The organism is Mesorhizobium sp. B2-5-4, from assembly GCF_006441095.1.
Taxonomy (GTDB): domain Bacteria; phylum Pseudomonadota; class Alphaproteobacteria; order Rhizobiales; family Rhizobiaceae; genus Mesorhizobium; species Mesorhizobium salmacidum.
Genome location: NZ_VFUR01000010.1, coordinates 168059 through 223853, shown reverse-complemented (window position 1 = coordinate 223853; position 55795 = coordinate 168059). Strand labels below are relative to the sequence as shown.

Genomic DNA, 55795 nt, shown 5'->3' with positions numbered 1-55795 from the left:
TTGACGGCCAGATCGCGGACACGCCGCGCCAAGGGATATCAGGTAATCATGGCTCAGTTGGACGTGACTTATCTTTTCGATCCGCTCTGCGGCTGGTGCTACGGCGCCACCCCGATGCTGGACAAATTGGTGGCCAACGGCGTGCGCGTCGAATTGCTGCCGACCGGCCTGTTTTCGGGAGCGGGCGCGAGGCCAATGGATGAAGGTTTTGCCGCTCACGCCTGGGCAAACGACCAGCGTATCGAACGTCTAACCGGACAAGCCTTCACGCAGGCTTATCAGAGCAATGTCCTCGGCATCCGGGGCACCTTGCTAGACTCGCATGCCGCGACCCTCGGCATCAGCGCCGCCGGCCTGGAAGACCCCAGCCGCCGGTCGACCGCTCTCAAGGCGATCCAACGTGCGCGCTACGTCGACGGTTGCGATATCGTAACTGTCGAAGGCGTGGCTGCCGTGCTCGCCGACGCTGGCATGATAGATGCCGCCGCGATCCTGAAGAACCCGACCGAAACCTTGCTGACGGCGCACCTCGAGCTGGTCAATCGTGGCCGCGCGCTGTTCCAGCGCTTGCATTCAAATGGCGTGCCTTCGCTGGCGGTCATCCGCAACGAAGCGCCCCGGCTCATCGGTTCGAACGCGTTGTTCAGCAGCTTCGACAATCTCGTCGCCCATATCGCGGCGGCATGATCTCCATCAATCAGCCCTCCAACAGGAAACGGAAGAAGAAGACATGGCAAAAGTTGCTCTCATCGGCGCCTCCGGCGCTGTCGGTTCGCGCCTGCTCAAGGAACTCTCCGACCGTGGCCATACGGTCACCGGCATCGCCCGCAGCCCGGAAAAGATCGTGGCGCTGCCCGGCGTGACCGCCAGGAAGGGCGATGTCTTCGACCGGCAAGGTCTCGCCGATTTGATCCGTGGACACGACGTAGTGATCAGCTCAGTGCATTTCGTGGACAGCGACCCCGACACGCTGATCGCCGCGGTGCGTGCCTCTGGCGTGAAGCGCTATGTCGTCGTGGGCGGCGCGGGCAGTCTTGAAGTGGCGCCCGGCAAGCGGCTGGTCGATACGCCCGAATTCCCTGCGATCTACAAGGCCGAAGCACAGAAGGGCGCAGACTTCCTGGATAAGCTCAAGACGGTCGGCGATCTCGACTGGACCTTCCTGTCGCCGTCGGCCCTGTTCGTCCCAGGCGAGCGCACCGGCAAGTTCCGCCTTGGCAAAGACACGCTTCTCATCTCGGACAAGGGCAGCAGCATTTCCTTCGAGGACTATGCCATTGCCATGGTCGACGAGATCGAGAAGCCGACGCATGTCAGGCAGCGCTTCACCGTCGGCTACTGATTGATGCCGGCTGCGAGGCTGGCGGTGATTTCGTGCTCATGGCCCGGCGTTACGGGCGACAGGCCTGGTCGTGCGGACCGCCGGCGGAAACGCCGCTGTGGTTTCAAGGGCAGGCTTGGCGGCTTCAGGCTGGAAACAGGAAGGCGGAAGCAGGATCGAAAAAGATCCGCCTGTCCATGGCGCAATCCGCGCTATCCGGCTCCACCGCATCCGAAGTCGGCCTGACATCGATCTCATCGCCGGCAGCGGTACGCGCCACGACGCGCTTGCGGTCACCGAAGAAGGCGGTATCGACGATCTCGACGGCGAGCGCTGCGCATGCAGGTCCGGGCGTCAGCCGGAACGCCTCGGGGCGCACCATCAGGCGGGCCTTCTGGCCGCGATCGAAGGCCTGCGTCGTCTTCACGCCGCTCACGACCGAACCGTCGGCCAGGCGCACGGTCGATGCGCCATTGGCGGTTTCCAGATGCTCGGCGGGCAGGAAATTCGAGTTGCCGATGAAGCCGGCGACGAACTCGCTGGCTGGCCTGAGATAAAGATCCTCGCCGGTGCCGATCTGCTCGATGCGCCCTTCCTTGAACAGGGCGATGCGATCCGACAGATGCAGCGCCTCTTCCTGATCGTGGGTGACATAGAGGATGGTGACACCGGTCTCACGGTGGATGCGGCGGATCTCGGCCTGGATCTCCTGGCGCAGTTTCTTGTCGAGCGCCGACAGCGGCTCGTCCATCAGCAGGATCGGCGGATCGTAGGCGAGCGCACGGGCAAGCGCCACGCGCTGCTGCTGGCCGCCCGATAGCGCGCCGGGATAGCGGCCGGCGAAATTCTCCAGCCGCACCAGCGCCAGCATGTCGGCGACTTTCCTTTTCACTTCGGCGTCGGGGCGGCCGCGTACACGCAGCGGAAAGGCGACGTTCTCGGCAACGCTCAGATGTGGAAACAGCGTGTAACGCTGGAAGACCATGCCGATGTTGCGCTTGTGCGACGGCACTGAAAGCAGCGACTTGTCCTCCAGCAGGACGTCGCCGGAGGACGGGTCCTGGAAACCGGCGATCGCATAGAGCGTCGTCGACTTGCCGGAGCCGGACGGCCCGAGGAAGGTCAGGAATTCGCCTTTGGGCACATTGATGGTGACATCGTGGACGGCGACGAAGGCGCCGAACGTCTTCCTCACCGCGCGTATAGATAGGAATGGCCGGGTCATCTCGATAATTTTCTGCGAAGGAGTGCGGTCACGATCATCAGGCACAAGGTCAGGCCGACGAGCAGGCTGGAGGCGGCGGCGACGACCGGACTGAGGTCGGCGCGCAAACTGCCCCAGATCTTCACCGGCAAGGTCTGCAAGGTCGGGCTCGCCATGAAGATCGCCACCACGACCTCGTCCCATGAGGCGAGGAAGGAAAAGATCGCCGCCGAGAAGATGCCGATCCGGATCGAGGGCAAGGTGATCCGCAGCCGTGCCTGCAGCGGGCTGGCGCCGCAGACGATGGCCGCGTCCTCGATGGACTTGTCGAAACCCTCGAGCGCGGCGGTGATCGGAATGATGGCGAAGGGCAGTGCCAGGACGGTGTGCGCGATGACGAAGCCGATCGTGGTGCCGGCCAGCCCGATGCGCAGGAAGAAAGCGTAGACGGCGATGGCGAACACCACCACTGGCAGCACCATGGGCGTCAGCAGCAGCCCACGCAGGATCTGGCGCCCGCGAAATTCACCCCGGATCAAACCGAAGGATGCGAACAGGCCAATGATGACGGCGAGGATGGCGGCCATGGCGGCGATTTTTGCGCTGGTCAGCGCGGCATCGATCCAGGTCGGGTCCGCCAACAGCTGCTCGTACCATTTCAGCGTCCAGCCGGGCGGCGGGAAGGCAAGCCAGCGTGAGGAGCCGAACGACAAGAGCACGATGAAAACCACCGGCAGCAGCAAAAAAGCCGCGACCAGCGCGGTAAAGCCGGCAAGCGCCATGCGCAGCCATCCGAGCCTGTCATAGTCGAGCAGCATGTCAGAGCCCTCCGGCGGGGCGCTTGGCGCCGACCAGACGAAGCTGGAGCGCGTAAAGCGCCATGGTGACGACGAGCAGGACGAAGGCGGCCGCACTGCCGAGCCCCCAGTTGAGCAGCGACTGCACCGTCTGGGCGATCATCTCGGCCAGCATCATGTTGGACGTGCCGCCGAGCAGGGCAGGCGTGACGAAGTAGCCAAGCGACATGACGAAGACCATCAGCCCGCCAGCGGCGATGCCGGGAAGCGACAGCGGCAACAGGATACGGCGGAAGGCCTGGAACGGGGTTGCCCCGCAAAGGGCGGCGGCGCGCAGCGTCATCGGGTCGATGGCGCGCAGCGTGCCGACCAGCGGCAGGATCATGAAGGGCAGCATGATGTAGACCATGCCGATGGTGACGCCAGTGAGATTGTTGATCAGCGGCAGGGGCTCCTGGATGATGCCCAGCCCCATCAGCGTCCTGTTGATCACCCCTGTGCGTTGCAGCAGCACCATCCAGGCATAGGTCCGGGTGAGGAGGTTGGTCCACATCGACAGGATGATGATGCCGAAGACGAGCGAGCCGAAGGCCGGCGGCATGATCGCCAGCATCCAGGCGACCGGAAACGCCACCACGATGGTGACGGTGGTGACGACGGCGGCGACGAGGAAGGTGTTCAGGAATACGCGCACATAGGTGCCGCTGCCGAACAGCGCGGCGTAGTTCTGCAGACCGGGCTCGGGATCGGTGACGCTGCGCAGCAAAAGGGCGACGACCGGTACGACGAAGAACAGGCCGACCAGAACGACGGCCGGCAAGGCGCCGCCGCTGCCGGCCGGCAGGCCGGCAATGGCACCGCGTCTGAGAGAATTTCCTTGCATCGGCCGGTTCCCGTTACCCGAACGGGGCGCGGTTCCCGCGCCCCGTCGGTTTCTGTGGCGCTACTTGGTCTGCCAGGCGTACCAGCGCGTGGCGATCTCGTCGCGATGCTCGGCCCAGTAGTTCATGTCGAGGTTGATCTGGCCTTCGACATGAGCGTCGGGCAGGGCCTTGACCGCATCGGCCGGCATCTCGGCCTTGGCCTTGGTATTGATCGGCGCATAGCCGCTGGCCTCGGCGAATTTCGCCTGGCCGGCCGGGCTGGTGGCCGCGGCCAGGAACTTCATGGCGCTATCCTTGTTCTTCGCCCCTTTCGGGATGACAAGAACGTCGGCGGCGGTTAGGTTCTGCTTCCAGGAGACGCCGACATCGGTTCCGTCCTGCTGCAACGCGAAGACGCGGCCGTTCCAGAGCTGGCCGAAGGCGGCCTCGCCGGAGGCGATCAGCTGCTGCGACTCCGCACCACCGCTCCACCAGACAATGTCCGACTTGATGGTGTCGAGCTTCTTGAAGGCGCGGTCGAGATCGAGCGGATAGAGCTTGTCCGCCGGGACGCCGTCGGCGAGCAGTGCGATCTCGATGACGCCCGGCGCCGACCATTTGTAGAAGGTCCGTTTGCCGGGGAACTTCTTGGTGTCGAACATGTCGGCCCAGCTCGCCGTGTCACCGGAGACCGCGCCCTTGTTCCAGGCGAGCACGAAGGAATAGTAGAAGCTGCCGACGGCATGCTCATTGCTGAAGCGGGGGTCGAGATCGGCCTTGGGCACGATCGCATAGTCGATAGGCTCCAGCAGGCCATCCTTGGCGGCCTTGATGGCGAAGTCCATTTCGACGTCGACGACATCCCAGGTGACGTTGCCGGCGTCGACCATGGCCTTGAGCTTGCCGTAGTCGGTCGGCCCGTCCTGCAGGACCTTGATGCCGGAGCTGGCCTCGAAGGGCGCTGCCCAGGATTTGGTCTGTGCTTCCTGCGTTGTGCCACCCCAGCTGGTGAACGCAATTTCATCGGCCTTGGCTGCGGTCACCGCGAGCAGTCCGGCCAGAATGCCGGTCAAAATCAGTTTCATTTTGTTCTCCTCTGTTGGTCTGTTCTTGTTTTTCTCAGTGCACCTGCGCCACGCGCTGTTCAGCGCATGACGAAGGGATCGGGGATCGGCTCGTCCGAGGTCTTGATCCAGACGGATTTCGAGCGCGTATAGTCTCTGATGGCATCGAGGCCGCCCTCGCGGCCGAGCCCGGAATGGCCGTAGCCGCCGAAGGGAACGAGCGGCGACACGGCGCGGTAGGTGTTGACCCAGACGACGCCGGCATGGATGTCGCGCGCCATGCGGTGCGCCTTGCCGAGATTGCTGGTGAACACGCCGGAAGCCAGGCCGAAGGGGGTGTCGTTGGCGAGCGCCAGCGCTTGTGCTTCGGAGTCGAAGGCAAGCACGCTGAGCACAGGCCCGAACAATTCCTCGCGCACGCATGCCAGATTGCCGTCGCCGGCATCGATGATGGTCGGCGCGTAGTAGAAGCCGGGGCCGCCGGGGCGTGTCCCTCCGGTGATCAGCGTGCCGCCCTTGGCGAGGCTTTCCGCGACGATCTTCTCGATCCAGTCGCGCTGACGTTGCGTGGCGAGCGGACCCATTTCGGTGGCCGGGTCCTGCGGATCGCCGATCCTGATCGCCTCGGCCTTGAGCTTCAGCCGGGCGAGGAACTCGTCCTTCACCGAACCTTCGACCAGCAGTCGCGAGCCGGCGACGCAGCTTTGGCCGGTCGCGGCAAAAATGCCGGCCACCACCGCGTTGGCGGCGCTGTCGAGATCGGCATCGGCGAAGACGACGACCGGGCTCTTGCCGCCGAGCTCGAGCGTCGTATAGGCGAGATTTTCCGCCGTGTTCCTGACGATCGCACGCGCAGTGGATGGGCCGCCGGTGAAGGCGACGCGCGAAACCAGCGGATGGCTGGTCAGGCGGCGGCCGCAATCCTGGCCGAAGCCGGTGAGAATGTTGACAGTGCCTTCGGGAAAGCCGGCCTGCTGGACGAGTTCGGCGAAGGCGAGCAACGGCGCCGGGCCGTCCTCGGAGGCCTTGAGCACGACCGTGCAGCCAGCGGCCAGCGCCGGGCCGAGCTTGACGGCGGAGAGGAAGAGCTGCGAATTCCATGGCACGACCGCGGCAACGACGCCGATCGGCTCGCGGCGGATGGTGACGTCGAGATCCGCCTTGTCGATCGGCACATGCGCGCCTTCATGCTTGTCGGCGAGCCCGCCATAATAGCGGTAGTAGTCGCCGACATAGGCGATCTGGGCACGGGTCTCGCGGATGATCTTGCCGGTGTCGCGTGTCTCGAGTTCGGCAAGACGCCCGGCATCGGCGGCGACGAGGTCGCCGAGCTTGACCAGCAGTTTGCCGCGCGCGGTGGCGGTCATCGCCGTCCACGGGCCCGAACGCAGCGCCCGGTGCGCCGCCTCGACCGCACGGTCGACATCGGCTTCGCTCGCCGCCGGCATCCTGGCCCATGGCGCGCCGGTCGACGGATCGATGCTGTCGAAAGTCGCGGACGGCTCGTCGAAGCGGCCGTCGATGAAGTTCCTGAAAAGAGCGTCGGTCATGGGCTCGCTATCAGAGGAAGGCCGGCATCACCCGGTCGATGAACAGTTGCAGCGATTTCTTCTTGCGTTTGTGCGAGAGCCCACTGTCGATCCAGATCGAGTACTGGTCGTAACCGAGTGCCTCATAGGCCTTCAGCCGGGCAATGACTTCGTCGGCTTCGCCGATCACCAGATTCTGCCTGATCTTGTCCGGCGCATAGTGCGGCATCGCGGCGATCTCATCCTCTGTGAGCGGCTCCAATACGCCTTGATGCACCGGCTTCTTGTTCTGGAACCAGGCGCCGAACTGGCAGTAGAAATTCGACAGGTCCCGGGCGAGCCGATCGGCGTCGGCCGCATCCTCGGCGACGAATGTGTGCATCAAGAGCATGATTTCCGGCCGGGCGATGTCGGGATGCGCGTCACAAGCAGCGTTGAAGCGCTGCATCAGGCTCGACACCTCGTCGTCGCCTGAAGCCAGCGGCGTTACCTGGACCTTGCAGTGGTTGACGACCGCAAAATCGTGCGAGTTCGGGTCGCGCGCCGCTACCCAGATCGGCGGATATGGTTTCTGCAAGGGCTTGGGCGAGGAAGTGGTCGGCGGGAATGACCAGAACTCGCCGGAGAGTTCGAAATCGCCGTCCCATAGGCCACGGATCGCCGGCACCATCTCACGCATGCGCTGGCCCGCGCCCCAGGCGTCGAGACCGGGAAAGAGACGTTGATATTCGTAACTGTAGGCGCCGCGCGCGATGCCGATGTCGAGCCGGCCGCCGCTGATGACGTCGGCCATCGCCGCTTCGCCGGCAAGCTTGATCGGATGCCAGAATGGCGCAACGATCGTGCCCGTGCCGAGACGGATGCGGCTGGTTTTGGCCGCCAGATAGGCGATGTTGACGAACGGGTTCGGCGAGATGGTGAATTCCATGCCGTGATGCTCGCCGATCCAGGCCGTCTCGAAGCCGGCCTGCTCCGCTTGCAGGACCAATTCCTCGAGCTCGCTCACCAGCTCCGAATGCGGCTTGGCGAGATCCGACCGTTCCATATGCACGAAGAGCGAGAACTTCATCTGTGGTCACCTGTATAGGAGGCAGCGGACGTGGGCGCTTTGCCCAGCGGTCTGACTTCGCCTTCCATCTCATTGCCGACATAGACGCCAAAGGCGTCCTGCATGCATTCCCTGACATAGCGGGTAAGCATCGAGCGGACCGCCGGATCGACGATCTTCAAGTCGCCGATCGCGTCGATGTCGACCAGCCGGATGCCACGATCGCTGGAGGCGGGCACGTCGAACGTGCCGCGATAATAAACATGCGTGCGCGACGAATTGCCAGCGTTGTCCCAGACGGCGAAAAGGAAGCCGAGTTGGGCCTCGATAGCCTTGGCGGCAAGCAGGCCCCGGAGGCTCGTGCCATCGCCGGCCGAGCCCAGTCCCCGGCCGCGCGGCAGTTCGAAGCCATCAGCCGTTTCCAGGAATAGGATCCTGCCGCCATTTTCGAGAATGGCGCCGACATCGGTGCCGGGCTGGGCGGCGGCAAGCGCCTCCTGGCTTAGGCCGGGTGCGATATAGGCGCCGCGGCAGTAGCCGAGAGGCTGCGAGGAGTTGTGCTCGAAATCGCGTACGCGGCCGATAAGGATGGAATGGTCTCCCGCGTCGACCAGCCGCTCCATGTCGCAGTCGAAGGACGCGACCGAGCCGTCCAGCAACGGACTGCCGGTCTGTCCTGGACGCCAGGCCACGGAGGCGAATTTGTCGGCCGCTTTCGAGGCGAAGATGCCGGACGCCGCCTTCTGATCCTCATTGAGGATGTTGATGGCGAAGCTCTTCGAGGTGGCGAAGACGGGATGGCCCAAGGCTTTATGGGCGATACAGACGAGTACCAGCGGCGGATCGAGCGACACCGAGGTGAAGGAGTTGGCTGTGAAGCCGCGCGGCTCGCCTTCGGGCCCGATCGTGGTGACGATGGTGACGCCGGTAAGGAAGGAGCCGAGCGCGCGGCGGAAGTCGCCGCTGTCGAAACCAGAAGTCACCGTCCCGTTCCCTCGCTCCGCTGCTTCGAGGAAGCCGACGATGCGGCGCGTGGTGCGGTCCGGTGCGGCCACCGCCATCATGTGCCGTTCGCCGGCAAGCACGATGCAGCGGCCATGCGGCGCCAACCGTGCCAGAGCGGCCGACATCGCTGGCGAGGAGTTCCTGTCCTCGGACCCGGTCATGAACAGAGCCGGCACGGCAAGCGTTTGCAGGCGCTCGGCGTGGTCGCCGTCGGCGCGGGCGAACAGGCGATAGGTGCGGGCGTAGCCTTCCGGGTCGACCGCGCTGAGCGCGGACGCCGTCTTGCCCGCCGCCGCCTCGAGTTCGGCGGGCACCGGATCCCCGAACCATCGGGCAATGGTCTGTGCCGTGCCAGCCGCGTCGCCCCGGTCGGTGAGGGCAGCCGCGCGCTGACGGACAGCCTCGGCCAATTCTGGTGGGCGCCGGAACACAGCATTCAGCGATACGATGCCGCGAACGCGCTGCGGTGCCCGCAACGCAAGCTCCTGGGCGACGAGCGCGCCCATCGAGTGGCCGACGACCGACACCTTGTCGAGCCCGAGATAATCGAGCAAGCGAATGGCCTGATCGGCATAGTCGGCCAGTTCTGGGCTCGGTGGCGGGAGCGGCGACCGGCCATGGCCGAGCATGTCGATGGCGATCACATCCCAACTGCCGGCCATCCTGTCGATCTGCGGCTGCCAGATCGCGGCATTCATGCCGACGCCATGGATGAACAGTACCGGCGCGCCCGAGCCGGCTCGAATGAAGCCGGTGCCATCAGGCGCCGTACCCTGTCGAGCCCATGCCGATGCGGGTGCGTCAGCCATGCAGGTCGCCCACTTCCTTGAGGTCCTGGTAGCGGTCGCCGATACGATGGTGCGGCCGGCCGCCGATCGAGGCGCCGAGCGCCACCACCAACTCGTCCGGCGCCGGCGCGTCGCCGATCTGGAAATGCACTGTCAGGTAGTGCGAGCGCCTACCCTCGTCGTTCTTGTCCATCAGCGGGATCATGATCGGTGTGTTCGGGCCGCCGCGCAGATTGGTGAAGGCGAGATAGGTCTTGGCGCCCACGGCACGGCGGTAGTAATTGCCGAAATGCAGCGTGTGGATCAGTGCCGAAGCGTGTTCGATCTCGCCCGACGTGCCGCAGATCGCGGCCTTGCCGTAGCCCTCGATGGCGTCGCCCGAACCGGCGACGGCGATGATTTCCCGGGTCAGCGTCTCTCCCAGCACTGGCGCACAGGCGCGGATTTCGGACGACAGATCGTCGGTGAAGCCGCGTCCGGCCCACGGATTGGCAAGCACTGCCGCGACACCGATCAGGCGCAGCGGCCGAGGCGCTGCCTTGCCGCCCTCAATCAGCGTGTTTTCGGTGTAGGTGACGATCTTGCGAATGACGGGCTGCATGAAGTCCTCGGTCGTCGATGCCATATCATCTTATGGTATACCATGATATGGAGCGCCAAGAAACTTGTCAACCGGCCATGGAATCTGTTTTCGTGGCGAGGCAGGAGGCCGCCCATGTCAGACGACACGCTTCGCATCGACCGCAGCGCCAAGACCTTGAGAACACTGGCGCTGGAGCGCATGCGCGAGGCGATCATGGATTTCCATTTCCAGCCCGGCGAAAGGCTGGTCGAGCGGCCGCTTTGCGACCAGCTCGGCGTCAGCCGTTCGGTCGTACGCGAGGTCTTGCGGCAGCTAGAGGCTGAAGGCCTGGTGCAGATGATACCGGGGCACGGGCCGGCGGTGGCCAAGCCGGACCTTGGCCGAACCGACGAGATCTATGAGCTCAGGGCCCTGCTCGAAGGCATAGCCGCGCGTGCCTGCGCCATGTCGGCGACGAACGCGCAACTGACCCTGCTCGACAGGGCGCTCGCCAATCTTTTCGAAGCCTGGGCGTCCGGCAAGCCGGCCGAGGTGATGCGGGCGACAACGAAATTCTACGAAGTGCTTTTCGAGGCAGCCGACAAGCGCGTCGCCTGGGAGATCGTGACCGGGCTCAATGTGCGCATTAACCAGCTGCGTTCCATGACTATTCTTTCGACCAACCGCCGCGCACCGGCGATTGCCGAGATGACCGAGATCATGGATGCCATCAGATCGCGCAAGCCCGACGAGGCTGAAGCGGCGGCGCGGCGGCATGTCGAATCCGCCTGGCAGATCGCCCGCGCGACGCTTCGGCTGCCACCGGCGTAACCGGCGCTGGCACCGGAAGCGGCTCAGGCGTCGCTGGCCAGGGTCGCGCGCAGCCATGCGGCGATGGCATCGAAGTCGATCGGTTGCGTCGTATCGACCTCGAACAGCGGCCCGCGCCGCAGCGGTTCGGCGCGCTTAGCCAGCTCAACCAGTTCAGGGATATAGGCAGCGCCGGGATGGCCGGGGAGGCGCTGGCCGAGCCGGGCGCCATAGCGTTCGGCCAGAACCTCGCCGGGCGCGTGGCACCAGATTTCGACGGTGTGTTCGACGCCGGCCTTGCGCAGGTGATCTTCGAGCACTTGCCGTGGCTGGAAACCGAACCAGGCATCGACGATGAAGGTGCTGCCGGCAGGGGCGTCGCCGACGAGCGACCAGATTGCCTGGTAGCTGGCGCGGCCGAGCGTGCGATTGAATTGGCGGTCGGCGCCGCCGAGCACTTCGAGGAACGGATTCTTGACGGTATCGAGTGCAAGCAGCGGCCATCCCATGCGATCGGCGATGCCGCGTGACACCGTGCTCTTGCCGCTGGCCGGGATGCCGTTGACGAGCACGGCGCGTCTGGCGCGGCCAGGCTGAACGGAAAGCGATGTCGATGTCTGCGCCGAAAGCGCCTGCAGCGCGGCGCCGATCACACCAGCATCGTCGCCGAGCTGCGCCGGCGCCACCGGGCATTGGTACCACGGCGCCAGCGCCGGCGCGTGGCCGAGCGCTCTGTGTGCCGCCAGGCCAAGCCCACCGCCAAGCAGGACGAGATCGGGGTCGAACATGGCGACGGTGGTATCGATCGCCGCGCGCAGCGGCCTTGCCCAGGCCTCCAATATGCCGCGCGCCTTGATGTCGCCGGCCGCGTCGCGGGCAAAGAGCTGGTCGACCGAAACGTCGGGGCCAAAGCCGGCGCGCGCGATGTGGCGGCCAAGTGCCGTGCCGGAACTGGTGGTTTCGACACAGCCGCGCCGCCCGCAGGCGCAGACCTCGCCGTTGACGTCGACGGTAATGTGGCCAAGTTGCCCCGCCGTTGCCCGGCCGCGCATGATCCGTCGGTTCTGGACGACGGCGCCGCCGATGCCTGTGCCGATGGTGAACATCGCGATGTTGTCGTGGCCTTGGCCGGCGCCAAGGACCATCTCGGCGGCCAGCGCCATATTGCAGTCATTGTCGAGGACAACAGGCTTGCCAGCCATGCTTTCCAGCCGCTGCGCGAGCGCGACCGAGGCAAGGTTGACGTAGCCTCCCGACAGGACCGCGCCGCGGCGCGCGTCGACGCGGCCGGGAACACCGACGCCGATGGCCACCACATCAGGCGTATCGAGAAGGCGCACCATGTCGGCAATGCGGCCAAGCACCAGTTCCGGATCGGGCGCGCTCTTCTCGGAAAGGCGTTTGAGGATTTCACCGGTGCCGGAGATGCGGGCGGCACGCAAATTGGTGCCGCCGATATCGATCCCTATGGCCATCGACTTTTGTGGCATGACATCCTGCACGTGCCTGTGATCCAACAGGATATCAGGCGGCGGCCTTCTGCCGATAGTGCCCGATCACCGCCTGGATCTCGCGCAGTCGCGGCACCGCGATGGTCTCAAGCCTTTCGCGTTGAATGTCACGGTCGAGCGAGATGCAGTCCTTCCACAGTGAACGGCCGGCGATCACACCGGAGGCGCCGTTTTGCATGGCGATCTCGACCTGGCCGAGAAAGGTGGCGTGGTTGACGCCAGCCGAAAGCACGGCCCACGGCACTTCGCCGGCCATTTTTGTAATGTTGGCGCAGGCTTCCGGTGTTCCGGGGTAGGGAAGCTTCAGCACCTTCGCGCCGCATTCCAGCGAGATCCTTGTACCCTCCTCGATCAGCAAGGGTGTCTTGGCCGCATAGTCCTCGGGGCTTTCACCTTCAAGCTGATAGGTCAGGAATTCGACCACGAGCAGCAGGTCCTCCTTGCCGAAGTCGGTGATGCATTGGCGCAGGATGGCGATGTTGTGTTCGTTGGCCTGCGGCTTGTCGGCCCGCAGATACACCATGATCTTGCCGCCCGTGCCGCCGAGTTCGCGCACGCGCCGAGCATCGATGTCGGGAACCAGCCGAGACAGGCGGTAGCCTTCTGGCGAAACGTCGAAACCGGAGGCGTCGAGGCCGATGAGGAGTGCGGTATCCCGGTTCAGCACGCCTTCATCGACAACCCGCGGCACCGCGCAGAGCGGATCGAGCAGCACGCAGGAGGCGGCACTTGCCAGGTAGCGCGTGATGTCGGCCTTGGTGTCGCCGAGCATGTCGTTGGTGATCCTGGCCTGGTCCGCGGGGTCCGACGCCAGCAAGGTGCGCATGCCGCCGCGCTGGTCGCAAGCGATGGCCACCATGGCTCCGTCCTTGCCGCATATCTGCTGGTAGCCGCGCCGTTCCGCGGTGGTCATCTTCGTCATGGTCTTCTGTCCGATGTTGGCGCTCTCTCGCCGAGGGCGCTGATCCCGTGGAAACAATGGTCAGTTTGCCCGCCTGCCGGCAGGAAGATTTTAGCCGCCTGAGGCATCGCCGGCCGCTGCGATAAGCAGCCTTGCCGGCGCTTGGCCTGGTATGGCCCTCAAGTTGCGAGTTCACCGGATTTGCGCGATAACTCCCATCGGCGTATACGTGTGTAACACGTTGCTGAAAGGAATTGCAAGCTGTCTGTTCCCTCCGTCCAGGACGCGACTGCATCGCGCACCATGCTGCACACGGTTGCCAAGCTGCACTATGTGGAGGAAATGTCGCAGGTCGACATAGCGCGGCAGCTCGGTGTCTCCACCGCGACGATTTCGCGCCTGCTGCAGCGGGCGCGGGCCGAGGGTATCGTGCGCATCGAGGTCATCGACCTGGCAACGCCGGAAGATATCACCAGGGAACTTGTCGACGGATTGAAATTGCGGGACGCCGCCGTTGTCGAAACGCCGGCGGCGGGCGCGCTGACGGCGCTTTCCGCCCCGCTTGGCGCTTTGCTCAGGCAGGTGCAGCTGGTGGCCGGCTCTGTGGTCGCCATCGGCTGGGGGCGGGCCGTGCGCGAGGTCATTCGAGCCGGCTTGCCGCGCATGCCAGGCGTGCTGACGGTGGCCGCAACCGGCGGCATGCAGCAGCACGCGGCGCATTTCCAGGTCAACGAATTCGTGCGGCTTGCCGCGGAGGAGTTCGGCGGCACGCCGCACTTCATCCACGCCCCCTATCTGCCGTCGAGCGAGCTGCGCGAGGTCTTCCTCGGAGACGCCACCATCCGCGATGCCGTCGCGCTGTGGGACAGGACTGATGTGGCGATCGTCGGCATTGGCCTGCCGCATGCCATCAACGCGCCCGAGGCGAGTGCCGCCACGCCGAGCGAGCAGGCGCTGGTCCACGCGGCCGGCGATGTCCTTCGGCATTATTTCGATGCCGATGGCGTGCTGATAGCCTGGGAAGGAGAGGGCCGGATGATCGCCATGTCGCCGGCGCAACTTCGGGCCGTGCCCTTGGTGATCGGCATCGCCGCGACGCCGGAAAAAGCGACGGCCATCATTGGCGCCGCTCGCGCCCGGCTGATCAACGCGCTGGTAACGGATACCAAGACGGCGCAGGCCATCCTCGCGGTTCTTGCAACGCGATAGCTGCCGGACTGATGCCTCGCTGTCGGCGCGGAGAGAAGCTGTTGCGAAATCGATTGTGTCGCCGGGGAGTCGGGACGATAGTTCGCCGGGGACTCCGAGGAGCAGTCGGATGATGCCTGGAAAAGCCGGCGTTGCGGCCTCGGAAAAAACCGTGTTGCAATTTATTTCTGCAAAGTGTTACAAACTGCGAACCCGGCGTGCAGGCATGCCGGACGCGGTGGTTCCCTGACCTCGCGGAGGCGAGGAAAGCGAGCACGGCGATTGTGCCGGTTGGCTGGACCGGCTGACATTTAGACTGGAGGGCGCTTGGGAGGAGCTGCCCGCGAAAGGCAACAGGCGTTCCCGGCCGTCGGCATCCTGCCTCCGTGCGGATGACGGCCATTCCAATGTCACCGAAAACGGCAGAACTGCCAACAATGAGGAGGATGTCATGAAGAAGATCGTTGCCGCGCTCGCGGTACTTGCCGTCAGCGCGACGGTGCTGATGGCGCCCGCGCAGGCGCAGGACAAGAAATACACCATTGCGCTCATTCCAGGCCTCACCACCGACGGCTTCTACATCACCATGCGCAAGGGTGCCCAGGCGGCGGCCGATGCGCTCGGCGTGAACCTGGTCTTCCAGGGCGCTCCAGACTTCAACCCGGTCACCCAGGTGCCGGTGCTCGACGCGGTCATCGCCAAGAAGCCGGATGCGATCCTGATCGCGCCGACCGACAAGGTTCAACTGGTCGAGCCGCTGCGCAAGGCCAATGACGCCGGCATCCCGGTCATAACAGTCGATACTTTCATCGGCAGCGGCGTCTACCAGACCGGTGCCGGCGATGCCGATTTCCCGCTGGCCTACATTGCCTCGGACAATGTGCTGGGCGGCGAGATCGCCGCGCGCGCGCTGGCCACCGCCATCGGCGACAAGGGCAAGGTCTATGTGTCGAACGTCAAGCCCGGCATTTCGACCACCGACCAGCGCGAAGAGGGATTCAAGAAGGAGATGGCCAAGCATACGGGCATCACCGTGCTGGAGACCCAATTCAATGATGACGACGCCAACAAGGCGGCCTCGCAGCTGCAGGCTGTCTTCGCGCGCAATCCCGATCTCGTCGGCGTGTTCGGCGCCAATCTGTTCTCGGCCCTGGGTGCCGCCAACGGCGTCAAGCAGGCGGGCCAGACGGGCACCGTCAAGGTCGTTGCCTTCGATGCACCGACCAGCATCGTCGACAACATCAATACCGGCCTCGTGGATGTGGCAATCGCCCAGCATCCCGCCGAGATCGGCTATTTCGGGGTTGTTTCGGCCTATGCCCATCTGACCGGTCAGTCGATCCCGGTCGCGATCGGCACCGGCTTCACGATCATGGACAAGTCCAACATCGCGGACCCGAAAATCTCGAAGTATCTCTACTCCGAGTAGGTCCAGACGAGCTTGGCTCCTCCCGGTATCGCCGGGGGGAGCTCGTGCCGGGTCCCGCAAAAGGCGAGGCCTGTTTGAAAGGCAGCCGCGCCGCGGAGTATTCATGACCTCGACATCACCAGCCCAGCCGGCCGAGAAGCATGTCGCGCCCCAGGCCGATCATGGCGATCCGGCCAGGACCCTGATCGGACGCATCGCCGAAGGGCGCGCCTGGTTGTTCCTCGCCGGCCTGATCATCTGTTTCGAGATATGGTCGAGGTTCGCCTTCGGCGCGACGTTCGTGCTCAACCCGTTCAACTTGCAGTCCATCGCGATCTTCGCGATAGCGCCGCTGCTGCTTGCGACCGGACAGACCTTCGTCATCATTTCGGGCGGCATCGATCTGTCGCTCGGCTTCATCATGGGGCTTGCCGCCGTCGTTGCCGCACATGCCACAAATCTGGCGGGCGCCGCCATTCCCTTGCCGCTGGCCATGCTGGCTGGCATCCTTGCGGCGGTGATCGTCGCCAGCTTGCCCGGCATCATCAATGGCCTCCTAATCTCGCGCCTCAGGGTGCCGCCGTTCATCGGTACGCTCGGCATGTTCGGCGTGGCGCGCGGTGTCGCCTTCCTGCTTGCCGGCGGCACGACTGTACCGGTGCAGAATTCCTGGTTCGCGCTGCTCGGCAATGGCAAGTTCCACGGCGTGCCTTATTTGGTCATGATCGCTGCCGTTTTCGTCATCGCGATGCATTATCTGCTCGGCCAGACGCGGTTCGGCCAGCACAATTATGCCATCGGCGCCAATGTGCAGGCGGCGCGGCGTGCCGGTATCGACATCAGGGGCCACATATTGCGGCTCTATGTGCTGTCGGCGATGTGCGCCGGCCTTGGCGGAGCGCTCTACGCGGCGCGCTTCACCGCCGGCGCGGCACAAGCCGGCGAGCCGTTGCTGCTCGACAGCGTCGCTGCGGTGGTGATCGGCGGCGCCAGCCTGTTCGGAGGCTCCGGCACGATCTTGGGCACGGTCGCCGGCGCGCTGGTGATCGCGGTGATCCAGTACGGGCTGGTCTTCGTCAATGTCGAGCCGTTCTGGCAGTTCATCGCCGTCGGCGTCGTCATCATCATTTCCGTGCTCATAGACCAGGCGCAGCGCCGGTTCAGTGGAGGCCGCCAGGATGAATAGCACCAACGCGAACACCCCCTTGCTCGAAGTCCGCAACCTGTCCAAGCATTTCGGCGCCGTGCGTGCGCTCAGTGATTTCTCCATGGCCGTGCGGCCGGGCGAAGTGGTGGCGCTTGCCGGCGACAATGGTGCAGGCAAGACGACGCTGATCAAGGCGATCTCGGGCGTGTTCCAGCCGACAGGCGGCGAAATCCTGCTCGGTGGCCAGCCGGTGGCATTCGCGACGCCCCAGGAGGCGCGCGAAAAAGGCATCGAGACGATCTACCAGGATCTGGCCCTGGCCGACAATCTATCGATCGGCGCCAACATCTTCCTTGGCCGCGAACCGATGCGCAAGGCGTTCGGCTTTCTGCCGGTGCTCGACCGCAAGGCGATGGCCGACGCGGCCAGGGAGACGATGAAGCGGCTGGATTTCCACGTCAGCCGGATGAACGCCCCGGTCAGCAATTTCTCCGGCGGCCAGCGCCAGGCCGTCGCCATCGGCCGCGCCGTCTACTGGGACGCGCAGATCCTCATCATGGACGAACCGACGGCGGCATTGGGCGTGCCGGAGCAGCGCAAGGTGATTTCGCTGATCCACCAGCTCAAGGCGCAAGGACGCGGCGTGATCTTCATCTCGCATAATCTGCAGGATATCTTTGCGGTCTCGGATCGGATCGTCGTGCTGCGGCGCGGCGTCCAGGCCGGCGAGCGCAAGATTTCCGAGACCAACCATGATGAGGTCGTCCGGCTGATGGTCGGGGGTTAACGTGTGTCGATGTTCAGGCGATGCTACGGTTCTCGGCATCAGCCGCTTTGGGCTCAGCCAGAGCTGAACCTCAACGCATTCTTAGGACGATAAATTGCTTAGCCGGCATCTCGATTGGTTAGTACGATGTGGCAGCAGCCGGAGCCGCGGCCCGGCGTCCAGGTGATGTTGTCGAAGCGCACGCCGGTCGCCTCGAAGAGGCCGCGGTCGAAGGCGCCGGCGATGCGGCAGAGGGTCGCGAGCTTGTCGTCGCCGACACCAGCCTCGACCCAGGCATCCTTCAGCGGGCAGCGCTTGACCTTGAAGGCGATGCGGTCATCGCCGCGTTCGACATCGGTCGGGTACATCAGGCCGCCATCCGGGCTGACAGCCAGAAACGCCTCGCCGATTGCTGGCGCATCGTTGGGGCCGAAGGCGGCAAAAGCGGCCGCTGCAACCTCCCTACCACGCTGTTCGATGGTGCGGATCATGATCGCCTCGGCTCTTTCGGCGCCCACTTCGCCGGTGAGTTCGTCGAGGAACAGGCGATAGAGATCGGCCCGGTTGCGGAAGGCGGAATCGAGCTCGCGCGACAGTTTCTCGGCTCTGGCTTCGGGATCGGTCATGATGCGTCCTGTGTGGTCCTGTGTAATCTCGGGGCGGCTGCCACCAGCGCCTGGCCGATGGCCGATTGCGGTGCACCGATGACGGTTCGGGCACCACCGCTCTCGGCGATCCGACCGGCATCGAGAAGGATGACACGGTGGGCGACCGCCCGGACGACGCCGAGATCATGCGAAATTAAGAGATAGGCGATCCGTTCCTCGCGCTGCAGGTCGAGCAGCAGATTGAGGATCTGGCCGCGCACTGAAACATCGAGCGCCGATACCGCTTCGTCAAGCACGATCAGCGACGGTTTGGTGGCGATGGCGCGGGCAATCGCCACGCGCTGCCGCTGACCGCCGGAGATTTCGTGGATGGCGCGGGGCGCAAGATCGGCCGCCAGGCCGACCCGTTCTAGCAGGGCAGCGATGCGGCGCGGGCGCTCGGATCGCGAGGCGACGCCGTGGATGCGCAAGGGGTCGTCGAGGACGCGCGCCACCGTGGCGCGCGGATTGAAGGCGGCGAGCGGATCCTGGAACACCATCTGCAGGCGGGCGCGGCGCGCACGCAAGGCCGCGCCGCGCAAGGCAAGGAAATTATCGCCTTCGAATTCGATGCGTCCGCTATCCGGCTCGATCAGTCGCAGCACCAGCCGCGCGATTGTCGACTTGCCGCTGCCGGAAGGGCCTGCCAGCGCCAGCGTTTCGCCTGGCTCGATATGGAAGGAGACATCGTCCACCGCGGCGAGGACCTTGCCGCCGCGACTATAGCGTTTGATGAGATTGGACACCATGAGCAGGCTCATGCATTCAGCCCGCTTCGGTTCAGCAACGGCTCGGCGTCGAGGCCGATATGGGCGTCGAGCAGCGCGCGTGTATAGGCTTGCGTCGGTGCGTTGACGATTTGCCCAGTGCCGCCGATTTCGATCAGTTCGCCATGACGAAATACGGCGATGCGTCCGGCAAGCTCGGTGGCGAGCGCAATGTCATGGCTGATAAACAGCAGCGTCATGCCGTCCTCGGCCACCAGCCGTCGGATCAGAGCGACGATCTCGGCCTGCACGACGGTGTCGAGCGCGCTGGTCGCCTCGTCGGCGATCAGCAGTTTCGGCCCGGCAGCAATCGCGGCGGCAATGGCCACACGCTGCTTTTGACCGCCGGAGAGCTGGTGCGGGAAGGCGTGAATGGTGGAGTCAGGGTCGGGCAGGTGGACGCGTTCGAGCAGTGTCTCTGCCCTGGCATAAGATGCTGGCCAGCCGAGACCAAGATGGGTGCGCACCACTTCCGCGATTTGTTTGCCGACGGTCATCACCGGGTCGAGGCTGGCTGATGGGTCCTGGAAGACGAAGCCAATGTCGCGGCCGCCGAGGAGGGTATGGTTTGGCACGGAGGCAGACTTTCGCCCCCTGCGCCCTGCGAGGTCCCCCTCCGGCAGGACAGAGCGGGGTGCCTTGGCACCCAACGATGAAAGGGAGAACCACTCGATGCTCCCTTCTGCCCTGGCGGACTGCGGCAACAACCCCGCGATCGCCAGCGCCAGCGTGCTCTTGCCCGAACCACTCTCGCCGATGATCGCCAGCCGTTCGCCTGCCTGGACATTGAGAGTAATGTTCTTCAGCGCCGCGACCTCGCTGCCATCGCGGCGGTAGGTCACCGTCAGATCGCGGATCGACGCCAGCACCGTCACGACAGACCCCTGCGCACGGCCGTCGTCTCGACGATGCCTTCGCCGGCGAGATAGACGCCCAATACCGTCAGCACCAGCGCAATGCCCGGGACGATCGAGAGGAACGGCGCGGTGCGCAAGACAGCGCGCCCTTCCGCGATCATTCCACCCCAGGTGACGCGGTTGGGATCGCCGAGGCCAAGGAAGGACAGGGCCGCTTCAGTGAGGATCGCGGCGGCGACTATGACCGACGACATCGCCAGCACCGGCGGCAAGGCATTGGGCAGCACTTCGCGAAAGGCGATCTCCAGCGGACTCATGCCGATGACGCGGGCACCGGCGACATAGTCGCGCTCACGGATCGACAGCACTTCCGCGCGCGCAATGCGCGCTGGCCCGGTCCAGGTGCCGAGCGCTATCGCCAGCACGACGACGCCGAGCGAGGGGCCAACCACGCTGACGAAGGCCAGTGCCAGCAGGAAGCCAGGTACGGTCTGGAACGCGTCGGTGATGCGCATCAGCACGTCGTCAACGAGGCCGCCGGCAAAGCCGGCCAGCGTGCCGACGATCGCGCCGATGACGAGGGCCGCGGCGGCCGCGGCAAGGCCGACAGCAAGCGAGGTACGGGCGCCATGGAACAGTTCGGCCAGTACGTCGCGGCCGAGCCGGTCGGTGCCGAGCGGCAGCGACCAATCCTGGAATGGCGGCAGCAGCGCGGGGCCGGCAATCGCTTGCGGGTCCCCGGGAAACAGCAGCGAGGCCGACAGCGCCATGGCAAACAGCACCGTCAAAAGAATAGTGCCGGCAACCGCTTCGGGCGTGCGCAAGAAACGGCGCAGACGGTTCATGCGCCCGCCTCACTGGCGCCGACGCGTGGATCGAGAAAGGCATAGGCGATGTCGACAAGAAGGTTGATGAGGATGACCAGCACTGCGCTTGTGAGGATGATGCCAAGCAGCAAGGGGGTGTCGCGCGCGGCCACCGCTTCCTGCGCCAGCCGGCCGAGGCCGGGCACGGCAAAGACGCTCTCGATGACGACGCTGCCCCCCAGCATCTGCGCCGATTGCAGGCCGAGCATGGTGACCAGCGGCAGCAGTGCGTTGCGGGCGACATGGGCGAGCACGATGCGGCGGCGCGATAGCCCCCTGGCGCGGGCGGCCAGCACAAAATCCTGGCGCCAGACCTCGGCCATGCCGGCGCGCATCATGCGCAGATAAAGCGCCAGATAGATGAAGCCGAGTGCGGAAACCGGCAGCACCAGATGGATAGCTATGTCGGCGGCGCGGTCCAGACCGGTCTTGTCCGAGGCCAGCGTCTCGACGCCGCCGACCGGCAGCCAGCGCAGGTCGACGGCGAAGATTACGATCAGCACCAGGCCGAGCCAGAAGCCGGGCACCGCGTAGAGCGCCAGCGAGGCGACGGAGAGAAAACGGTCACGCAAACCGCCGGGCCTTGCGCCGGCATAGATGCCGAGCGTCGAGCCGAGGCCGAAGGAGAGCGCGGTGGCGCTGACCATCAGGATGAGCGTGGTCGGCAAGCGCTCGAGGATGACGTCGCGGATCGGCCTGGAGAAGGTGACGGACTGGCCGAGGTCGAGATGCAGCAATGCCCAGAGATAGTTGGCGAGCCGCGTCAACTCCGACTGGTCAAGGCCCCAGCGGTGGCGCAAGAGCTCGATCATGCCGGCATCGCCGCCGGTCGAGACGATGTAGGCGTCGACTGCATCACCCGGGGCGGCTTCGAGCAAAAGGAAAGTGCCGATGACGACGATCAGCAGTACGAAAATGCTGCCGACGAGGCGACGGCGGAGGAGGACCAGGGCACGGGTCATGGCAACAGGGCGCCGGTTGCAGACGCTAGAGGTCGCGCCCTACGGCGCCCCCCTCTGTCCTGCTGGACAGTCCGGCAGGACCGAGGGGGGCGCGAAGGAACTCTCATTCTCCGGAGCTGAGCACCCCGACAGGCAATCCGCAAGGAAGATCAGCCTGCCAAATATGTGTCCGCCCAGTTCGAAACCGCCCAGCGCGGGTTGTTGGCGATGTTGCCGACCTTGTCACTGGCGACGCTGATAAAACTCCATTCGGCGACGTTGATCAGCGGCAGGTCGGCCGCGACCTGCTTCTGGAACTCCTTGTAGAGGTCGGTGCGCGCCGTGGTGTCGAGCGTTTCGGAGGCCTTGGTGATCAGCGCGTCGAGCGCGTCGTTCTTGTAGCCGCCTTGGTTGGAGAACGGCACGCCATCGGGAATGCCGCTCTGCACCAGGATGGTGGTCGAGATGGCCGGATCGCCCCGGAAGACCGGCGGGCCGACCGCGAGGTCGAAGGCGTGGTCGGTGTAGACCGCCTTGATGTGCGCCGCCGAGTCGTTGTTGACCAGTTGCGCGTCGATGCCTATTGCCGCGAGCGCCTGGCGCAAATAATCGCCGAACTGTTTTGTCTCGTTGAAATAAGGGGCCGGCAAGAGCTTGAGCGAGAAGCGGTTGCCGTCAGCGCCTTTCTTGTAACCGGCTTCATCGAGCAGCGCGTTGGCCTTGGCGACGTCGAAGGCATAAGTCGGCACGTCGGCGGTGTAGAATTGCGGATCGTTCTTCGGCACCGGGCCGGTGGCGGTGGCAGCATAGCCGAGGAACACCGTCTTGACGACGAAATCCTTGTCGATGGCATGCGCGATGGCCTGGCGCACCTTGATGTCGGCCAGTTCCTTGCGGCGATGGTTGATTTCGACCACGAGTTGATAGGTCAGGCCCTCATAACCCTTGGTGATGACCTTCAGGCCAGGAACCTTGGAGATGCGGTCGAGGTCGGCCAGTGGCACGGCGGAGAAAGCCGCGAGCTGGATTTCCTCGGCTTCGAGCGCGGCAGCGGCCGAGGTACGGTCGGGCAGGACCTGATAAATGATTTCGTCGAGATATGGCTCGTCCTTGCCCCAGTAATCGGTGTTCTTCGTCAGCCGGTAATACTGGCCGGCCTTGTACTCGCCGAACTTGAACGGCCCGGTGCCGATGGGTGCGTTGTTGGCCGGGTTGTCCTCGATCTTGCCGACTTCGTAGACGTGCTTCGGCACGACGCTCGACAGTGCCGGCAAGGCGTTTCGGATCAGCTGGAACGGCGTCGGCTTGGCGAATTTGAACACTGCGGTCAGATCGTCTGGTGTGTCGACCGCGCTGAGGTCCTTGAACACCGTGCGGCCGAGATTCTGCAGCGGCTTCCAGATCTGCAGCGCCGAGAAGGCGACGTCGGCCGAGGTGAACGGCTTGCCGTCATGCCATTTGACTCCTTCGCGCAGCTTGAACGTCGCCGACAACCCGTCGGCGGCCCCTTCCCAGCTCACCGCCAGCCGAGGTGCAAGCCCATCCTTGCCGTCGAAGGAGGCTTCGGCCAGCGTCTCGACGATCTTGCTGGAGATGAAGAAGACGCCGTTGGAGGCGACGATCGCCGGATTGAGATTGCGTGGCTCGGAATCGGCGGCAAGCACGAGCCGGCCGCCCTTCTTCGGCGTCTGTGCCCAGCTTGATGTCGGCATGGCCGTGGAGGCCAGCAGTATTGCCGAGCCGGTAAGTATGGTGCGCCTGGAAATGGTGAAACCTGACATGATCGAACTCCGTCCTCTCCGCGACCGGGCGCGACAACACCCCTCGAACGCCGGCGCGTGCATCGGCATTCCTGCGGCGGGATTATGAGCCTTGCCGAGGGTTTCGCCAGAGATGGAATTGGCGCATCCTTGCTTGGCTTTGAAATTTTCGTCCGCTGGACCAGTTAGCACAAGTCCATTCAATTCGGCTGGCTGGTAGGACCAGATCTGCGGATATATGGACAAATGACGTTTGGTAACCGTCCGGGCGTTGCGTCCTAAACATTCTGGCTAGACCACAGTGAGAAAAATGGTGCAGATTTGATCGCGAGCCGGCGGATCGAGTGCGAAACAGCACCGATCCCGAGCAATTCAGGGAGAGAGTGATGAACATTGCGCCGGGCAAGAGTGCCGTCAGCAATATCCCATTCGACCAGGCGAGGGTCGACCGGCTTATGGAGGAGGCCGGCATCGACGTGCTGCTTGCGACCTCCAAGCACAACACGCAGTATCTGTTGGGCGGCTACAAGTTCATCTTCTTCGCCGCCATGGATGCGATCGGCCACAGCCGCTACCTGCCAATCGTCGTCTACGAGAAGGGCGGGCCGGACCATGCGGCCTATATCGGCAACCGCATGGAGGGCGGCGAGCACCAGAACCATCCGTTCTGGACGCCGACGCTGCATGCCGCCTGCTGGGGCACGCTCGATGCCGCCAATCTCGCGGTCGAGCATGTCAGGAAGATCGGCAAGGACGGTGCCCGCATCGGCATCGAACCCGGTTTCCTGCCATCGGACGCCTATGCGCTGATCCGCAAGGCGCTGCCGGACGCCCAGCTGATCGATGCGACCGACATGCTGGAGCGCATGCGCGCCATCAAGACTGACGCCGAGCTCGAAAAGCTGCGCACCGCCTCCGAATTGATCACGGATTCCATGCTGGCGACCATCGCCTGGGCGCACGAGGGCACGACAAAGAGCGAGATCATCGAGCAGCTCCGGCGCGAGGAGACCAATCGCGGCGCGCATTTCGAATATTGCCTGCTAACGCTGGGCTCCAGCCACAACCGCGCTTCGTCAAGCCAGGCGTGGAAGAACGGCGAGGTGCTGTCGATCGATTCCGGCGGTAATTATCACGGCTATATAGGCGACCTCTGCAGGATGGGCATTCTGGGCGAACCGGACGCGGAGCTGGAAGATCTGCTGGCCGAGGTCGAGGCCGTGCAACAGGCGGCCTTCTCGAAGGTGAGGGCAGGTGTGCTGGGCGGCGACATGATTGCTCACGCCGAGGGTGTGCTGAAGACATCCAAGGTCGCGCCCTACACGGATTTCTTCGCCCACGGCATGGGCCTGATCACGCATGAGGCGCCGTTCCTGATGACCAACCATCCGGTGACTTATGAAGGCACTTATGCCGCCAAGCCGCTGGAGAAAAACATGGTGCTGTCGGTGGAGACCACCATGCTTCACCCGACGCGCGGCTTCATCAAGCTGGAGGATACGGTGGCGGTGACGGATGCTGGTTATGTGATGTTCGGTGATCGGGGCAGGGGCTGGAACAAGGGTGGTACGGCCTGATTGGATTGAGGTGCGCTGCCCCTCATCCGGCTGCCGCCACCTTCTCCCGTATAGGGGCTGGCAGAAGGGAGCTGTCGCAACCTCCGCGCTCGTCCTGCACCGTTGAAAATTGACGAAAGCATCGGTGTAGCGTCCTTCTCACCGTCACTTTACGGGGAGAAATGTCCGGCAGGACAATGAGGGGCGGCGCCGCCCCGAGCAGATCATCACTGTCCCGCCGGGATCAGCCTGAAATCCGGCAATTCACGCAACACAAGCTCCGGTCCCGCCGGCGCATAAACCACGAAGAGCTGCATAGGCCCGTCACCAGTGTTGAGCGTCGAGTGGAATCGGCTTTCCGGCACATAGATGGTGCAGCCGGGGCCGACATTCTCGACCACCGGATTGCCCTTCTCGTCCTCGACCATCTGTTCGCCATGGCCCGAGATGACGAAGATGATTTCCTCGGCGCCCGGATGGTTATGGCGGGTATGGCCCTTGCCCGAGGGCAGGTCGACGACGCCGCCGGAAAAGCGGGTCGCGCCATTCACTTCGGGCGCAACGGTCAGGGACAATTTCCCCCAGTCGAAACCGAAGGCGCTGACGTCCTTCGGGTAGACAAACACCTTGCTCTTGTCGGCCATCTCTCATCATCCCTTCTTTTTCTTGGCGGTCTTCTCGCCGCCGAGCGCCTTGAAATCCGCTGTCTGCCTGGCGATCGCGGCTTCCGCGGGCAGCCGTTCCATCGAGCTCGCGCCATAAAAGCCGTGCAGGCCTTTGGCATGGGAGAGGATGTAGCGCGCATCGTCGGGCATTGAGATTGGGCCGCCATGGCAAAGCAGGATGACGTCCTTGCGTACCGAGCGCGCGGCCTCGGCAATGGCGTCGATGGCAACGACGCAGTCGTCGAGCGACTTGGCCGAGGTGGCGCCGATCGAGCCGCCAGTCGTCACACCCATATGGGCAACGACGATGTCGGCTCCGGCCTTGGCCATGGCGCGGGCTTCTTCGGGGGTGAAGACATAGGGCGTGGTCAAGAGATCGAGCTTGTGCGCCTCGGCGATCATGTCGACCTCGAGGCCGAAGCCCATGCCGGTCTCCTCGAAGCTCTGCCGCATGGTGCCGTCGAAGAGACCGATGGTCGGGAAATTCTGCACGCCGGAAAAGCCCATCGTCTTCAGTTCCGCCAGCAGCAGCGGCATGATGACGAAGGGATCGGTGCCGTTGACGCCGGCCAGCACGGGCGTGCGTCTGACCACGGGCAAGACCTCATAGGCCATCTCCTTGACGATCTCGTTGGCATTGCCATAGGCGAGCAGGCCCGCGGCCGAGCCACGTCCGGCCATGCGGTAGCGGCCGGAATTATAGATGATGATGAGGTCGATGCCGCCGGCTTCCTCTGCCTTGGCCGACAGGCCGGTGCCGGCACCGCCGCCGACGATCGGCACGCCCTTGTCGATCATTCCCCGGAATTTCTTCAATATGTCCTTGCGCGGTATGGCTGGCATGTTTGGGCTCACTGTCTGGCGATATCGAGAAAGGCAGCGACCGCGGCCCTGGCGAATTCGGGATCGTTGATGTGCAGCGGCAGGCGAGTGACGCGGCGCTTCGCAGCCGGCCTGATGGTGCGCTCGATGGCGTCGAACAGGACGGCATCGGCTTCCGGATCGAAGAAGGCGCCGCCTTCGATATCGAGTGCGGAGACGCCTTTTTCCGGGATCAGGAAATGCACTGGACCTTCGCAATGGGCGAGCCTTGTACCAATCCATTCGCCGATCGCGCGGCATTCCTGTGCGGTCGTGCGCATCAGGGTGACGTTCGGGTTGTGCTCATAGAACAGCCGGCCGCGATAGCGCTCCGGAATGGTCGAAGGCGCCCAGAAGTTGACCATGTCGAGCGCGCCCACCGAACCGACATAGGGCAGTCCGGTGCGGGCGATGGCACCGAAACGATCCTGCGTCGCCGGCAGCACGCCATTGAACAGCAGGTCGCAGACCTCCGTTGTGGTGATGTCGATGACACCCGACAGCAGGCCGCTGTCGGCCAATTTCTCCATGCTGCGGCCGCCGGTGCCGGTGGCATGGAAGACCATGCAGTCGTAGATGTCGCGCAATTGATCGGCGATTGCGGTCACGCAAGGCGTGGTGACGCCGAACATGGTGAGGCCGATCGATGCTTTGCCGTCCGCTGCCGTCGCCGGATTGCCTGCCATGCCCGCTATCGCCTGGGCGGCGTTGTGCAGGACGACACGAGACAGCTGGTTGAGGCCAGCCATGTCCGTCACCGATGGCATCATGATGATGTCGGATACGTCCACATAGGGAGCGGTGTCGCCCGAAGCGAGCGTCGAGACCATGATCTTGGGCAGGCCGAGCGGCAGCGCGCGCATGCCCGCGGTGATGATCGAGGTGCCGCCACCACCGCCAATGCCGACCACACCTGATATGTCGGTGCACGACTGGACAAAACGCGTGAATGCCCCAGCCATCGCCGCAACCGATCTGCCGCGGTCGTTGATGCCGAGCACCGCACCGCGGCCATCGGGGTGACAGGCGGCGACCTCCTCAGCCGAGACGTCGACCGGCACGGTCGCGCCTCGCGTGCCGATATCGACACGGCAAACGACGACGCCCGTGGCTGCGATCGCATCTGCGAGGAAGCCGAGTTCCTCGCCCTTGGTATCGGCCGTGCCCACCACATAGACGCGCTTCATCTGCGCCCCCCTGTGCTGGCTGGCCCAAAGGTGGTGATGCTCAGCAGATGAAAGCTTTGTGCGCCATAAAGCGTCAACATAGCCACTCCAGGATAGGGGCTGCCATTGCAATTTTCTGAGACGCGCGTATCGTATTGGTATGAGTGTCTCACGTCAACAACCCGCAACGAACGAAGACACCGGTGAGAGAGCCGAACGCGGACCCCGCGCGCGTACGAAACGGCTGATGCTGGAGACGGCGACAAGGCTGATGCAGGCGGGGGCGACGCCCTCGGTCAGCGAGGTGGCGGAGGCGGCCGAGGTTTCCCGCGCCACCGCCTATCGCTATTTCCCGAGCCAGGCAGCCTTGGTGCAGGCGGTCGTCGACGAGGGACTCGGGCCGATCCTCACCTGGAAATCCACCGCCGCCGACGCCGAGCGCCGGGTCGCAGAACTGTTCGATACGGCCATGCCGCGCATCGAGGCCTTCGAGGCGACATTCAAGGCAGCGTTGAAGCTGTCGCTCGATCAATGGGCGCGACGCCAGGCGGGTACGCTGGGCGGCGAGCCTGCCTTCACGCGCGGCCATCGCGTCGAATTGCTGAAAGAGGCGCTCGCGCCGCTCAAGGGCCGCTTGCCGCCGCGCGACTTCAAGCGGCTGGCGCAGGCGCTGTCGCTCATCTTCGGCGTGGAGGTGCTGATCGTGCTCAAGGATATATGGGGGCTGGACAGCCCCCGGACGATGTCGGTCGCGCAATGGGCGGCGAGTGCGTTGGTGCGCGCGGCGATCGCGGAGTCGGCCACCGATACGCTTGGGATGACGCTGGCGACGACATAGGAATAGCGCTAATCTGGTTCTACCAGATTAGCGCGTCGACCACTGACAATACCAGCCATGTAAAAGTCCGCACGAGGCCAAAGCATATCAATGAGTAGGAAAATACAGAGAAAACAGTTGGATAAGTCTGAAATTCGACGGCTTTGGCAGGCATCGTTGCGCAAGAAAGGGCTTGACGGGCATTCATAATTGGTAATACCAGATTTGGAAAGAAAAGCGGATCGAAAGTGAGGGCTGCGACCCATTTCCGGACAGAGCGAGGAGGCTCCGAATTTCGGAAAGCGCGACCACCGGAGGAACTACCAGGGCCAGCTCCGTCGCCGGCTCGCAAGACAAGGTAGAATACGCACAAGGGAGGAAATCATTATGCGCAAGTTAGTGACCAGCGTGCTTGCTGGTATCGGCTTAACGCTTGCCTGCGGAACATCCGTCTACGCGCAGGAAAAGTCGCTCACCATCTTCTGGGCGGAGTGGGATCCGGCCAATTACCTGCAGGAACTCGGCAACGAGTACGAGAAGGAAACCGGCGTCAAGATCACGGTGGAGACTACGCCCTGGTCCGACTTCCAGACCAAGGCCTTCACCGAGTTTAACGCCCATGGCGACGCCTATGACCTAGTCGTTGGCGACTCGCAGTGGCTCGGCGCCGGCTCCACCGGCGGCCACTATGTCGACCTGACCGACTTTTTCAAGAAGCATGATCTTGGCAACGTCATGGCACCGGCGACGGTGAAATACTATGCCGAGTATCCCGGCAACAGCGGCAAATACTGGGCGATCCCGCTCGAGGGCGATGCCGTCGGCTGGTCCTATCGCAAGGACTGGTTCGAGGATCCGAAGGAGAAGGAAGCCTTCAAGGCCAAGTACGGCTACGACCTCGACGTGCCGAAGGACTTCAAGGCGCTGCGCGACATCGCCGAGTTCTTCCACCGGCCGGATCAGAAGAGATACGGCATCGCCATCTACACCGACAATTCCTACGACGCGATGGCGATGGGCTTCGAGAACGCGCTGTTCTCCTATGGCGGTGAGTTGGGCGACTACACGACCTACAAGGTCGATGGTCACATCAACTCCGACAAGGCGGTGGCCGCGCTCGATGCCTATAAGGAACTCTACAAGTTCACGCCTCCGGGTTGGGCCAAATCGTTCTTCGTCGAGGACAACCAGGCAATCACGGAAAACCTGGCCGCGATGAGCATGAACTTCTTCGCGTTCTTCCCGTCGCTGATCAACGAAGCGTCGAACCCGAATGCCAAGAACACCGGCTTCTTCGCCAACCCTCCCGGTCCCAATGGCGACCAGTTCGCCGCGCTCGGCGGGCAAGGTATCTCCGTCATCTCGTACTCGCAGAAGCAGGAAGAGGCGATGAAGTTCCTCGAATGGTTCATCAAGGACGAGACCCAGAAGAAGTGGGCGGCCCTTGGCGGCTATACCTGCAGCCAGGCAGTGCTCAAGTCGCCTGAGTTCCAGAACGCCACGCCCTACAACAAGGCCTTCTACGAGACCATGTTCAAGGTGAAGGACTTCTGGGCGGTGCCGGAATATGCCGAACTGCTGCAGCAGCTGAACCAGCGCGTCTATCCCTACATAATCGGCGGCAGTGGCACCGCCAAGGAAACGCTGGACGCCTTGGCTGGAGACTGGAACGCGACCTTCAAGAAATACGGCCGCGGCCAATAATCATTCATGTCCCGCGGAGGGGGCGGTGTCGCCTCCTCCGTTTCTTTTTCTTGAACCGGGAGCAGGGTCTTGGCGACCACGATGATCACCACCCTCGACAGATCCTCGCGTGCCGCGGCGCGCGGCCTGAGCGATATTTCCATCCGCAATCTCTTCATCATCCCGACGGTTCTGTTCCTGATCGTCTTCAACATTTTCCCGCTGATCTACTCGCTTGGCTATTCCTTCACCGACTTCCGCGCGTCGACCAACGCGCCGGCGAATTTCGTCGGGCTGCAGAACTATCGCGACCTGCTCAACGACCCCTATGTCTGGTCGAACTTCGCCATCACGGCGAAATACGTGATTGTCTCGGTCGTCGGACAGTTGCTCGTCGGCTTCGGCGTGGCAATGCTGCTCAACCGGGATATTCCGCTCAAGGGTCTTATCACCACACTGCTGCTGCTGCCGATGATGCTGTCGATGGCGGTCGTCGGGCTGTTCTGGAAATTGCTTTACGACCCGTCATGGGGGGTCATCAACTATGCGCTCGGGCTCGGCAATTTCGAGTGGCTGGCCGACCCCAAGATGGCGCTTTACGCCGTCGCGCTGACCGACATCTGGATGTGGTCACCCTTCGTCATGCTGCTGTCGTTGGCCGGCCTGTCGGCGGTGCCGAAGCATCTCTACGAAGCCGCCGCGATCGACCGCGCCGGGCCGTTCTACACCTTCTTCCGTATCACGCTGCCGCTGGTCGCGCCGATCCTGATGATCGCGGTCATTTTCCGCACCATGGAAGCGTTCAAGACCTTCGACCTTGCCTACATCCTGACCAGCCAGCCGACGGCCGAGCTGATCTCGATCCGGCTCTACAAGATGGCGTTCCAGGAATGGCAGACCGGGCGCTCCTGCGCGATGGCCTACATCGTGCTGATCATGGTGCTGGCGATCACCAACATCTATGTCAAATACCTCAACAAGGTGAAGGAGCGCTGAGATGGCCGCCGTCCGCACTTCTTCCGAAATCACCTTCAACCGCGTCGCCATCGTCGCCGTGCTGCTGGTGACGATAATATTCCTGGCGCCGATCTACTGGATCGCATCAACGGCGTTCAAGCCGCGCAATCTTGCCACGACCATTCCGCCGACCGTCGTCTTTCAGCCGGAGATATCGCCCTTCGTGAAGCTGTTCACCAAGCGATCTCAATTGCGCAGTCCGCCGTCGCCGGAAGAGTACGCGGCGGCCCCATGGTGGGAGCGCGTCGTCTTCGACGGTGGCGAAAAGATCGTGCGCGACGGCAAGGGCCAGGTGCAGTGGTCCGGCTATCCGAGCCGCTTTCTGAACTCGCTGATCATCGCCATCACATCGACGGTGCTGGCGGTCGGCATGGGCACGTTCACCGCCTATGGGTTCTCGCGCTTCAAGGTGAAGGGAGAGGCGGACCTGCTCTTCTTCATCCTGTCGACACGCATGTTGCCACCCGTGGTGGTGGCGATCCCGATGTTCCTGATGTACCGCGCGGTCGGCCTCAACGATACCCACATCGGGCTGATCATCCTCTACACCGCCTTCAACCTGTCCTTCTCGGTGTGGCTGATGAAGGGTTTCATGGATGAAATCCCGAAGGAATATGAGGAGGCGGCACTGGTCGATGGTTACACCCGCATGGAAGCCTTCTTCAAGATCGTGCTGCCGGAGGCCGCCACCGGCATCGCGGCCACCGCCGTCTTCTGCTTCATCACGGCGTGGAACGAATATGCCTTCGCCCTGATCATGACCAACCGCCGCGCCCAGACCGCACCGCCGTTCATTCCCAGCCAGGTCGGCTCCGGCCTGCCGGACTGGACGGTGATCGCCGCCGGAACCTTCCTGTTCCTGCTGCCGGTCGCCATCTTCACCTTCCTGCTCCGCAATCATCTCTTGCGCGGCATGTCCTTCGGAGCAATCCGCAAATGAGCTTTCGCGCCATCAATCAGAAATATCTGGAACCGGGTTCGCAAATACTCATGGTGCTCGGCATCGTGGCCCTCTGCCAGCCCTGGAACATGCTGCTGCACGCCTATGGCCTGACCATCATCCTGATCGGGCTGATCGGCTTCAACATCACCTCGAAGATCGCACCCGAGGAACAGGCCGGCACCGGCCATGGCGCGGATGCGCGAAATCCGGGAGCACAGCATTGACCCAGATCGAGCTTCGCGGCGTCCAGAAATTCTTCGGTGCCGTCCAGGTCATCAAGGACCTCAACCTCAAGATCGCGGACAATGAGTTCATCGTGCTGCTCGGCCAGTCCGGCTGCGGCAAGACGACGACGTTGCGCGCCATCGCCGGGCTGGAAACCATCGATGAGGGGGATATCCTCATCGATGGCAAACCGGTCCAGCATTTGAAGGCGGCCGACCGCGATATCGCCATGGTGTTCCAGTCGTTTTCGCTCTACCCGCATATGAGCGTCTACGAGAACATCGCCTTTCCACTCCGCGCCACGCGCAAGAGCAAAAGCGAGATCGACCAGGAAGTACGTTCGGTCGCCAAAACGCTGCAAATCTTGGACCTGTTGGCCAAGAAACCGTCGGCGCTCTCAGGCGGCGACATGCAGCGCGTCGCCATCGGCCGGGCGCTGGTGCGGCGGCCGAAGGCGATGCTGATGGATGAGCCGATCGGTGCGCTTGACGCCAAGCTGCGCGAGGAGATGCGGGCCGAGATCAAGCGGCTGCACATCAAGCAGGGCTCGACCACCATCTATGTCACGCACGATCAGATCGAGGCGATGAGCCTGGCGGACCGCATCGTCATCATGCATGAGGGGGTGCTGCAGCAGGTGGGAACGCCCGACGAGGTCTATTCGCGTCCGGCCAACCTGTTCGTGGCCCAGTTCGTCGGCAGCCCGGTGATGAACGTCGCCGACGCGGCGGTCGCCGAGACGGCGTCTTCCGTTTCGGTCTCGGTCGGTGGAGCGGCTTCCGGCTTCGAGTTTCCCCGCACATTGCTGTCGAAGCTCAATGGCCATGCCAGTGGCAGCCTGGCGCTCGGCATTCGGCCCGAAGGGGTGCTCATTCGCCGTGACGCGGCCGATGGCTTCATGGCCGTCGAGACGCAGATCGTCGAACCGCTCGGCTCCTTCGACATCGTCGACCTCAAGGTCGGCTCCAAGATGCTGCGTGCCCGCACCAAGAGTGGCTACATTTCAGGTCCCGGCGAAAAGGTCTTTGCCAGGATCGATCCGACGCAGGCGCATTTCTTCGACAAGTCAAGCGGCAAGTCGCTTGAGGTGAGGCTCTGATGGCCCATATCCAGCTCAAGAACATCTCCAAGACTTTCGGCAACCACACGGCCTTGACCGGGCTCGACCTCGACATCGCCGATGGCGAATTCTTTGTCCTGCTCGGCGAAACGGGCGCCGGCAAGACGACGACGCTGCGTCTGATCGCCGGCTTAGAGAAGCCGAGCGAGGGGCAGGTCTTCATCGACGGGGTCGACGTTGCCGACTGGGGCGCGGCCGAGCGCGACGTGGCGCTGGTGCTGCAGCAATACTCGCTTTATCCGCGTTACACGGTGCGCGAGAATCTCGAATTTCCGCTGAAGCCGAAGATCCGCCGTCTGCCGGACGCCGAGATCAAGGACCGCGTCGACCGCGCCGCCCGCACGCTGCGGATCGAGCATCTGCTCGACCGCAAGACCGACCGGCTATCCGGCGGCGAGATGCAGCGCGTCTCCATCGGCCGCGCCATCGTGCGCAAGCCGCGCGTGTTCCTGATGGACGAGCCGCTGTCGGCGCTCGACGCCAAATTGCGCGAGGCGCTGCGCACCGAGTTGAAGAACCTGCAGATACAGCTCGGCGCTACCTTCCTGTTCGTCACCCACGACCAGATCGAGGCGATGTCGATGGGCGACAAAGTCGGCGTGCTCAACCACGGCCGCATCATCCAGACCGGCACGCCGCACGAGATCTACAACAATCCGCGCGACACCTATGTAGCGAGCTTCGTCGGCTCGCCGCCGATGAACCTGATCGACGGCAGGTTGGTGAACGGCCGGGCGGTGATGGCGCCGTTGAATTTCGAACTGCCTTTTGCGGGGGCGGCTAAAATCTTTGCGGGGGCTGGGGCGAGTGGGGCGACCGACGGTCGCCCGCTCGTCTTCGGCATCCGTCCGGAGGATGTCTATCTGGAAAGCGGCGCACCGGTCGAGGCGCGTGTCCACGACGTCGAGAACCATGGCGTGGAAAAGATCCTGACGCTGCGGGTCGGCGATACGACACTGCGCGCCACGGTGCCGGCCAGGACCGACGTCGCGATCGAGCAACCGGTGCGCTTTGCATGGAACCCCGACAAGGTGGTGCTGTTCGATAAGGGCAGTGGGGTCAGCCTGCGGCACGCGTCATAAGCGCGGCTATTTTGGCAGATAGGTTTCGTATGGCGTGTCGTTGATCAACAGGATCACGCATTCCGTCTCCGACAGGCAGGCGTCGTCATGCATCTCGTTGGCCTTTTGCGTCCAGTAGGAACCAGGTGGCAGTTCGACCTTGGTCGCCTCACCGCCTTCCATCTGCCAGTGCGCCCATAGACCCTGGATGACTACGGCGCGATAGTCGGCGGTGTGCGCGTGAACAGGAGCGCGCCAGTTGCCCGGGACTTTCAGCAAGGTGCCGGCAGGCCCCTTGGCCCTTTCGCCCCACAGTGGTCCCAGGCGCTGCGGCTGGTCCGGCGCCTCGGCGACGTAAGGGATCTTGCCTGCCGGCAGATAGCTATCCTCGAGGGCAAAGGCGCGTCCGGGAATGACCGACAGGACACCAAGCGCCAGCAGTGCGAAATGATTGGCCATGGGATTTCCTCCACGGACCAGATTATCCGCCGGAAGCCGGCCGGCAATGACGCTGTGTCCAAAAGACCTGGCAATTCCTCCAGCCGGGAAGGATTGGAGCGATTTTCGTTGCCTGACGTCAGGACGGGTCGTCGCCGGCACCAATGTGGCGCAGATGGCTCGGCGCCACGCCCATCACCCGCTTGAAGGCGCGGCTGAAGGATGCTTCCGAATCATAACCCAGTTTCGCCGCCGCCACCGATACCCTCATGCCATCGCGGGCCAACCATTGCCTGGCTTGGTGCATGCGCACGCGCAGCACATATTTGGCCGGCGTCTCTCCGACCACTGTGGCGAAGCGCTGGGCAAAGGCGGAGCGCGAGGCTCCCATCATCCGCGCCAGCGCCTCGACGCTCCAATCGCGATCCGGCTGCAGGTGGATGGCTGCCAGCACTTTGCCGACGTCGGGATTGCGGACGGCGGCGATCCAGCCGGTGGCATCGCCACAGCCGTTCTCCACCCAGGAGCGGATGATCGTGGCGGCGAGCACATCGGCAAGGCGGGCAAGGATTCCGCCGGAGCCGACCCGGTCCATCGTCACCTCGCCGGCCATCGCGTCGAGCAGATGCTGAATACCCGGCGCGTTCGCCATCAACTTGTGCGCCTGCATCAGGTTTGGCATCATGTCGAGCAGCGGGTGCGAGCCGTCGAGATTGAAATGCATGCTGCCGCAAAACAGCAACGTCTTGGGCCCACCGCACTCGTTGGAGACGTCGTAGATGTTCTCGCACACCGGTTCGATCGTGTAGCGGCCGATCGGCACCGGGGGCACGCCGGGCGCGCTGGCCAGGACATGCGCGTCGCCGCGCGGGATCAGAAGCGCGTCGCCTACGGAGAGTTCGATCCACTCCCTGGCCGGCGAGAACAGCCAGCAACCCTGCTGGCCGATGAAATGAAACCGCGCTGCCTTCTGTGCGGGGAACGAAACGGCCCAGGGCTCGCCCAACACGCAGCGGCCATAGTCGACGCCGTCGAGCCGTAATCCGCGCAGCATGTCGGTCAGCGGATCACCAGAAGTCGGCAGCGTCATTTTGGACGAATTGTAATTCATTCTGGTGTTTCTAGCATGGAAACTCCAACTCGTCACTCCCATGTTGCGCTGCAGCCAAATGCTGCGCTGCAAACAAGCCGAAGACCGGCCGCATAGCCAAGTCATGGCGGCAAGGCGTGTAACGGTAGCCCGAGCTGGTTCGTTTCTATGTGGCGCTGCAAACATCGGAGACTGACCATGGCCGACCCCGCGACAGGCGCCATTGACGCCGCACTTCTGAACCCCGCAGAATCCGATGAACGAACCGAGCCCGCATGGGGCGCCGTGGTCTCGCTCGCCCTTGGCGTTTTCGGTCTGGTCACCGCCGAATTCCTGCCCGCCAGCCTTTTGACGCCGATGGCGCGCGATCTGGGCGTAAGCGAAGGCGTGGCAGGGCAGGCGGTGACGGCAACCGCCATCGTCGGCGCCATCGCCGCCCCCACCATGGCCATCATCACAAGGCGCATGGACCGCAGGCTGGTGATGTGGATGTTGACGATGTTCCTCATCCTGTCCAATCTTCTCGCCACCTTTGCCTCGTCGCTGTCCATGCTTCTGCTTGCCCGTGTCGTGCACGGCGTGGCCCTTGGCGGCTTCTGGGCAATGTCGGCGGCCATGGCGATGCGGCTGGTGCCGATGCGGCTGATGCCGCGCGCCATGTCGATCATCCTGACCGGCGTGTCGCTTGCCACCGTTGCCGCAGCTCCGGTCGGCGCCTATGTCGGCGACGTCTGGGGCTGGCGCACGGCCTTCATGATTGCGACGATCGTCGGGGCGCTGGCGCTGCTGGTGCAATTGGCCACCATTCCGAAGCTGCCGCCGATGGGGGTCGCGAGCCTCCGCACCTTGCTCGAGGTGCTGGAGCGGCCGTCGATCAGGGTTGCCCTGCTGGTGGTGCTGCTTGTCGCGTCCGGGCACTTTGCCGGCTTCACCTATGTCCGTCCCTTCCTTGAGAAGGTGCCGGTGCTCAACATCGAGACGATCTCCCTGGTGTTGCTGGCCTACGGCATAGGCGGTTTCTTCGGCAACATCGCCGGCGGCATCCTGGCCGAGCGCAACCTCAAGGCCGCGGTGGCCCTAGCGCCCCTGCTGATTGCATTGGCGGCCGCCTCGATGCTGATCCTTGGCACTTCGCCCATGGTCGCCGCCGCCGCCGTCGCGGGCTGGGGCTTTGCCTTCGGCGCGGTGCCGGTCGGGTTGCAGAGCTGGCTGGTGCGGGCAGCGCCGGACCAGGCTGAAAGCGCCGGCGGCCTGATGGTAGCGACCTTCCAGGTGGCGATTGCGATGGGCGCCGTCTTTGGGGGTCTGCTGGTCGACCATGCCGGCGTTGCCAGCGCCTTTGCCTATTGCGGCGCGGCGACGTTGCTGGCTGCCATCGTGGTATTCCTGCGCGGTCCGAAGCAGGCCGAATAGTCTCTCCCAACGGTCGTCCCTGGCAACGGCCCGAGAACCCTTACGGCTTCGGGCCGCCGTTATTTTGAGGCAGCGGTGAGCGAATAGCGGGCGATGGGGGATACTGGGAAGCTTAGACTGCCCGCCCGTCGAAGTCGAAGATTGACAAGGCGGACGGGTCGAGACCGATGACGCAATTGATGTTGACGTAAGCGCTGCGTTCACCGCCTTCGCTGGTGTCCTCGGCAAAAGGATGGATGCCGCAGGTTCGGCAGAAGCGGTGCGCTATTCTCGCCTCGCCGAATGTGTAGCGGCCAAGGTCATCGCCCCAGGCGACGAGGGTAAGCCTGTCACGTGGCACGGCCCATAGCAGCGCACCCTTGCGGGCGCAGATCGAGCAATTGCAGCGCACGACGCCCTCAAGCTCGCCATCCACCTCGAACGCAACCTTGCCGCAATGGCAGCTGCCTTTGTACAGCATCAGTATCTTCCTATCGCTGGCAGGTGCAAAGGCACGCTGGCCGGGTTATCCCTTCGGCAGGCTTAGCGGCTGGTTGCCCTAAGGACGTTTCTATCCTGGCGGAGTCCGACATCGACATGCAATCAATCCGCGACCGTCTCGAAAACATCCTGTCACGTCTTGCCTATCGCGCGGCCGACGAGAAGGCCTTCACGAAGCTCTATGCCGAAGCGGCGCGCGCTGCCGCTGATGCCAGCGACGCCCGCAAAAGAGTGGGCGTGACGCTCGGGCCGCTCGACGGCACCATTGTCTCGATCAAGGATTTGTTCGATGTCGCCGGCGAGCCGACCACGGCCGGTTCGCTGATGCGCAGGACCGCCGCGCCCGCTATGCGCGATGCCACCATCGTCGGCAGGCTGCGCCAGGCCGGCGCCGTCATTATCGGCAAGACCAACATGACCGAATTCGCCTTCACCGCGATCGGCGACAACATGCATTATGGCACGCCAGGCAATGCCGTTCATGCCAGCCGCATTCCAGGTGGTTCGTCCTCGGGCGCCGGGGTGTCTGTGGGCGAGGAGACGAGCGAAATCTCGATCGGATCCGACACCGGTGGTTCGATCCGTATTCCGGCGGCGCTCAATGGTGTCGTCGGTTTCAAGCCGACAGCGCGGCGCGTGCCGCTCTCCGGCGCCTTTCCGCTTTCGGGAACGTTGGACTCGGTCGGACCGCTCGCCCGAACCGTCCCGCAATGCGCCGCCGCCGACGCGGTGATGGCCGGCGAGGAGCCGAACGAGTTGGTGGCCATTCCACTCGCCGGGCTTCGCATCGGCATTCCGCGCGGCGTTCTCTTCGGCGACACGGAAGGCGAAATTGCCGCGGCCTTCGAGCATTGTCTTGGCAGGATCGAACAGGCTGGCGCACGCATTGCGGATCTGCCGATCGACGACATGATCGCGGATCTGCGCGCGGCCACCAAGCGCGGATCGATCGCGGCGATGGAGGGCGCGGAAGTGCATGCCGACTGGTTGGCGACAGGGGCATCGGTGCCGGTCGACCCGCATGTCAGCGGGCCGCTGTCGCGGGCGGCGATGCTGCCGGCGCCGGTCTATATCAGGGCGCTGCGCCGCCGTGCCGCGCTTACCGCCGCGATGGATGAGCGGCTGGCGTCGATCGATGTGCTGGCCCTACCAACCGTGCCGGTGACGGCGCCGACCATCGCTTCCCTGGCCGAGGATGCCGAACTGCGTGATCGTATCGAAGGACTGCTTTTGCGCAACACCCAGGTCGCCAACCAATTCGACCTCTGCGCAATCTCGTTGCCGATGCCAGGCATGAAGCTGCCTGCCGGACTGATGCTCGTGGCGCGCAATGGCCATGACAGTCGTCTGCTGAGTATCGCCGCGTCAGTGGAGGGGCTGCTGGGTGGTTGATCGGCAGTGAGCCGCAGTGGCGGATCAGCGCGATGAACAGTGACTGATCGGTTATCGCTTTGTCGGCCTGCGGCAATCCGCTGGTGTCGATCGACACACCCTTGATGATCGTGCCGGTGACGAGATCGAGCGCGCTGCTCGATGGACAGGGCGCCTTGAAGCAGCGCATCCCGTTGTCGCAATAGACATAGCTGCTCTCGGCCGCAGCGAGTGCCGGCAAGGTGCAGATGGAGGAAGTTGCGGCAATCAGAGATGCAAGGCGAAGACCGGGCATGGCCTCAACGTCGCGGAGAATTGGGGCGAAACCGCGATGCTATATCTGCGCCGGAAACCGTCGCCGGTAATGATCGACCACTTCCGGATTGCGCAGATTGACCGGCAGCTTGCCGGCCAGCACCAGCAAGACTTCGCTGGCCGCGCCGACGCCCATGCGCATCATCGATTCCTCGGTGATCCCCGCCATATGCGGGGTGATGACGACATTGTCGAAGCCGAAATAGGGATGATTTGGCGGCAGCGGCTGCGTCGTGAAAACGTCGAGCGCGGCGCCGCCGATGCGGCGCTCCCGCAAGGCCTCGATCAACGCGTCATCATCGACGACCGGCCCGCGCGACACGTTGATCAGCAGTGCGTTGGGCTTCATGCGGGCGATGCGTTCGCGGCTGATCAGGCCGCGGGTCTCCGGCGTCAGCGGGCAGCAGAGCACGATGATGTCGCTCTGCTCGACCAGCGCGTCGATCGACAGGAAGCCGACCTTTTCCGGCGCCGGCTGCATGCTGCGCGTCGTTGCCACCACTTTCAGGTCGAAGCCGTGCGCGGCGATATGGCCGACGGCCTGCCCGACGGCGCCGAGACCGACAATGCCGAGAGTCTTGCCGGCGAGTTCGATGTTGGAATTGGCATGCTCGCGGCCGGCAAGCCAGCCCTTGGCACGCAGGTCGCGGTCGACCCTGCGGAACTGCCGCAGCAGTGCAAGCGCGGTAAACATGACATGTTCGGCGACCGAGCGGGCATTGACCGCCGGCACGTTGGCCACGAGCACGCCGGCTGCCGCGGCCGCTTCCATCGGGATCATGTCGAGCCCGGCGCCATGGCGGATCGCGGCCCTCAGCTTCCAGGCTCCCTCGAACAATGCCGGCGGCAGTGGCGCCCGCACAATGACGATGTCGGCGTCCTTGGCCTCCCTGGTCAAGGTGGCGGCGTCGAGCGCGGAGGCAATGACGAGCTGACCGGCGCCGGCGAGCCTGGCCGTGGCGCGCGGATGCAGCGGATGGGTCGACAGGATCTTGGGCCTGGCCTGGGTCACGGTCAGGCCTTTTCGAGTGTCGCGCCCGCGGGCACAGCCGCCATACCGCCCTCGATCAGGCCCTTCCAATAGCTTTCCGCGCCTTGGAGGTGGGCGCTCATCAGCGCCTGGGCGAGATTGCCATCGCGGCGCAGCAGCGCCTCGTAGATCTGCACGTGCTCGGCATGCGAGCGCACGCTACGTTCGGGATCGTTGAAGTAGATCGGCAGGCGCTGCTCGCCCATCAGATAGTAGACGCTACAGATGTTGTGGAAGACGCTGTTCTTGGTGGCGCGCACGATCTCCAGATGAAATTCGCGGTCCTCCTTGGCCAGGCCTTCGCCCGCGGCGATGCGGTCTTCCGATGCCCTGAGGATTTCGCGCAGGCGCTCGAAATTCTCCTCGGTGGCGCGCGAGCAGGCAAGCTCGGCAGCCTTGATCTCATGGATCTTGCGTAACTCGACCGTTTCATAAATCTGCAAGGGATCGAGCGGCAGGCCGGCGCGCGCAAACAGTGCCAGCGCCTCGACGCTTGCCTGCTTGGTGTCGATGTAGATGCCCGATTTGGCGCGGCGCTCGACAATGCGCATGGCTTCGAGGATGGCGAGCGCTTCGCGGATCTGGCCACGGCTGACGCCGAAATGCTCCGCCAGCTCGCGTTCCGACGGCGTGCGGCCGCTCTCCTTGTCCGAATGGGAGAACAGATAGGCGGCGAGTTCGGCGAGAAGGTTCTTTTCTTTCATCGTCAATTGCGTTGCGCGTGCGCCTCCAGGAATCGCTCCGAAATGGTGAATCCCAATCCGGGCTTTTCCGGGATCGCTATCATGCCGTCCCTTGCTTCGACAGTCTCTTCGATCAGATCGTGGATCATCGGGTTGGCGCCGAGCGAATATTCGACCGTGAAACTCGAAGGCGAGGCGGCGCAGACATGCAGTCCGGCGAAGAAGCATGGCGCACCGGCCCAAAGATGCGGCGCGAAGCGCAAATTGAAGGCGCTGGCGATGGTGCCGATCTTCATCGCCTCGCTGATGCCGCCGCAGAAGGCCGGGTCCGGCTGGAAGATGTCGGCGGCCTTGAGCATGGCGAGGTCGCGGAAGGCATAGCGCGTCGCCTCGCTCTCGCCGGTGGCGATCGGAACCGCGCCGGCGGTGCGCACTTCGGCCATGCCCGGCTTGTCGTCGGCGATCACAGGCTCCTCGAACCAGGCGAGATCGAGATCGCCGACGAGATAGATGAAGCGCTTGGCCTCCGCCACCGTATAGGTGCCGTGGGCATCGACCATCAGCTCGACGTCGGGGCCGAGCGCCTGGCGCGCAGCGCGCACGCGGGCGGCGGAAATGTGTGCCGCGCCATCCATGGCGCCCACCCGCATCTTCAGCGCCTTGAAGCCGCCCCTGGCGACGTAGGATCTCAATTGCTCGCCGATGGCATCGGCGGAGGCCCAGCCGCCGGAGGCATAGGCCTGCATGCGATCGGCCTTGCGGCCGCCGAGCAATCGCCAGACCGGCTGGCCCAGCGACTTGCCAAGGATGTCCCAGAGCGCGATGTCGACGGCGCTGATAGCGGCGATGCTCATGCCGCGCCGCGCCAGTTGCGGCATGGCGTGGCCGGCATGGGCGGCGCTCTCATGGCGTACGCCGTTGTAGAGCATCTCCCAGATGATGCCGATATCGGCCGGATCGCGGCCGATCAATTGCGGGCCGACCTCGTGGTTCAGCATGTGGACGAGAGCGCCGTAGCTGCCCGCGCTGCCAGCTGCGTTCTTGCCTTCGCCCCAGCCGACCAGCCCGTCACCGGTTTCGATGCGCAGAATGGCGGCGTCGAAGGTCGTCACCTGGCCGAAGTCGCTACGATGCTGCTTCGCGGCTTCGATCGGCACGCGGACCCACCAGGCCTGGACTGTCTTGATGCGCATTTTGTTCCCCTGCCCGCCGCCGGTAGGGCGGAAGGCAAATTCCAGGCGTCGACTACTTGATCAGCGGCAACAGCGTTTCGGCGGTGATGCGCATCTGGTCGGTGTAGAATTTCTCGGTGAGCACGCTGGAGCCGTGATCCTGGATGAACTTCAGCTGCTCGGGCGAGATATCGACCGGGTGGCGCTCGACCATTTCGGGATAGGGTGCTGCCGGCGTGCGGTCGACCGGGGCGACGAACTCATTGGTCAGCGCGCCGTCATAACCGACTTCCTTCAAGGTCGCGACGATCCTTGGCCAGTCGATCTGGCCGAGCCCGGCGGCGAAGCGATTGTTGTCGGCGACATGGAAGTCGAACAGGCGCTTTCCGACCTGCCGGATGGCGTCATGGACGTTAAATTCCTCCATGTGGATATGATAGGCGTCAAGGCAGACGCCGCATTCGGGGCTGACCGCATCGGCCAGCGCCAGCGCCTGGGCGCCGCGATTGAACAGATAGGTTTCGAAGCGGTTGAGCGGTTCGATAGCGATCTTGACGCCGACCTTCTTGGCGTGGGTGAAACATTCGCGGGTCGCATCGACGACCCACTTCCACTCCTCCTCCTCGGTGCCGTCCGGCACCACCTTGCCGACGGTTGCCGGAACCAGCGTGATGATCTCGCCGTCGAGTTCGCTGACCATCGTCAGCACGTCCTTGACGTATTGCACGGAGCGCTCACGCTGGCCCTGGTTCCTGGCGGCAAGGTTGCGTTCACCCAGCATCAAGGTGACCGCGCCCCAGCAGCGGATGCCATGCTCCTTCAGCAGCGCCCGTGTCTCCTTGGTCTTGTACTGCGCGGGCTCGCCGGAAATCTCGATCGACTCATAGCCGAATTTCTTGATGCGCTTGAGCGTCGTCTCAAGCGGTTCCGCGCGCATCCAGTTGTGCGTCGAAAGATGCATGGCTTGTCCTTCCCAGATTCGTCCGTATGGTTTGCCTGCGACATGCATCGCCGAAAGACGACGCAAGGGTTCCTCCCCAAGGCATCCCCAGACTTTCCTGCAAACTGGTTCGACCAATTGGGCCTGAAATTAGGTCTACAGCAAATTCCTCGAGACGGCAACAACTGTGGTGTCGCAACTTCCAGGATGGGTTAGTTTGTTGATTACATTGCGATATGTGCCATTATTTTGCGCGTCCGGAGCGCCTTTTCGGCGCATTCCGGGACTTGACCAAATTGCCTTATTTGGTCATACCAGAATGGCATTGTCGGCCGAGCGTCCGACGCGAAAAGACCGAAGTGACTGGCCCTGCTTTCATCAGGCGCTATGCTTGGTCGTGACAAAACGAGGAGGATGCCGATGCCGACGACAATGAAGGGCCCTGGGCTGTTTCTGGCGCAGTTCGCGGGCGATGCCGCACCGTTCAATTCGCTGGCGTCGATCACCAAATGGGCTGCCGGTCTCGGCTACAAGGGCGTGCAGATCCCAACTTGGGACGCGCGCCTGTTCGACCTCGAAAAGGCGGCGTCCTCCAAGGCCTATTGCGACGAGGTGAAGGGCACCTGCACTGACGCCGGCGTCGAGATCACTGAACTGTCGACGCATCTGCAGGGGCAATTGGTGGCGGTGCATCCGGCCTATGACGCGCAGATGGATGGATTCGCGCCAGCTTCGGTGCACAACAACCCGCAGGCGCGGCAGAAATGGGCCGTCGAACAGATGAAGTTCGGCGCCAAGGCGTCGCGCAATCTCGGGCTGAATGCATCGGTGTCGTTCACCGGCTCGCTGGCTTTCCCATACCTTTATCCCTTTCCGCAGCGGCCCGCCGGACTGATCGAGGAAGCCTTCGGCGAACTCGGCAAGCGCTGGAAGCCGATCCTCGACGTCTATGAGGACAATGGTGTCGATGTCGGCTACGAAATTCATCCTTCAGAGGACGTGTTCGACGGGGCAACCTTCGAGATGTTCCTCGAAGCGGTCGGTGGCCACAAGCGCTGCAACATCAATTACGACCCTTCGCATTTCCTGCTGCAGCAACTCGACTATCTCGAATTCATCGACATCTATCACGAGCGGATCAAGGCCTTCCACGTCAAGGACGCCGAGTTCAATCCGACCGGACGGCAGGGCGTGTACTCCGGTTACCAGAGCTGGACGAACCGCGCTGGCCGTTTCCGTTCGCTCGGTGACGGGCAGGTCGATTTCGGCGGCATCTTCTCCAAGCTGACGCAGTACGATTACGATTCCTGGGCGGTGCTGGAATGGGAATGCTGCCTGAAGCATCCGGAGGACGGCGCGGCCGAAGGGGCACCCTTCATCCAGCATCACATCATCCGGGTGACGGAGAAGGCATTCGACGATTTCGCCGCCGGCACCACGGACAAGAAGCTGCTGCGCGCCATGATGGGAATTTGACACGGCTTTCACTTCCCCTCGGCGGAGGGGAATCTCACACGAGGGAGAAAAACATGGTTGCTGCATCGAAGTCGGAAACGGGAGGCGGCCCGATCCGCTACGGCATGGTTGGCGGCGGGCAAGGCGCTTTCATCGGCGCCGTGCACCGCATCGCGGCACGCATGGACAATGATTTCGTGCTGGTCGCCGGCGCCCTGTCGTCCGACCCGGCGCGTGCGAAAGCCTCGGCCGCAGAACTCGGGCTCGATCCCTCACGCAGCTATGCGTCCTACGCCGAAATGGCCAAGGCCGAGGCGAAGCGCCCGGATGGCATCGAGGCGGTGGCCATCGTCACCCCCAACAACGTGCATGTGCCGGCAGCCAAGGCTTTCCTGGAGGCAGGCATCCACGTGATCTGCGACAAGCCGCTGGCCACGACACTGGCCGAAGCCAAGAAGCTCGCAGCGATAGTCGAGAAGACCGGCAAGGTGTTCGTTCTCACCCACAATTATACCGCCTACCCGATGGTGCGGCAGGCCCGCGAAATGGTGGCCAAGGGCGTGCTCGGCGACATCCGCATCGTGCAGTCGGAATATCCGCAGGACTGGCTGACCGAGGACCTCGCCGCCACCGGCCAGAAGCAGGCCTCATGGCGGGGCGATCCCAAGCAGGCGGGTGCCGGCGGCGCACTCGGCGATATCGGCACCCATGCCTACAACCTCGCCCGCTTCGTCTCCGGGCTCGAGCTCGATACCCTGTCGGCCGATCTCGATGCCTTCGTGCCGGGCAGGCTGCTCGACGACAATGTCAATGTCATGCTGCGTTTCAAACCGACGGGAAAAACGCATCCGGCAAAAGGCATGATCTGGGCAAGCCAGGTGGCGCCTGGTCATGAGAACGGCCTGAAGCTGCGCATCTACGGTTCGAGGGGCGGTCTGGAATGGGTTCAGGCCGATCCCAACTATCTCTGGTACACGCCGTTCGGCCAGCCGAAACAATTGATCACCCGCAACGGCGCCGGCGCGCTGCCGGTGGCGGGCCGTGTCAGCCGCGTCCCGTCAGGCCATCCCGAGGGCTATCTCGAAGGTTTCGCCAATATTTACCAGGAGGCGGCACGCGCCATCCGCGCGGCACGCAAGAAGGGCGGCAAGCCGGCAAAGGATGTCGTCTTCCCGACCATTCAGGACGGCATCGAAGGCATGGCTTTCATCGAGGCCTGTGTGAAGTCGTCGAAGAAGAATGGGGCGTGGACGAAGCTGTAAGAAGCGCCTGGCCAGCGGAAAATGGGGGAGGGCGTCGATGAAAATCGGCATGTGCATGTTCTTGTGGACGACGGCGGTGTCGAAGAAGCACGAGCCATTGCTTCGCGACATCAAGGCAACCGGCTTTGACGGCGTCGAAATCCCGATCTTCGCCGGCACGCCGGACGACTACAGGAAACTGGGAGAACTGCTGGACCGGATCGGGCTGGAGCGGACCGCAGTCTCGGCGATCGGCGATCCAGCGATGAACCTGATCGCGGCCGATGCGGCAACGCGCAAGGCTGGTGTCGATTACATGAAATGGGCCATCGATTGCGCCGATGCGCTTGGCGCCAGCACGCTGAGCGGACCGCTGCATTCGACCCTTGGCGCCTTTTCCGGGTCCGGACCGACTGCCGCCGAGAAAAAGCGCTCGGTCGTCTCGCAGCGCGCCATCGGCGACCATGCCGGCAATCGCAACGTCACCATCGGGCTCGAGGCGCTGAACCGCTTCGAATGCTATCTCCTCAACACGATGGCCGACCTGTCTGAGCACATCGACGCCATCGACCGGCCGTACATCAGGGCGATGTACGACACTTTCCACGCCAATATCGAGGAGGCCGACCCGATCGGCGCCTATACGAAGCACCGCAGGAACGTCGTGCATATCCACATATCGGAGAACGATCGCGGCGTGCCGGGGCGCGGCAACATTCCGTGGAAAGAAACCTTCGCGGCGATCCGCAAGAGCGGCTACGACGACTGGCTGACCATCGAGGCGTTCGGCCGCTCGCTGAAGGAATTGGCGGCTGCGACCAAGGTGTGGCGGGATTTTTCCGAGACGCCGGAAGCAGTGTACCGGGAGGGGTACAAGCATATCAGGAATGGGTGGAAGAAGGCGGCTTAGGAAGCCCTGCGCCTGGTGCATTTTCCATTTGCGTTCGCGGCGGTTGCAAGGTGGTTCCCCCACTCCGTCTCGGCTTCGCCGAGCCACCTCTCCCCCCTCCGGAGGGAGAGGAAAGGGAGCCTGGTGGCTCGGGAAAGGAAGAAAGCCTCAGCCCAGGAGGACAGGCGCCGGCCCGGACAGCTTGGCGCCTTTCCTCTACCCCGTCGCTCGGGGGAGAGGTGTCGAGCGAAGCTCGACGGAGTGGGGGTCGACCCTTTGGCGCCGGGCGAGACGAAGCTTGCGCTTCTGCGTCACAAGGCTACCCCTGCTTGGCCTGGATCCTGTTGTAGTCGTGAATCGTCCGGCTCAGCCTACGGCGCAGGAAGTTGGATATGTTGTCGAAAATGAAGACGACGAGCAGGGTCAGCAGCACCATGTAGAAGACGTTGGCCCAGTTGGAATTGGTGCGCATCGCTTCCCACAGTTTCAGGCCGATGCCGCCGGCGCCGACGGCGCCGATGATGGTGGCGCCGCGGGTGTTGGATTCCCACTGGTAAAGCGTCTGGCTGATGAAGACCGGGATCACTTCGGGCATCACGCCGTAGCGCTGCACCAGGATGCCGTTGGCGCCGGTGGAAAGCACCCCTTCACGTGGCTTGTCGTCGATGTTCTCCAGACCTTCCGAATAGACTTTGCCGAGGGTGCCGATCTCGGTGAAGAAGATCGCGGCACTTCCCGCCAGCGGGCCGGGGCCGAAGGCGCGGGTGAAGAAAAGCGCCCAGATCAGCATGTCGACCGAGCGCATGAAGTCGAAGAAGCGCTTGAGCACCTGGCTGAGCATGCCACTCGGCGTGATGTTGCGCGCCGCGAAGAAGGCAAGTGGGAAGGCGACGATGCCGCCGAGCAGCGTGCCGAGGAAAGCCATGACGATGGTCTGCAAGAGCTTCGTCCAGACGTCGCCATGCTGCCACTGGGCGTTGTTCCAGATGTTGTCGCCGGCCAGTGCGAGGTTGGTGGTACCTGGTTTCAGCTCTGGTCCCGAGATGACCAACGAGATCACTTCCCACGCTGATTTGCCGAAGAAGGGTGAGCGCGTGTCGAAGACGAAGTTCGCCCAGCCGAGGAAGCGCTTTCGCACCTTGACGCGGTCTACGGTGACGCGCACCTCGCCGGCGAAGCCCATCTTGGCCACCACCTCGTCGTCATGCGCGGTGATCCAGTCCGGCACCGGACCCGTGATCACCGGCTTGCCGCTGGTCAGCGCCACCGGCACCGTCTGGCCATGAGCGACAATCGTCGCGTAGGTCTTGTCGAATGTGACGGATTTGGCCTGGCCGTCGATCCGCACGGTGAAGGACCCGTCGGCATTCTTGATCACCCAATCCGGATTGGGATTGTCGCCCAGCGCCGAGAAACGCGGATATTTGGGCGTGATCTCCGGCTGGTCGAGACGGAATTCCGGTTGCAGATCGTAGCTGATCCATTGTGTCAGGAAGAGCGGGAGGCGCTCCCAATGCGATTCCCGCAGCACCTGCGGCAGGCTGAAGAACCACAAGGCATAGATCAGATAGAGGAGAGTGCCGACGAACAGGAGCAGCGGACCAAAGCGCTTGTATGCCGGGCGTCGGAACACCTGTGGATGGCGCGTCTCGATCGACAGAATCTCCTCGGCGGTCATGTTCGCCATGATTTACGCCCCCATCATAAAGGCTTGTTCGCCGACCAGCTTGCGACGAAGCCAGGCGGAAAACTGGTCGATGATGAAGATAGTCGTGAACAGCAGCAGCACCAGCGCCAGCGTCTTGGCGCCGAAGCCGCGCGAGATGGACAGCTTCAGTTCTTCGCCGATGCCACCCCCGCCGACGGCGCCGATGATGGTGGAGGCCCGCACGTTGATCTCGACCCGGAGCAGCGTATAGGACACGAAATTGGGCAACACCTGCGGCAGGGCGGCGAAGCGCACCCGCTCGAACCAGTTGGCGCCGACGGCGCGCAGGCCTTCCTCCGCACGCATGTCGATGTTCTCGTTGATCTCGTAGAACAGCTTGCCGAGTGCGCCGATCGAATGCAGGCCGATGGCGATGATGGCGGCGATCGGACCGGTCGAGACGATTGCCGCGAAGAGGCCGGCGATGACGATCTCGGGAAAGGCGCGCAGCAATTCCATGAAGCGCTTGACCACCAGCCTCAGTGCCGGATGGGGCGTCAGGTTGCGCGCCGCGATGAATGAAAAAGGCACCGCGAAAACAAAGCCGATGAAGGTCGAGACCAGCGCCACGTTCACGGTGGTCAGCATCAGCTCGAAATATTCGGGGATGTAGAAACCGCCCCAGACGTGGACGCGGCCGAGCGGGAAGTTGAATTCCTGGGTGCCGGTGTCATGCGGCGAGGCGATATCGAACAGCGCCCGCCAGACGTCGTTCCAGTCCTTCGGGACCAGCCAGCTCAGGAAATCCAGAATGTGCGGCAGCCGGTCGAAGAAGTGCCCGGCATTGGCGTCGTCGGCGAACCACATGCTGGAGAGCATCGCGGCAAGCAGCAGTCCGACGCCGAGCACTGTATAGAGCCGGCGCAGCGACGTCTGGCGTCGCCAGGCATCGGCCGTCTGATGGGTGGCGCCGGAGGAGGCTGTCACGGAAAGGGTCATGATCGGAGATGCAAAAAGGGCGGTACCTGAGATACCGCCCTTTTGCGATTTCGCCGTTAGCCGCCGATGGCTGCCTTACGGGCTTCGACGATGACGCTGTAGAAGTCCGGCTTCACCGGAACATAGCCGGTGAAATCGCCGCCTTCGACGCCTTCGAAGCAAGCCTTGTCCTTCTTGGGCAGGTCGGTGAAGAAGGCGGCCAGCTTGGCGGTCATGTCGTCGCCGATCGCGGTGCGCACGACAAGCGGGCCATTCGGGATCAGGCCGGAGCGCCAGACTTCGACGAAGTCGTTGGGGTCAACGGCGCCCTTGGCGACTTCCTTGTGGAATGTGCCGGAGGTGTAGCCGTTCTTGAAGTCGCCGATGCCCGAGGAATCGTCGACCGCAACATCGACCTTGCCGTCACGCACGGCCAGAACGTTGTTTTCGTGGCCGCCATTGAACTGGGTCGAGGCGAAGAAGGTTTCGTTCGAGGCGCCGGTGGTCTTCGGAATCTGGGTCAGCGGGATCAGGTAGCCGGAGGTCGAATCCGGATCGGCATAGCCGAGCTTCTTGCCCTTGGCCGACTTGATGTCGGTGATCCCCGACGTCTTCAGCGCCAGCCCGATCGAATAGTAGCCGGTGGAGCCGTCGGTCTGCTTGGTGGTGAGGATCGGGGTAACCGCCTTCGGATCCTTCAGATAGACGCTGGCGTAGCCGGAAGCGCCGAGTTCGGCGAAGTCGAGCGTGCCGCCGAGCAGGCCTTGGATAACGCCGTCATAGTCGGCGGCGGGGAACAGCGAAACCTTCTCGAAGCCGAACTCGGCCTTCAGGTGGTCGGCCAGGCACTGGTAGTTACGCAGCCGGTCGGTTTCGTTTTCGCCGCCGAGAATGCCGACGCGAAATTCCTTCATATCGGCGGCGTGGGCCATGCTGGTGGCCATGGCGAGCACCGAAACGGCACCGAAAACCATCTTCCTGAACATTTGCTATCTCTCCTGTAGGTTCCGGCCCCGCGCCGGCAGCGTTCTTGATCTTGACAAGTGCCCTTGACGCGGGCGGACGATCCAGGCTGCTCGCTATGCCCGTAATGGGCTCAGTATCCCGGGAATGCGGGTTCGAGCGGTCCGGCGGATGCGGCGATCTTCTGCTTGAAGGCAACGCTGGTGGAGGTGATGACCTCCGATATCTCACCGCCATTGCTGTCGGCGCCATAGACTAGACGCACCGCTTCGCGGTTGAGCTCTTCGGGCGGTCCGTCGAAGACGACCTTGCCGGCGGCCATGCCGATGATGCGGTTGCAATAGGTGCGGGCGGTATCGAGCGTGTGCAGGTTGGTGACGACGGTGATGCCTTCGCGCAGATTGATGTCCTGCAGCGAATCCATCACCACCTTGGCGTTGAGCGGGTCGAGCGAGGCGATCGGCTCGTCGGCGAGGATCACCCTGGGCTGCTGCATCAGGGCACGGGCAATCGCGACGCGCTGCTGCTGACCGCCCGACAGGGTGCCGGCGGGTTGAAGTGCCGTACGGGCGATGTCTAGCCGCTCGAGCGCGGCGACCGCCTCGGCGCATTCGGCACGGGAGAACATGCCGAGAAGGTTGGACAAGGTCGAACGGTGGTTCAATTTGCCAAGCAGCACGTTGGTGAGCACATCGAGGCGCGGCACCAGGTTGAACTGCTGGAAGATCATGGCGCAGTCGCGCTGCCAACGCCGTAACGGCGACCCGCGAAGGCGGGAGACCTCGGCGCCGTCAAAAAAAATCGACCCTTGGCTGGGGTCGACAAGACGGTTGATCATGCGAAGAAGCGTCGACTTGCCTGCTCCCGAACGACCGATGACGCCGACCATCTGCCCCTGCGGGATCGAGATGTTGACGTCGCTGACGGCGGTGTTCTTGCCAAATCGTCGGCTGACACCGCGAATTTCGAGCGTGGCAGAGCTTGCTGACATGGGCTGGTTCCAGTCCGGTCCATATTGATCGTCAGGCACTCGCCTAACGCAGCCACATGAACCTGCCGTGTCGCCAGCATGTCAGTTTTGTTACGCTCCACAGATATGACGGCCGGCGTCCTGCCGGCGATCAGCCGAGCACCAGCAATTCCTCGAAATGCTCCATGTCGCGGAATGCGCAGAAGGCTGGAGCCTTGATCTCGATCACCGGCGCCTGCCGCGCGAAAAGCGCCAGGCATTCGTCGAACAGCGTCTGCCATGCGGCGGCCCTGTCGTCGGCAAGACGCTGGATCTGATAAGCGAAGGTGATGTGAAAGACGTAATTGTCGTGATCGGAGTGCCGGTAGCCGAATGGCACGGCCAGCGCATCGCGCCATTCACGCATGATGCGCACATCCTCGGCGGTCGCGCCGGCAACGGTGAGGCCGGTAGGCACGATCTCGACGACCTTGATGTTGAATGGACCGGCACCCTGGAAACCCTTCAGGCGCTCCAGATAGAGGCGGGTCATGGCGTCGATGCCGGTGTCGAGCGGCACGTCCCGTGGCCAGTAAGGCAAGCGGCGGCGATATTCGATGATGCCCTGGAACAGCGTCATGTGCAGGCTGGAGACAGGCGTGAAGGCAAGGCGGTCGGCATCCGACATCGCCATCATCCGATCGCGCACAGCGAGCACCACGGCTTCGGATGGCGAGCCGCTGACCAGATGGCTGACGACGGTGTTGCCGGGCTCGAGGAGAAAGTTGCCTGACGCGTCGTAGCGCGTGCCGAGATGCGCCGGCGGCGTCGGATTGGAGCCGGCAAAGAATCCGGCGAGCGAGGGTCTGACGGTGTCGAGCATGGCGATCTCCTTGGAACCCGCGTCCTGCCCCGGTGATGTGTCAAGGATATGAAACAGAGTCGTTCATGACGTCGATGTGAGGGCTATATCCCACTTTTTCTGGAACTGCTCTATCCCCCGTATTTCTCCAGGAACGCCTGGGCCGACAGCTCGCGGAAGTCGTCGAGCGAGGCACGCAGCCTGGCATGGTCCCAGTCCCACCAGGCAAGCGCCTGGTAGCGCTCGGCGGTGCGGCGGTCGAAGCGCTCGCGGATCGGTTTGGCCGGCACGCCGGCAACGATGGTGTAGGGCGCGACGTCCTTCGAGACGACCGCGCCAGCGCCGACCGCAGCACCATCGCCAACGGTGACACCGGGCAGGACGGTCGAGCCGTGGCCGAGCCAGGTGTCGTGGCCGATGGTGACGCGTTTGGCGCGGCGCTGAGCGAAGAATTCGCTCTCGTGCTCGGCGTCGTCCCAATAGTCGGAGGCACGGTAGGTGAAATGGTGCAGCGTCGGCCGCCATGTCGGGTGGTTGGTGGCGTTGAGGCGCACGCTGGCCGCGATGTTGGCGAACTTGCCGATCGTCGCGCACCAGACGGCGCAGTCCTGCATCATGTAGGAATAGTCGCCGAGTTCGCTTTCCGAGACCCGGCTGCGGTCGGCGATCTCGGTCCAGCGGCCGAGCGTCGAGTTGTGCACCTCCGCTGTCGGGTGGACCAGCGGCGTTTCCGACAATTTCCTGGTCATGCGGCGAGTTTTCCCGGAGCGAAGGCGGTGACGTCGATGATGCGGTCGGCCACCGCCTCGCGCACTTCGTGGTCATGGAAGATGCCGAGCAAGGCGACGCCTGCCGCCTTTTTGGCGGCGATGAGTTCGATCACCACGTCGCGATTGGTCGCGTCGAGCGATGCGGTCGGCTCGTCGAGCAGCAGGATCGGATGTTCGGTGATGAAACCGCGCGCGATGTTGACGCGCTGCTGCTCGCCGCCCGAGAAGGTTGCCGGCGGCAGCATCCAGAGTTTTTCCGGCAGGTTGAGCTGGGCCAGCAAGGAGCATGCCTTGGCCCGGGCTGCCTCGCGCTCCTCGCCGCGTTCAACCAGTGGTTCGGCGACGACATCGAGAGCCGAGACGCGCGGCACGGTGCGCAGGAATTGGCTGACATAGCCGATCGTTTGCCGGCGCACGGCAAGCACGGTGCGTGGGCTGGCATGGGCGAGATCGATCAACCCATCCTCGTGCGTGACGATGATCTGGCCTTCGTCGACGGCGTAGTTGCCGTAGAGCATCTTCAGAATCGAGCTTTTGCCGGCACCGGACGGACCGCCGAGCACGGTGCATTCTCCGGCTTTGATCGAGAACGAAACACCCGCGACGATGGGCAATTTGATGCCGTCGCGCAGATGCATGGTGAAGCTTTTGGCGACATCGGAGACAACGAGAGGCGTCGGCATCAGAAGGTTCTCCAATCGTCAATCGTCGGCGGGCGTGCACGCGCCATCATCACACCTGCAAAATCGAGGAAACGAGCAATTGCGTGTACGGCGCGCGCGGGTCGTCGAGGACGCGGTCGGTGAGGCCGCTTTCGACGACGCGGCCGTCCTTCATCACCATCATGCGCTGCGACAGGAGCCGCGCCACGGCGAGGTCGTGGGTGACGACGATCGCGGCAAGGCCAAGGTCGGTGACCAGCCCGCGCAACAGGTCGAGCAGGCGGGCCTGCACCGAGACATCAAGGCCACCGGTAGGCTCATCCATGAACACCAGCCGTGGCCCGGTGACGAGATTGCGGGCGATCTGCAGCCGCTGACGCATGCCGCCGGAAAAGGCGCGCGGTTCGTCGTCGATGCGGTCTTCCTCGATCTCGACGCGCGACAGCCAGTCGACCGCGGTAGCGCGGATCTTGCCGTAGTGACGGTCGCCGACCGCCATCAGACGCTCGCCGACATTGGCGCCGGCCGAGACCGTCATGCGCAGGCCATCTGCCGGGTTCTGGTGGACAAAGCCCCAGTCGGTGCGCATCAGGAAGCGGCGCTCGGCCTCGCTCATGCGGTAGAGCTCGCGAAACTGGCCGTCGCGCATGCGGTAGCTGGCGGTGCCGGAGGAGGGCAGCAGCCGCGTCGACAGGCAGTTGAGCAGCGTCGTCTTGCCGGAACCGGATTCACCGACGACAGCCAGGACTTCGCCCGGCCACAGGTCGAAAGTGACGTTGTCGCAGCCGACCCGCGAGCCGTAGAACTTGGAGAGCGCCGAAACGCGCAGCAGCGGTTCGTCGGTCATTGCGCCGGCTCCAAATTTTCTGGGGCAAGATGGGTTTCGGGAGCAAGGTGGCCGCGATGGCCCTCTTCACGCCGCTTCTCGCAGTAATCGGTGTCCGAGCAGACGAACATGTGGCCGCCATGGTCGTCGAGGATGACCTCGTCGAGATAGACATTTTCGGCCGCGCACAGCGCGCAGGGCTGGTCGAAAGTCTGCACCTCGAACGGATGATCCTCGAAGTCGAGGCTCACCACATCGGTGAAGGGCGGCACGGCGTAGATGCGCTTTTCGCGGCCGGCGCCGAACAGCTGCAGGGCCGGCGAGCGATGCATCTTGGGATTGTCGAATTTCGGCGTCGGCGACGGGTCCATGACATAGCGGCCCTCGACCTTGACCGGATAGGCATAGGTTGTGGCGATGCGGCCGTGCTTGGCGATGTCCTCATAGAGCTTCACATGCATGAGGCCGTATTCCTCCAGCGCATGCATTTTCCGCGTTTCGGTCTCGCGCGGCTCGAGGAAGCGCAGCGGTTCGGGGATCGGCACCTGGTAGACCAGCACCTGGCCCGCGTTGAGCGGGTGCTCGGGAATGCGGTGACGGGTCTGGATGATGGTGGCGGTAGCGGTATCGGTGGTCACCGCGACGTTAGCGACTTTCTTGAAGAAGGCGCGGATCGATACGGCATTGGTGGTGTCGTCGGCACCCTGGTCGATGACCTTCAGCACGTCGTCGGGGCCGATGATCGATGCCGTGACC

The 55795-nt window shown here is 63.7% G+C and carries 55 protein-coding genes (1 of these 55 only partly in view); 20 read left to right on the top strand and 35 right to left on the bottom strand.

Annotated features, from left to right (window positions below; all coding sequences use genetic code 11):
• The first annotated feature begins 48 nt into the window (after window positions 1-48).
• Both FJ492_RS15585 and FJ492_RS15580 read left to right on the top strand, forming a co-directional pair.
• Window positions 49-687 (top strand): DsbA family protein, encoded by a 639-nt coding sequence (locus FJ492_RS15585; protein WP_140770764.1) that lies wholly within the window; start codon window positions 49-51, stop codon window positions 685-687.
• A 43-nt stretch (window positions 688-730) separates the two neighbouring features.
• Window positions 731-1342, top strand: a complete 612-nt coding sequence (locus FJ492_RS15580; protein ID WP_140770762.1) for an NAD(P)-dependent oxidoreductase — start codon at window positions 731-733, stop codon at window positions 1340-1342.
• 124 nt (window positions 1343-1466) lie between these two features.
• Here the strand turns inward: FJ492_RS15580 and FJ492_RS15575 are convergent, their stop codons facing one another.
• Genes FJ492_RS15575 through FJ492_RS15540 form a run of 8 tightly spaced genes read right to left on the bottom strand, consistent with a single transcriptional unit; the run spans window position 1467 to window position 10220 of the window.
• Window positions 1467-2546: an ABC transporter ATP-binding protein gene (locus tag FJ492_RS15575; RefSeq protein ID WP_140770760.1), complete on the bottom strand. Its 1080-nt coding sequence runs from the start codon at window positions 2544-2546 to the stop codon at window positions 1467-1469.
• Complete coding sequence (locus FJ492_RS15570; protein ID WP_140503157.1) at window positions 2543-3343, bottom strand: ABC transporter permease; 801 nt, start codon at window positions 3341-3343, stop codon at window positions 2543-2545. Before FJ492_RS15570 ends, FJ492_RS15575 begins: the two co-directional genes overlap by 4 nt.
• A 1-nt stretch (window position 3344) precedes the next feature.
• Window positions 3345-4205: an ABC transporter permease gene (locus tag FJ492_RS15565; protein WP_140503155.1), complete on the bottom strand. Its 861-nt coding sequence runs from the start codon at window positions 4203-4205 to the stop codon at window positions 3345-3347.
• Window positions 4206-4265: 60 nt separating this feature from the next.
• Window positions 4266-5270, bottom strand: a complete 1005-nt coding sequence (locus tag FJ492_RS15560; RefSeq protein WP_140770758.1) for an ABC transporter substrate-binding protein — start codon at window positions 5268-5270, stop codon at window positions 4266-4268.
• A 59-nt stretch (window positions 5271-5329) separates the two neighbouring features.
• Window positions 5330-6799, bottom strand: a complete 1470-nt coding sequence (locus FJ492_RS15555) for an aldehyde dehydrogenase (protein WP_140745081.1) — start codon at window positions 6797-6799, stop codon at window positions 5330-5332.
• Between the two features lie 10 nt (window positions 6800-6809).
• Window positions 6810-7847, bottom strand: a complete 1038-nt coding sequence (locus FJ492_RS15550; RefSeq protein WP_140770756.1) for an LLM class flavin-dependent oxidoreductase — start codon at window positions 7845-7847, stop codon at window positions 6810-6812.
• Window positions 7844-9640, bottom strand: coding sequence for an alpha/beta fold hydrolase (locus FJ492_RS15545; protein WP_140770754.1), 1797 nt, complete (start codon window positions 9638-9640; stop codon window positions 7844-7846). The genes FJ492_RS15550 and FJ492_RS15545 overlap by 4 nt, the downstream gene beginning before the upstream one ends.
• Window positions 9633-10220, bottom strand: a complete 588-nt coding sequence (locus tag FJ492_RS15540; protein ID WP_140503465.1) for an amino acid synthesis family protein — start codon at window positions 10218-10220, stop codon at window positions 9633-9635. Before FJ492_RS15540 ends, FJ492_RS15545 begins: the two co-directional genes overlap by 8 nt.
• A 114-nt stretch (window positions 10221-10334) precedes the next feature.
• Here FJ492_RS15540 and FJ492_RS15535 point away from each other — a divergent pair, with 114 nt between their 5' ends.
• The gene (locus FJ492_RS15535) at window positions 10335-11012 is read left to right on the top strand and encodes a GntR family transcriptional regulator (protein WP_140770752.1); all 678 of its coding nucleotides are present in this window, start codon (window positions 10335-10337) and stop codon (window positions 11010-11012) included.
• A gap of 23 nt (window positions 11013-11035) precedes the next feature.
• On the opposite strand, the gene FJ492_RS15530 is transcribed toward FJ492_RS15535, so the two are convergent.
• On the bottom strand, window positions 11036-12481 hold the full coding sequence (locus tag FJ492_RS15530; RefSeq protein ID WP_140745089.1) for an ROK family protein: 1446 nt from the start codon (window positions 12479-12481) through the stop codon (window positions 11036-11038).
• A 34-nt stretch (window positions 12482-12515) separates the two neighbouring features.
• Window positions 12516-13424: a tagatose-bisphosphate aldolase gene (locus tag FJ492_RS15525; RefSeq protein ID WP_140503141.1), complete on the bottom strand. Its 909-nt coding sequence runs from the start codon at window positions 13422-13424 to the stop codon at window positions 12516-12518.
• A gap of 282 nt (window positions 13425-13706) precedes the next feature.
• On the opposite strand from FJ492_RS15525, the gene FJ492_RS15520 reads away from it, so the two are divergent.
• The 4 genes from FJ492_RS15520 (at window position 13707) to FJ492_RS15505 (ending at window position 17933) form a co-directional block, all read left to right on the top strand.
• Window positions 13707-14612 (top strand): sugar-binding domain-containing protein, encoded by a 906-nt coding sequence (locus FJ492_RS15520; RefSeq protein WP_140770750.1) that lies wholly within the window; start codon window positions 13707-13709, stop codon window positions 14610-14612.
• Between the two features lie 430 nt (window positions 14613-15042).
• Window positions 15043-16020, top strand: coding sequence for an ABC transporter substrate-binding protein (locus FJ492_RS15515; protein ID WP_140503137.1), 978 nt, complete (start codon window positions 15043-15045; stop codon window positions 16018-16020).
• A gap of 103 nt (window positions 16021-16123) precedes the next feature.
• Window positions 16124-17185, top strand: coding sequence for a ribose ABC transporter (locus tag FJ492_RS15510; RefSeq protein WP_027144622.1), 1062 nt, complete (start codon window positions 16124-16126; stop codon window positions 17183-17185).
• On the top strand, window positions 17178-17933 hold the full coding sequence (locus tag FJ492_RS15505; protein ID WP_140503133.1) for an ATP-binding cassette domain-containing protein: 756 nt from the start codon (window positions 17178-17180) through the stop codon (window positions 17931-17933). The genes FJ492_RS15510 and FJ492_RS15505 overlap by 8 nt, the downstream gene beginning before the upstream one ends.
• 98 nt (window positions 17934-18031) lie before the next feature.
• Here the strand turns inward: FJ492_RS15505 and FJ492_RS15500 are convergent, their stop codons facing one another.
• The 6 genes from FJ492_RS15500 to FJ492_RS15475 form a co-directional block, all read right to left on the bottom strand.
• Window positions 18032-18538 (bottom strand): L-2-amino-thiazoline-4-carboxylic acid hydrolase, encoded by a 507-nt coding sequence (locus FJ492_RS15500; protein WP_140712156.1) that lies wholly within the window; start codon window positions 18536-18538, stop codon window positions 18032-18034.
• Window positions 18535-19320, bottom strand: a complete 786-nt coding sequence (locus FJ492_RS15495) for an ATP-binding cassette domain-containing protein (protein WP_140770748.1) — start codon at window positions 19318-19320, stop codon at window positions 18535-18537. The genes FJ492_RS15500 and FJ492_RS15495 overlap by 4 nt, the downstream gene beginning before the upstream one ends.
• The gene (locus tag FJ492_RS15490; RefSeq protein WP_140770746.1) at window positions 19317-20201 is read right to left on the bottom strand and encodes an ABC transporter ATP-binding protein; all 885 of its coding nucleotides are present in this window, start codon (window positions 20199-20201) and stop codon (window positions 19317-19319) included. Before FJ492_RS15490 ends, FJ492_RS15495 begins: the two co-directional genes overlap by 4 nt.
• Window positions 20198-21028, bottom strand: a complete 831-nt coding sequence (locus tag FJ492_RS15485) for an ABC transporter permease (RefSeq protein ID WP_140770744.1) — start codon at window positions 21026-21028, stop codon at window positions 20198-20200. The genes FJ492_RS15490 and FJ492_RS15485 overlap by 4 nt, the downstream gene beginning before the upstream one ends.
• Window positions 21025-22011: an ABC transporter permease gene (locus FJ492_RS15480; protein WP_140770742.1), complete on the bottom strand. Its 987-nt coding sequence runs from the start codon at window positions 22009-22011 to the stop codon at window positions 21025-21027. Before FJ492_RS15480 ends, FJ492_RS15485 begins: the two co-directional genes overlap by 4 nt.
• 149 nt (window positions 22012-22160) lie before the next feature.
• Window positions 22161-23771, bottom strand: a complete 1611-nt coding sequence (locus tag FJ492_RS15475) for an ABC transporter substrate-binding protein (RefSeq protein ID WP_140770740.1) — start codon at window positions 23769-23771, stop codon at window positions 22161-22163.
• Between the two features lie 365 nt (window positions 23772-24136).
• On the opposite strand from FJ492_RS15475, the gene FJ492_RS15470 reads away from it, so the two are divergent.
• A complete protein-coding gene (locus FJ492_RS15470) occupies window positions 24137-25327 on the top strand; it encodes a Xaa-Pro peptidase family protein (RefSeq protein WP_140770738.1) in 1191 nt (396 codons plus the stop codon).
• 206 nt (window positions 25328-25533) lie between these two features.
• On the opposite strand, the gene FJ492_RS15465 is transcribed toward FJ492_RS15470, so the two are convergent.
• The 3 genes from FJ492_RS15465 to FJ492_RS15455 are packed head-to-tail and all read right to left on the bottom strand — an operon-like array spanning window position 25534 to window position 28019.
• Window positions 25534-25950: a cupin domain-containing protein gene (locus tag FJ492_RS15465; protein ID WP_140770736.1), complete on the bottom strand. Its 417-nt coding sequence runs from the start codon at window positions 25948-25950 to the stop codon at window positions 25534-25536.
• A gap of 6 nt (window positions 25951-25956) precedes the next feature.
• Window positions 25957-26814, bottom strand: coding sequence for a phosphoenolpyruvate hydrolase family protein (locus FJ492_RS15460; RefSeq protein WP_027144632.1), 858 nt, complete (start codon window positions 26812-26814; stop codon window positions 25957-25959).
• 8 nt (window positions 26815-26822) lie between these two features.
• On the bottom strand, window positions 26823-28019 hold the full coding sequence (locus tag FJ492_RS15455) for a Tm-1-like ATP-binding domain-containing protein (RefSeq protein WP_140770734.1): 1197 nt from the start codon (window positions 28017-28019) through the stop codon (window positions 26823-26825).
• 139 nt (window positions 28020-28158) lie between these two features.
• Here FJ492_RS15455 and FJ492_RS15450 point away from each other — a divergent pair, with 139 nt between their 5' ends.
• From FJ492_RS15450 to FJ492_RS15420, 7 genes are all read left to right on the top strand, one after another.
• Window positions 28159-28836 (top strand): TetR/AcrR family transcriptional regulator, encoded by a 678-nt coding sequence (locus FJ492_RS15450; RefSeq protein ID WP_140770732.1) that lies wholly within the window; start codon window positions 28159-28161, stop codon window positions 28834-28836.
• A gap of 366 nt (window positions 28837-29202) precedes the next feature.
• The gene (locus tag FJ492_RS15445) at window positions 29203-30519 is read left to right on the top strand and encodes an ABC transporter substrate-binding protein (RefSeq protein ID WP_027144635.1); all 1317 of its coding nucleotides are present in this window, start codon (window positions 29203-29205) and stop codon (window positions 30517-30519) included.
• A gap of 69 nt (window positions 30520-30588) precedes the next feature.
• Complete coding sequence (locus FJ492_RS15440) at window positions 30589-31494, top strand: sugar ABC transporter permease (RefSeq protein WP_015315632.1); 906 nt, start codon at window positions 30589-30591, stop codon at window positions 31492-31494.
• A gap of 1 nt (window position 31495) precedes the next feature.
• On the top strand, window positions 31496-32455 hold the full coding sequence (locus FJ492_RS15435) for a carbohydrate ABC transporter permease (RefSeq protein WP_027144637.1): 960 nt from the start codon (window positions 31496-31498) through the stop codon (window positions 32453-32455).
• Window positions 32452-32682, top strand: coding sequence for a hypothetical protein (locus FJ492_RS15430; protein ID WP_140503109.1), 231 nt, complete (start codon window positions 32452-32454; stop codon window positions 32680-32682). Before FJ492_RS15435 ends, FJ492_RS15430 begins: the two co-directional genes overlap by 4 nt.
• Window positions 32679-33782, top strand: coding sequence for an ABC transporter ATP-binding protein (locus FJ492_RS15425; RefSeq protein WP_140503107.1), 1104 nt, complete (start codon window positions 32679-32681; stop codon window positions 33780-33782). Before FJ492_RS15430 ends, FJ492_RS15425 begins: the two co-directional genes overlap by 4 nt.
• Window positions 33782-34885: an ABC transporter ATP-binding protein gene (locus FJ492_RS15420; protein WP_140503105.1), complete on the top strand. Its 1104-nt coding sequence runs from the start codon at window positions 33782-33784 to the stop codon at window positions 34883-34885. Before FJ492_RS15425 ends, FJ492_RS15420 begins: the two co-directional genes overlap by 1 nt.
• 6 nt (window positions 34886-34891) lie before the next feature.
• Here FJ492_RS15420 and FJ492_RS15415 read toward each other — a convergent pair whose 3' ends face one another.
• Entirely contained in the window at window positions 34892-35323 is a 432-nt protein-coding gene (locus FJ492_RS15415; protein ID WP_140503104.1) for a DUF4437 domain-containing protein, read from the bottom strand.
• Between the two features lie 118 nt (window positions 35324-35441).
• The gene (locus FJ492_RS15410; protein WP_140503102.1) at window positions 35442-36413 is read right to left on the bottom strand and encodes an AraC family transcriptional regulator; all 972 of its coding nucleotides are present in this window, start codon (window positions 36411-36413) and stop codon (window positions 35442-35444) included.
• Between the two features lie 177 nt (window positions 36414-36590).
• On the opposite strand from FJ492_RS15410, the gene FJ492_RS15405 reads away from it, so the two are divergent.
• The gene (locus FJ492_RS15405; protein ID WP_140770730.1) at window positions 36591-37805 is read left to right on the top strand and encodes an MFS transporter; all 1215 of its coding nucleotides are present in this window, start codon (window positions 36591-36593) and stop codon (window positions 37803-37805) included.
• Between the two features lie 112 nt (window positions 37806-37917).
• Here FJ492_RS15405 and FJ492_RS15400 read toward each other — a convergent pair whose 3' ends face one another.
• Window positions 37918-38265, bottom strand: a complete 348-nt coding sequence (locus FJ492_RS15400; protein ID WP_140770728.1) for a GFA family protein — start codon at window positions 38263-38265, stop codon at window positions 37918-37920.
• Between the two features lie 116 nt (window positions 38266-38381).
• Here FJ492_RS15400 and FJ492_RS15395 point away from each other — a divergent pair, with 116 nt between their 5' ends.
• A complete protein-coding gene (locus tag FJ492_RS15395; protein ID WP_140770726.1) occupies window positions 38382-39677 on the top strand; it encodes an amidase in 1296 nt (431 codons plus the stop codon).
• 313 nt (window positions 39678-39990) lie between these two features.
• Here the strand turns inward: FJ492_RS15395 and FJ492_RS15385 are convergent, their stop codons facing one another.
• The 4 genes from FJ492_RS15385 to FJ492_RS15370 are packed head-to-tail and all read right to left on the bottom strand — an operon-like array spanning window position 39991 to window position 43817.
• Window positions 39991-40983, bottom strand: a complete 993-nt coding sequence (locus FJ492_RS15385) for a hydroxyacid dehydrogenase (protein WP_140770724.1) — start codon at window positions 40981-40983, stop codon at window positions 39991-39993.
• A 2-nt stretch (window positions 40984-40985) separates the two neighbouring features.
• The gene (locus FJ492_RS15380) at window positions 40986-41705 is read right to left on the bottom strand and encodes a FadR/GntR family transcriptional regulator (protein ID WP_140503093.1); all 720 of its coding nucleotides are present in this window, start codon (window positions 41703-41705) and stop codon (window positions 40986-40988) included.
• Between the two features lie 2 nt (window positions 41706-41707).
• Window positions 41708-42877 carry a mandelate racemase/muconate lactonizing enzyme family protein gene (locus tag FJ492_RS15375; protein ID WP_140770722.1) on the bottom strand — a complete coding sequence of 390 codons (1170 nt, stop codon included), beginning with the start codon at window positions 42875-42877 and terminating at the stop codon, window positions 41708-41710.
• Window positions 42878-42929: 52 nt separating this feature from the next.
• Window positions 42930-43817, bottom strand: a complete 888-nt coding sequence (locus tag FJ492_RS15370; protein WP_140503089.1) for a sugar phosphate isomerase/epimerase — start codon at window positions 43815-43817, stop codon at window positions 42930-42932.
• Between the two features lie 399 nt (window positions 43818-44216).
• Here FJ492_RS15370 and FJ492_RS15365 point away from each other — a divergent pair, with 399 nt between their 5' ends.
• From FJ492_RS15365 to FJ492_RS15355, 3 genes are read left to right on the top strand one after another with little or no spacing between them, the layout of a single operon-like run.
• Entirely contained in the window at window positions 44217-45272 is a 1056-nt protein-coding gene (locus FJ492_RS15365; RefSeq protein ID WP_140712130.1) for a sugar phosphate isomerase/epimerase, read from the top strand.
• Between the two features lie 53 nt (window positions 45273-45325).
• Entirely contained in the window at window positions 45326-46513 is a 1188-nt protein-coding gene (locus tag FJ492_RS15360) for a Gfo/Idh/MocA family oxidoreductase (RefSeq protein WP_140745114.1), read from the top strand.
• A gap of 37 nt (window positions 46514-46550) precedes the next feature.
• A complete protein-coding gene (locus FJ492_RS15355; protein ID WP_140770720.1) occupies window positions 46551-47402 on the top strand; it encodes a sugar phosphate isomerase/epimerase in 852 nt (283 codons plus the stop codon).
• A 298-nt stretch (window positions 47403-47700) separates the two neighbouring features.
• Here the strand turns inward: FJ492_RS15355 and phnE (FJ492_RS15350) are convergent, their stop codons facing one another.
• The 9 genes from phnE (FJ492_RS15350) to FJ492_RS15310 form a co-directional block, all read right to left on the bottom strand.
• Entirely contained in the window at window positions 47701-49068 is a 1368-nt protein-coding gene (gene phnE / locus FJ492_RS15350; RefSeq protein ID WP_140770718.1) for a phosphonate ABC transporter, permease protein PhnE, read from the bottom strand.
• A 3-nt stretch (window positions 49069-49071) separates the two neighbouring features.
• Complete coding sequence (phnE, locus tag FJ492_RS15345) at window positions 49072-50028, bottom strand: phosphonate ABC transporter, permease protein PhnE (protein ID WP_140770716.1); 957 nt, start codon at window positions 50026-50028, stop codon at window positions 49072-49074.
• 56 nt (window positions 50029-50084) lie between these two features.
• On the bottom strand, window positions 50085-50993 hold the full coding sequence (phnD, locus tag FJ492_RS15340; protein ID WP_140745123.1) for a phosphonate ABC transporter substrate-binding protein: 909 nt from the start codon (window positions 50991-50993) through the stop codon (window positions 50085-50087).
• A gap of 110 nt (window positions 50994-51103) precedes the next feature.
• Window positions 51104-51961, bottom strand: a complete 858-nt coding sequence (gene phnC / locus FJ492_RS15335) for a phosphonate ABC transporter ATP-binding protein (protein ID WP_140770714.1) — start codon at window positions 51959-51961, stop codon at window positions 51104-51106.
• A gap of 130 nt (window positions 51962-52091) precedes the next feature.
• On the bottom strand, window positions 52092-52802 hold the full coding sequence (locus tag FJ492_RS15330) for a DUF1868 domain-containing protein (RefSeq protein WP_140770712.1): 711 nt from the start codon (window positions 52800-52802) through the stop codon (window positions 52092-52094).
• 110 nt (window positions 52803-52912) lie between these two features.
• Window positions 52913-53530, bottom strand: a complete 618-nt coding sequence (locus tag FJ492_RS15325) for a DapH/DapD/GlmU-related protein (RefSeq protein ID WP_140770708.1) — start codon at window positions 53528-53530, stop codon at window positions 52913-52915.
• Window positions 53527-54234 (bottom strand): phosphonate C-P lyase system protein PhnL, encoded by a 708-nt coding sequence (gene phnL, locus FJ492_RS15320; RefSeq protein ID WP_140770705.1) that lies wholly within the window; start codon window positions 54232-54234, stop codon window positions 53527-53529. Before phnL ends, FJ492_RS15325 begins: the two co-directional genes overlap by 4 nt.
• Window positions 54235-54283: 49 nt before the next feature.
• Complete coding sequence (phnK, locus tag FJ492_RS15315; RefSeq protein WP_056577906.1) at window positions 54284-55060, bottom strand: phosphonate C-P lyase system protein PhnK; 777 nt, start codon at window positions 55058-55060, stop codon at window positions 54284-54286.
• A protein-coding gene (locus tag FJ492_RS15310) for an alpha-D-ribose 1-methylphosphonate 5-phosphate C-P-lyase PhnJ (protein WP_140770703.1) crosses the window boundary here: on the bottom strand, window positions 55057-55795 show its 3' portion. It continues 173 nt past the right edge of the window; the window shows 739 of its 912 coding nt (coding positions 174-912); its start codon lies beyond the right edge, outside the window; the stop codon is at window positions 55057-55059. Before FJ492_RS15310 ends, phnK begins: the two co-directional genes overlap by 4 nt.

Bases quoted from the DNA above. Each gene is read 5' to 3' on its own strand.
- FJ492_RS15430 (WP_140503109.1), top strand. From the start codon at position 32,452: ATGAGCTTTCGCGCCATCAATCAGAAATATCTGGAACCGGGTTCGCAA.
- FJ492_RS15500 (WP_140712156.1), bottom strand. From the start codon at position 18,538: ATGACCGATCCCGAAGCCAGAGCCGAGAAACTGTCGCGCGAGCTCGAT.
- FJ492_RS15405 (WP_140770730.1), top strand. From the start codon at position 36,591: ATGGCCGACCCCGCGACAGGCGCCATTGACGCCGCACTTCTGAACCCC.
- phnK (WP_056577906.1), bottom strand. From the start codon at position 55,060: ATGACCGACGAACCGCTGCTGCGCGTTTCGGCGCTCTCCAAGTTCTAC.
- FJ492_RS15585 (WP_140770764.1), top strand. From the start codon at position 49: ATGGCTCAGTTGGACGTGACTTATCTTTTCGATCCGCTCTGCGGCTGG.
- FJ492_RS15460 (WP_027144632.1), bottom strand. From the start codon at position 26,814: ATGCCAGCCATACCGCGCAAGGACATATTGAAGAAATTCCGGGGAATG.
- FJ492_RS15365 (WP_140712130.1), top strand. From the start codon at position 44,217: ATGCCGACGACAATGAAGGGCCCTGGGCTGTTTCTGGCGCAGTTCGCG.
- FJ492_RS15325 (WP_140770708.1), bottom strand. From the start codon at position 53,530: ATGACCAGGAAATTGTCGGAAACGCCGCTGGTCCACCCGACAGCGGAG.
- FJ492_RS15420 (WP_140503105.1), top strand. From the start codon at position 33,782: ATGGCCCATATCCAGCTCAAGAACATCTCCAAGACTTTCGGCAACCAC.
- FJ492_RS15380 (WP_140503093.1), bottom strand. From the start codon at position 41,705: ATGAAAGAAAAGAACCTTCTCGCCGAACTCGCCGCCTATCTGTTCTCC.
- FJ492_RS15550 (WP_140770756.1), bottom strand. From the start codon at position 7,847: ATGAAGTTCTCGCTCTTCGTGCATATGGAACGGTCGGATCTCGCCAAG.
- FJ492_RS15415 (WP_140503104.1), bottom strand. From the start codon at position 35,323: ATGGCCAATCATTTCGCACTGCTGGCGCTTGGTGTCCTGTCGGTCATT.
- FJ492_RS15355 (WP_140770720.1), top strand. From the start codon at position 46,551: ATGAAAATCGGCATGTGCATGTTCTTGTGGACGACGGCGGTGTCGAAG.
- FJ492_RS15435 (WP_027144637.1), top strand. From the start codon at position 31,496: ATGGCCGCCGTCCGCACTTCTTCCGAAATCACCTTCAACCGCGTCGCC.
- FJ492_RS15495 (WP_140770748.1), bottom strand. From the start codon at position 19,320: ATGAGCCTGCTCATGGTGTCCAATCTCATCAAACGCTATAGTCGCGGC.
- FJ492_RS15575 (WP_140770760.1), bottom strand. From the start codon at position 2,546: ATGACCCGGCCATTCCTATCTATACGCGCGGTGAGGAAGACGTTCGGC.
- FJ492_RS15485 (WP_140770744.1), bottom strand. From the start codon at position 21,028: ATGAACCGTCTGCGCCGTTTCTTGCGCACGCCCGAAGCGGTTGCCGGC.
- FJ492_RS15445 (WP_027144635.1), top strand. From the start codon at position 29,203: ATGCGCAAGTTAGTGACCAGCGTGCTTGCTGGTATCGGCTTAACGCTT.
- phnE (WP_140770716.1), bottom strand. From the start codon at position 50,028: ATGACCCTTTCCGTGACAGCCTCCTCCGGCGCCACCCATCAGACGGCC.
- FJ492_RS15505 (WP_140503133.1), top strand. From the start codon at position 17,178: ATGAATAGCACCAACGCGAACACCCCCTTGCTCGAAGTCCGCAACCTG.
- FJ492_RS15520 (WP_140770750.1), top strand. From the start codon at position 13,707: ATGCTGCACACGGTTGCCAAGCTGCACTATGTGGAGGAAATGTCGCAG.
- FJ492_RS15570 (WP_140503157.1), bottom strand. From the start codon at position 3,343: ATGCTGCTCGACTATGACAGGCTCGGATGGCTGCGCATGGCGCTTGCC.
- FJ492_RS15545 (WP_140770754.1), bottom strand. From the start codon at position 9,640: ATGGCTGACGCACCCGCATCGGCATGGGCTCGACAGGGTACGGCGCCT.
- FJ492_RS15330 (WP_140770712.1), bottom strand. From the start codon at position 52,802: ATGCTCGACACCGTCAGACCCTCGCTCGCCGGATTCTTTGCCGGCTCC.
- FJ492_RS15455 (WP_140770734.1), bottom strand. From the start codon at position 28,019: ATGAAGCGCGTCTATGTGGTGGGCACGGCCGATACCAAGGGCGAGGAA.
- FJ492_RS15375 (WP_140770722.1), bottom strand. From the start codon at position 42,877: ATGCGCATCAAGACAGTCCAGGCCTGGTGGGTCCGCGTGCCGATCGAA.
- FJ492_RS15370 (WP_140503089.1), bottom strand. From the start codon at position 43,817: ATGCATCTTTCGACGCACAACTGGATGCGCGCGGAACCGCTTGAGACG.
- phnL (WP_140770705.1), bottom strand. From the start codon at position 54,234: ATGCCGACGCCTCTCGTTGTCTCCGATGTCGCCAAAAGCTTCACCATG.
- phnD (WP_140745123.1), bottom strand. From the start codon at position 50,993: ATGTTCAGGAAGATGGTTTTCGGTGCCGTTTCGGTGCTCGCCATGGCC.
- FJ492_RS15580 (WP_140770762.1), top strand. From the start codon at position 731: ATGGCAAAAGTTGCTCTCATCGGCGCCTCCGGCGCTGTCGGTTCGCGC.
- FJ492_RS15480 (WP_140770742.1), bottom strand. From the start codon at position 22,011: ATGACCCGTGCCCTGGTCCTCCTCCGCCGTCGCCTCGTCGGCAGCATT.
- FJ492_RS15470 (WP_140770738.1), top strand. From the start codon at position 24,137: ATGAACATTGCGCCGGGCAAGAGTGCCGTCAGCAATATCCCATTCGAC.
- phnE (WP_140770718.1), bottom strand. From the start codon at position 49,068: ATGGCGAACATGACCGCCGAGGAGATTCTGTCGATCGAGACGCGCCAT.
- FJ492_RS15395 (WP_140770726.1), top strand. From the start codon at position 38,382: ATGCAATCAATCCGCGACCGTCTCGAAAACATCCTGTCACGTCTTGCC.
- FJ492_RS15515 (WP_140503137.1), top strand. From the start codon at position 15,043: ATGAAGAAGATCGTTGCCGCGCTCGCGGTACTTGCCGTCAGCGCGACG.
- phnC (WP_140770714.1), bottom strand. From the start codon at position 51,961: ATGTCAGCAAGCTCTGCCACGCTCGAAATTCGCGGTGTCAGCCGACGA.
- FJ492_RS15525 (WP_140503141.1), bottom strand. From the start codon at position 13,424: ATGACGAAGATGACCACCGCGGAACGGCGCGGCTACCAGCAGATATGC.
- FJ492_RS15530 (WP_140745089.1), bottom strand. From the start codon at position 12,481: ATGCCACAAAAGTCGATGGCCATAGGGATCGATATCGGCGGCACCAAT.
- FJ492_RS15560 (WP_140770758.1), bottom strand. From the start codon at position 5,270: ATGAAACTGATTTTGACCGGCATTCTGGCCGGACTGCTCGCGGTGACC.
- FJ492_RS15465 (WP_140770736.1), bottom strand. From the start codon at position 25,950: ATGGCCGACAAGAGCAAGGTGTTTGTCTACCCGAAGGACGTCAGCGCC.
- FJ492_RS15510 (WP_027144622.1), top strand. From the start codon at position 16,124: ATGACCTCGACATCACCAGCCCAGCCGGCCGAGAAGCATGTCGCGCCC.
- FJ492_RS15410 (WP_140503102.1), bottom strand. From the start codon at position 36,413: ATGAATTACAATTCGTCCAAAATGACGCTGCCGACTTCTGGTGATCCG.
- FJ492_RS15535 (WP_140770752.1), top strand. From the start codon at position 10,335: ATGTCAGACGACACGCTTCGCATCGACCGCAGCGCCAAGACCTTGAGA.
- FJ492_RS15475 (WP_140770740.1), bottom strand. From the start codon at position 23,771: ATGTCAGGTTTCACCATTTCCAGGCGCACCATACTTACCGGCTCGGCA.
- FJ492_RS15565 (WP_140503155.1), bottom strand. From the start codon at position 4,205: ATGCAAGGAAATTCTCTCAGACGCGGTGCCATTGCCGGCCTGCCGGCC.
- FJ492_RS15400 (WP_140770728.1), bottom strand. From the start codon at position 38,265: ATGCTGTACAAAGGCAGCTGCCATTGCGGCAAGGTTGCGTTCGAGGTG.
- FJ492_RS15450 (WP_140770732.1), top strand. From the start codon at position 28,159: ATGAGTGTCTCACGTCAACAACCCGCAACGAACGAAGACACCGGTGAG.
- FJ492_RS15555 (WP_140745081.1), bottom strand. From the start codon at position 6,799: ATGACCGACGCTCTTTTCAGGAACTTCATCGACGGCCGCTTCGACGAG.
- FJ492_RS15540 (WP_140503465.1), bottom strand. From the start codon at position 10,220: ATGCAGCCCGTCATTCGCAAGATCGTCACCTACACCGAAAACACGCTG.
- FJ492_RS15360 (WP_140745114.1), top strand. From the start codon at position 45,326: ATGGTTGCTGCATCGAAGTCGGAAACGGGAGGCGGCCCGATCCGCTAC.